52 protein-coding genes (1 of these 52 cut by a window edge) are annotated in these 56,995 nt (G+C 56.3%); 16 read left to right on the top strand and 36 right to left on the bottom strand.

What is annotated here, in order from left to right; genetic code table 11:
- From hscB to trmJ, 6 genes are all read right to left on the bottom strand, one after another.
- Window positions 1–367: the 5' portion of a co-chaperone HscB gene (gene hscB / locus SIK97_RS11730; RefSeq protein WP_004114426.1), read on the bottom strand. Its footprint begins 149 nt before the window's first position; 367 of the gene's 516 nt are visible here — the first part of the coding sequence; it begins with the start codon at window positions 365–367; its stop codon lies beyond the left edge, outside the window.
- Between the two features lie 73 nt (window positions 368–440).
- A complete protein-coding gene (gene iscA / locus SIK97_RS11725) occupies window positions 441–764 on the bottom strand; it encodes an iron-sulfur cluster assembly protein IscA (RefSeq protein WP_004104506.1) in 324 nt (107 codons plus the stop codon).
- A gap of 19 nt (window positions 765–783) precedes the next feature.
- Window positions 784–1,170 carry a Fe-S cluster assembly scaffold IscU gene (iscU, locus tag SIK97_RS11720; protein WP_002913991.1) on the bottom strand — a complete coding sequence of 129 codons (387 nt, stop codon included), beginning with the start codon at window positions 1,168–1,170 and terminating at the stop codon, window positions 784–786.
- Between the two features lie 26 nt (window positions 1,171–1,196).
- Window positions 1,197–2,411: a cysteine desulfurase gene (gene iscS, locus SIK97_RS11715; protein WP_004134936.1), complete on the bottom strand. Its 1,215-nt coding sequence runs from the start codon at window positions 2,409–2,411 to the stop codon at window positions 1,197–1,199.
- Window positions 2,412–2,588: 177 nt separating this feature from the next.
- Complete coding sequence (gene iscR / locus SIK97_RS11710) at window positions 2,589–3,080, bottom strand: Fe-S cluster assembly transcriptional regulator IscR (RefSeq protein ID WP_004853217.1); 492 nt, start codon at window positions 3,078–3,080, stop codon at window positions 2,589–2,591.
- A 237-nt stretch (window positions 3,081–3,317) separates the two neighbouring features.
- Window positions 3,318–4,058 (bottom strand): tRNA (cytosine(32)/uridine(32)-2'-O)-methyltransferase TrmJ, encoded by a 741-nt coding sequence (gene trmJ, locus SIK97_RS11705; RefSeq protein ID WP_025106595.1) that lies wholly within the window; start codon window positions 4,056–4,058, stop codon window positions 3,318–3,320.
- Between the two features lie 120 nt (window positions 4,059–4,178).
- Between trmJ and suhB the strand changes: the two genes are divergently transcribed.
- Window positions 4,179–4,982, top strand: a complete 804-nt coding sequence (gene suhB / locus SIK97_RS11700; RefSeq protein WP_004853221.1) for an inositol-1-monophosphatase — start codon at window positions 4,179–4,181, stop codon at window positions 4,980–4,982.
- Window positions 4,983–5,036: 54 nt separating this feature from the next.
- Here suhB and SIK97_RS11695 read toward each other — a convergent pair whose 3' ends face one another.
- Together SIK97_RS11695 and SIK97_RS11690 are read right to left on the bottom strand one after the other, a co-directional pair.
- A complete protein-coding gene (locus SIK97_RS11695; RefSeq protein WP_057173757.1) occupies window positions 5,037–6,017 on the bottom strand; it encodes a nickel/cobalt transporter in 981 nt (326 codons plus the stop codon).
- Complete coding sequence (locus SIK97_RS11690) at window positions 6,008–6,646, bottom strand: DUF1007 family protein (protein WP_025106593.1); 639 nt, start codon at window positions 6,644–6,646, stop codon at window positions 6,008–6,010. Before SIK97_RS11690 ends, SIK97_RS11695 begins: the two co-directional genes overlap by 10 nt.
- Window positions 6,647–6,770: 124 nt before the next feature.
- Here SIK97_RS11690 and csiE point away from each other — a divergent pair, with 124 nt between their 5' ends.
- Window positions 6,771–8,048, top strand: coding sequence for a stationary phase inducible protein CsiE (gene csiE, locus SIK97_RS11685; protein ID WP_032750899.1), 1,278 nt, complete (start codon window positions 6,771–6,773; stop codon window positions 8,046–8,048).
- Here csiE and SIK97_RS11680 read toward each other — a convergent pair.
- From SIK97_RS11680 to SIK97_RS11665, 4 genes are all read right to left on the bottom strand, one after another.
- Window positions 8,045–9,178 (bottom strand): 3-phenylpropionate MFS transporter, encoded by a 1,134-nt coding sequence (locus SIK97_RS11680; RefSeq protein WP_004853228.1) that lies wholly within the window; start codon window positions 9,176–9,178, stop codon window positions 8,045–8,047. The genes csiE and SIK97_RS11680 overlap by 4 nt on opposite strands.
- 77 nt (window positions 9,179–9,255) lie before the next feature.
- Entirely contained in the window at window positions 9,256–10,092 is an 837-nt protein-coding gene (locus SIK97_RS11675) for an aldose 1-epimerase (RefSeq protein WP_049083405.1), read from the bottom strand.
- Window positions 10,092–11,528 carry a sugar porter family MFS transporter gene (locus SIK97_RS11670; protein WP_025106590.1) on the bottom strand — a complete coding sequence of 479 codons (1,437 nt, stop codon included), beginning with the start codon at window positions 11,526–11,528 and terminating at the stop codon, window positions 10,092–10,094. The genes SIK97_RS11675 and SIK97_RS11670 overlap by 1 nt, the downstream gene beginning before the upstream one ends.
- Before the next feature lie 76 nt (window positions 11,529–11,604).
- Window positions 11,605–14,880 (bottom strand): DUF5107 domain-containing protein, encoded by a 3,276-nt coding sequence (locus SIK97_RS11665; protein ID WP_057173013.1) that lies wholly within the window; start codon window positions 14,878–14,880, stop codon window positions 11,605–11,607.
- Between the two features lie 112 nt (window positions 14,881–14,992).
- On the opposite strand from SIK97_RS11665, the gene SIK97_RS11660 reads away from it, so the two are divergent.
- On the top strand, window positions 14,993–16,189 hold the full coding sequence (locus SIK97_RS11660) for an ROK family transcriptional regulator (protein WP_025106588.1): 1,197 nt from the start codon (window positions 14,993–14,995) through the stop codon (window positions 16,187–16,189).
- Window positions 16,190–16,262: 73 nt separating this feature from the next.
- A complete protein-coding gene (locus SIK97_RS11655; protein WP_025106587.1) occupies window positions 16,263–16,685 on the top strand; it encodes a DoxX family protein in 423 nt (140 codons plus the stop codon).
- A 55-nt stretch (window positions 16,686–16,740) separates the two neighbouring features.
- On the opposite strand, the gene glyA is transcribed toward SIK97_RS11655, so the two are convergent.
- Window positions 16,741–17,994, bottom strand: coding sequence for a serine hydroxymethyltransferase (gene glyA / locus SIK97_RS11650; RefSeq protein ID WP_009654385.1), 1,254 nt, complete (start codon window positions 17,992–17,994; stop codon window positions 16,741–16,743).
- 325 nt (window positions 17,995–18,319) lie between these two features.
- On the opposite strand from glyA, the gene hmpA reads away from it, so the two are divergent.
- Entirely contained in the window at window positions 18,320–19,510 is a 1,191-nt protein-coding gene (gene hmpA, locus SIK97_RS11645; protein ID WP_057173012.1) for an NO-inducible flavohemoprotein, read from the top strand.
- Between the two features lie 58 nt (window positions 19,511–19,568).
- Here hmpA and glnB read toward each other — a convergent pair whose 3' ends face one another.
- From glnB to purL, 5 genes are all read right to left on the bottom strand, one after another.
- Window positions 19,569–19,907, bottom strand: coding sequence for a nitrogen regulatory protein P-II (glnB, locus tag SIK97_RS11640; protein WP_002914032.1), 339 nt, complete (start codon window positions 19,905–19,907; stop codon window positions 19,569–19,571).
- A gap of 65 nt (window positions 19,908–19,972) precedes the next feature.
- Window positions 19,973–21,310 (bottom strand): two-component system response regulator GlrR, encoded by a 1,338-nt coding sequence (glrR, locus tag SIK97_RS11635; protein WP_014230390.1) that lies wholly within the window; start codon window positions 21,308–21,310, stop codon window positions 19,973–19,975.
- Entirely contained in the window at window positions 21,297–22,001 is a 705-nt protein-coding gene (gene qseG, locus SIK97_RS11630) for a two-component system QseEF-associated lipoprotein QseG (protein WP_032750903.1), read from the bottom strand. The genes glrR and qseG overlap by 14 nt, the downstream gene beginning before the upstream one ends.
- Window positions 22,002–22,014: 13 nt before the next feature.
- Window positions 22,015–23,451: a sensor histidine kinase gene (locus SIK97_RS11625; RefSeq protein WP_025106584.1), complete on the bottom strand. Its 1,437-nt coding sequence runs from the start codon at window positions 23,449–23,451 to the stop codon at window positions 22,015–22,017.
- Between the two features lie 562 nt (window positions 23,452–24,013).
- Window positions 24,014–27,901 carry a phosphoribosylformylglycinamidine synthase gene (gene purL / locus SIK97_RS11620; RefSeq protein WP_057173014.1) on the bottom strand — a complete coding sequence of 1,296 codons (3,888 nt, stop codon included), beginning with the start codon at window positions 27,899–27,901 and terminating at the stop codon, window positions 24,014–24,016.
- 174 nt (window positions 27,902–28,075) lie between these two features.
- Here purL and mltF point away from each other — a divergent pair, with 174 nt between their 5' ends.
- Entirely contained in the window at window positions 28,076–29,692 is a 1,617-nt protein-coding gene (gene mltF / locus SIK97_RS11615; RefSeq protein ID WP_014839219.1) for a membrane-bound lytic murein transglycosylase MltF, read from the top strand.
- On the opposite strand, the gene tadA is transcribed toward mltF, so the two are convergent.
- Together tadA and yfhb are read right to left on the bottom strand one after the other, a co-directional pair.
- Window positions 29,689–30,195: a tRNA adenosine(34) deaminase TadA gene (tadA, locus tag SIK97_RS11610; RefSeq protein ID WP_014230397.1), complete on the bottom strand. Its 507-nt coding sequence runs from the start codon at window positions 30,193–30,195 to the stop codon at window positions 29,689–29,691. The two genes, mltF and tadA, sit on opposite strands and share 4 nt — an antisense overlap.
- A 58-nt stretch (window positions 30,196–30,253) precedes the next feature.
- Window positions 30,254–30,889, bottom strand: a complete 636-nt coding sequence (gene yfhb / locus SIK97_RS11605) for a phosphatidylglycerophosphatase C (protein ID WP_004853258.1) — start codon at window positions 30,887–30,889, stop codon at window positions 30,254–30,256.
- Window positions 30,890–31,098: 209 nt separating this feature from the next.
- Here yfhb and SIK97_RS11600 point away from each other — a divergent pair, with 209 nt between their 5' ends.
- Both SIK97_RS11600 and SIK97_RS11595 read left to right on the top strand, forming a co-directional pair.
- Window positions 31,099–31,947 (top strand): MurR/RpiR family transcriptional regulator, encoded by an 849-nt coding sequence (locus tag SIK97_RS11600; protein WP_014230398.1) that lies wholly within the window; start codon window positions 31,099–31,101, stop codon window positions 31,945–31,947.
- A gap of 166 nt (window positions 31,948–32,113) precedes the next feature.
- On the top strand, window positions 32,114–32,374 hold the full coding sequence (locus SIK97_RS11595; protein WP_004114478.1) for a YfhL family 4Fe-4S dicluster ferredoxin: 261 nt from the start codon (window positions 32,114–32,116) through the stop codon (window positions 32,372–32,374).
- 46 nt (window positions 32,375–32,420) lie between these two features.
- On the opposite strand, the gene acpS is transcribed toward SIK97_RS11595, so the two are convergent.
- From acpS to rpoE, 11 genes are all read right to left on the bottom strand, one after another.
- Entirely contained in the window at window positions 32,421–32,801 is a 381-nt protein-coding gene (gene acpS / locus SIK97_RS11590; RefSeq protein ID WP_014230399.1) for a holo-ACP synthase, read from the bottom strand.
- Entirely contained in the window at window positions 32,801–33,532 is a 732-nt protein-coding gene (gene pdxJ / locus SIK97_RS11585; RefSeq protein ID WP_014230400.1) for a pyridoxine 5'-phosphate synthase, read from the bottom strand. The genes acpS and pdxJ overlap by 1 nt, the downstream gene beginning before the upstream one ends.
- Window positions 33,533–33,543: 11 nt before the next feature.
- The gene (recO, locus tag SIK97_RS11580; RefSeq protein WP_004853269.1) at window positions 33,544–34,281 is read right to left on the bottom strand and encodes a DNA repair protein RecO; all 738 of its coding nucleotides are present in this window, start codon (window positions 34,279–34,281) and stop codon (window positions 33,544–33,546) included.
- A 198-nt stretch (window positions 34,282–34,479) separates the two neighbouring features.
- Entirely contained in the window at window positions 34,480–35,385 is a 906-nt protein-coding gene (era, locus tag SIK97_RS11575) for a GTPase Era (protein WP_004104571.1), read from the bottom strand.
- Window positions 35,382–36,062 carry a ribonuclease III gene (rnc, locus tag SIK97_RS11570; RefSeq protein WP_004104573.1) on the bottom strand — a complete coding sequence of 227 codons (681 nt, stop codon included), beginning with the start codon at window positions 36,060–36,062 and terminating at the stop codon, window positions 35,382–35,384. Before rnc ends, era begins: the two co-directional genes overlap by 4 nt.
- Before the next feature lie 226 nt (window positions 36,063–36,288).
- Window positions 36,289–37,263, bottom strand: coding sequence for a signal peptidase I (gene lepB, locus SIK97_RS11565; RefSeq protein ID WP_025106581.1), 975 nt, complete (start codon window positions 37,261–37,263; stop codon window positions 36,289–36,291).
- A 15-nt stretch (window positions 37,264–37,278) separates the two neighbouring features.
- Window positions 37,279–39,078: a translation elongation factor 4 gene (lepA, locus tag SIK97_RS11560; protein ID WP_004853275.1), complete on the bottom strand. Its 1,800-nt coding sequence runs from the start codon at window positions 39,076–39,078 to the stop codon at window positions 37,279–37,281.
- A 185-nt stretch (window positions 39,079–39,263) separates the two neighbouring features.
- Window positions 39,264–39,743 (bottom strand): SoxR-reducing system protein RseC, encoded by a 480-nt coding sequence (rseC, locus tag SIK97_RS11555; protein ID WP_025106579.1) that lies wholly within the window; start codon window positions 39,741–39,743, stop codon window positions 39,264–39,266.
- Window positions 39,740–40,696, bottom strand: coding sequence for a sigma-E factor regulatory protein RseB (rseB, locus tag SIK97_RS11550; RefSeq protein ID WP_004853278.1), 957 nt, complete (start codon window positions 40,694–40,696; stop codon window positions 39,740–39,742). Before rseB ends, rseC begins: the two co-directional genes overlap by 4 nt.
- Window positions 40,696–41,346: an anti-sigma-E factor RseA gene (rseA, locus tag SIK97_RS11545; protein WP_004853279.1), complete on the bottom strand. Its 651-nt coding sequence runs from the start codon at window positions 41,344–41,346 to the stop codon at window positions 40,696–40,698. Before rseA ends, rseB begins: the two co-directional genes overlap by 1 nt.
- A gap of 32 nt (window positions 41,347–41,378) precedes the next feature.
- Window positions 41,379–41,954, bottom strand: coding sequence for an RNA polymerase sigma factor RpoE (gene rpoE, locus SIK97_RS11540; protein WP_004104583.1), 576 nt, complete (start codon window positions 41,952–41,954; stop codon window positions 41,379–41,381).
- A gap of 424 nt (window positions 41,955–42,378) precedes the next feature.
- Here rpoE and nadB point away from each other — a divergent pair, with 424 nt between their 5' ends.
- Window positions 42,379–43,998 carry an L-aspartate oxidase gene (gene nadB / locus SIK97_RS11535; RefSeq protein WP_004853280.1) on the top strand — a complete coding sequence of 540 codons (1,620 nt, stop codon included), beginning with the start codon at window positions 42,379–42,381 and terminating at the stop codon, window positions 43,996–43,998.
- Here nadB and trmN read toward each other — a convergent pair.
- Window positions 43,983–44,723, bottom strand: a complete 741-nt coding sequence (gene trmN, locus SIK97_RS11530) for a tRNA(1)(Val) (adenine(37)-N(6))-methyltransferase TrmN (protein WP_032750910.1) — start codon at window positions 44,721–44,723, stop codon at window positions 43,983–43,985. The genes nadB and trmN overlap by 16 nt on opposite strands.
- Before the next feature lie 132 nt (window positions 44,724–44,855).
- Between trmN and srmB the strand changes: the two genes are divergently transcribed.
- Entirely contained in the window at window positions 44,856–46,187 is a 1,332-nt protein-coding gene (gene srmB / locus SIK97_RS11525; protein WP_004853282.1) for an ATP-dependent RNA helicase SrmB, read from the top strand.
- A 45-nt stretch (window positions 46,188–46,232) separates the two neighbouring features.
- Here the strand turns inward: srmB and grcA are convergent, their stop codons facing one another.
- Window positions 46,233–46,616 carry an autonomous glycyl radical cofactor GrcA gene (gene grcA, locus SIK97_RS11520; protein ID WP_004104596.1) on the bottom strand — a complete coding sequence of 128 codons (384 nt, stop codon included), beginning with the start codon at window positions 46,614–46,616 and terminating at the stop codon, window positions 46,233–46,235.
- Window positions 46,617–46,927: 311 nt separating this feature from the next.
- Here grcA and ung point away from each other — a divergent pair, with 311 nt between their 5' ends.
- A complete protein-coding gene (gene ung, locus SIK97_RS11515) occupies window positions 46,928–47,617 on the top strand; it encodes a uracil-DNA glycosylase (RefSeq protein WP_014230405.1) in 690 nt (229 codons plus the stop codon).
- 55 nt (window positions 47,618–47,672) lie between these two features.
- Here ung and SIK97_RS11510 read toward each other — a convergent pair whose 3' ends face one another.
- On the bottom strand, window positions 47,673–48,746 hold the full coding sequence (locus SIK97_RS11510) for a tRNA/rRNA methyltransferase (RefSeq protein WP_057173011.1): 1,074 nt from the start codon (window positions 48,744–48,746) through the stop codon (window positions 47,673–47,675).
- 203 nt (window positions 48,747–48,949) lie between these two features.
- Between SIK97_RS11510 and trxC the strand changes: the two genes are divergently transcribed.
- From trxC to SIK97_RS11485, 5 genes are all read left to right on the top strand, one after another.
- Complete coding sequence (gene trxC, locus SIK97_RS11505) at window positions 48,950–49,375, top strand: thioredoxin TrxC (RefSeq protein WP_004104599.1); 426 nt, start codon at window positions 48,950–48,952, stop codon at window positions 49,373–49,375.
- Window positions 49,376–49,444: 69 nt separating this feature from the next.
- Window positions 49,445–50,143, top strand: a complete 699-nt coding sequence (locus SIK97_RS11500; RefSeq protein WP_014839228.1) for a tRNA-uridine aminocarboxypropyltransferase — start codon at window positions 49,445–49,447, stop codon at window positions 50,141–50,143.
- A 35-nt stretch (window positions 50,144–50,178) separates the two neighbouring features.
- Window positions 50,179–52,857: a bifunctional acetate--CoA ligase family protein/GNAT family N-acetyltransferase gene (locus tag SIK97_RS11495; protein WP_014839229.1), complete on the top strand. Its 2,679-nt coding sequence runs from the start codon at window positions 50,179–50,181 to the stop codon at window positions 52,855–52,857.
- A gap of 93 nt (window positions 52,858–52,950) precedes the next feature.
- Window positions 52,951–54,306: a CDP-diacylglycerol--serine O-phosphatidyltransferase gene (pssA, locus tag SIK97_RS11490; protein WP_014230410.1), complete on the top strand. Its 1,356-nt coding sequence runs from the start codon at window positions 52,951–52,953 to the stop codon at window positions 54,304–54,306.
- Window positions 54,307–54,345: 39 nt separating this feature from the next.
- Complete coding sequence (locus SIK97_RS11485; RefSeq protein WP_014839230.1) at window positions 54,346–54,672, top strand: YfiM family lipoprotein; 327 nt, start codon at window positions 54,346–54,348, stop codon at window positions 54,670–54,672.
- Between the two features lie 2 nt (window positions 54,673–54,674).
- Here the strand turns inward: SIK97_RS11485 and SIK97_RS11480 are convergent, their stop codons facing one another.
- The gene (locus SIK97_RS11480; protein ID WP_057173010.1) at window positions 54,675–55,973 is read right to left on the bottom strand and encodes an MFS transporter; all 1,299 of its coding nucleotides are present in this window, start codon (window positions 55,971–55,973) and stop codon (window positions 54,675–54,677) included.
- Between the two features lie 273 nt (window positions 55,974–56,246).
- Window positions 56,247–56,702, bottom strand: a complete 456-nt coding sequence (locus tag SIK97_RS11475; RefSeq protein WP_046878655.1) for a DUF4385 domain-containing protein — start codon at window positions 56,700–56,702, stop codon at window positions 56,247–56,249.
- Between the last annotated feature and the right edge of the window lie 293 nt (window positions 56,703–56,995).

Genomic DNA, 56,995 nt, shown 5'->3' with positions numbered 1-56,995 from the left:
CTTTGACCCGCTTGATAAAGCTTTCCAGCCGCGCTTCATCTTTCGCCTTGCCTATCTCATCAAGCTCTTCGCGCAGTTCCAGCTGTTCCATCAGGAACGCGGTATCGCGCACGGTATGCTGCTCGCTGGCGAGATCGAAACCGTGAAGTGATAGGAGATATTCGGCGCGGGTCAGCGGATGGCGAAGGGTTTGCCACGCCTGATTAATGGTGGCGGACTGCTGCACCGCGGCGAGCTGTTCAGCCGCGCTGCCGCTGGCGAACTTATCGGGATGATACTGGCGCTGTAGCTCCTGGTACCGGGCAGCCAGGGGTTCTAACGAAAGGGTATAGCTGGCCGGTAACCCGAAGAGGGTAAAATAGTCCATAGCAACCTCAGGGTTAACGAGATAAAGCAAACCCCACGCGCAGCGAGACTACGGTGGGGTCAGGGATAACCGATTACACGTTAAAGCTTTCGCCGCAGCCGCACTCGTCTTTCACGTTCGGGTTGGTGAACTTAAACCCTTCGTTAAGACCTTCTTTGACGAAGTCCAGCTGCGTGCCGTCGAGGAACTGCAAACTTTTGCCGTCGATCACGACCTTCACGCCTTTGTCTTCAAACACGGTGTCTTCTGCCGCCGGCTCGTCAACAAACTCCAGTACATAAGCCATACCCGAGCAGCCGGAAGTTCTGACTCCCAGGCGCAGACCAAACCCTTTACCGCGGTTGGCCAGAAAGGTGTTGACTCGCGCTGCTGCACTGTCGCTTAAAGTAATCGACATAACAAACCTCAACTCTTAATTATTTTGCTTCACGTTTGCTTTTGTAATCCGCAATCGCGGCTTTAATCGCGTCTTCCGCCAGAATAGAGCAGTGAATTTTCACCGGCGGCAGCTCAAGCTCGTCTGCGATATCGGTGTTTTTGATCGCCTGAGCTTCGTCCAGCGATTTCCCTTTCACCCACTCGGTCACCAGGGAGCTGGAAGCAATAGCGGAACCGCAGCCGTAGGTCTTGAAACGCGCGTCTTCAATGATACCTTCATTGTTGACTTTAATCTGCAACTTCATCACGTCGCCGCACGCCGGCGCGCCAACCATGCCGCTGCCGACGTTTTCGTCGCTATTGTCGAAGGAGCCGACGTTGCGCGGATTCTCGTAATGATCGATAACTTTTTCGCTGTAAGCCATGATGAATTCTCCTTATTGGTGCCGAATTAGTGATGTGACCATTCAATGCTGTTCAGATCCACGCCCTGCTTGAACATTTCCCACAGCGGAGAAAGTTCGCGCAGACGACCAATGGAGTTGCGAACCAGATTGATGGTGTAGTCAATCTCTTCTTCGGTAGTAAAACGACCTAAAGAGAAACGAATAGAGCTATGCGCCAGCTCGTCGGTCATCCCCAGCGCGCGCAGCACGTAGGACGGCTCGAGGCTTGCGGAAGTACAGGCGGAACCGGAAGAGACCGCCAGGTCTTTCAGCGCCATAATCAGCGACTCGCCTTCAACGTAGTTAAAGCTGACGTTGAGAATGTTCGGCGCGCCCTGCTCGAGATCGCCGTTCAGGTAGACCTCTTCCATATCTTTTACGCCGTCCCACAGACGGTTACGCAGGCCGCGCAGGCGGGCCATTTCGCTTTCCATCTCTTCTTTCGCGATACGGTAAGCTTCACCCATACCGACGATCTGGTGGACAGGCAGCGTCCCGGAGCGCATGCCGCGCTCGTGACCGCCGCCGTGCATCTGCGCTTCGATACGAATACGCGGTTTACGACGCACGTACAGCGCGCCGATGCCTTTCGGGCCATAGATTTTGTGGCCGGAGAAGGACATCAGATCAACTTTCAGCTGGCTCAGGTCGATAGGCAGTTTGCCCACGCTCTGGGTCGCGTCAACGTGGTAAATGATACCGCGGGCGCGGCACATCTCGCCGATGGTAGCGATATCCTGCACCACGCCGATTTCGTTATTCACGTGCATAATGGAAACAAGGATGGTGTCATCACGCATCGCGGCTTCCAGCTCTTTTAAATCGATAATGCCGTTACGCTGCGGGGCGAGGTAGGTCACTTCAAACCCTTCGCGCTCCAGCTGACGGCAGGTGTCCAGCACGGCTTTATGTTCGGTTTTGCTGGTGATGATGTGCTTGCCTTTTTTCTGATAAAAGTTGGCTGCACCTTTAATCGCCAGGTTGTCGGATTCCGTCGCGCCGGAAGTAAAAACGATTTCGCGCGGGTCAGCGCCGACCAGCTCGGCAATCTGATTACGGGCGATATCTACCGCCTCTTCAGCCTGCCAGCCAAAACGGTGTGAACGCGAGGCCGGGTTACCAAAGGTCCCGTCCAGGGTCAGGAACTGCATCATTTTCTCGGCAACACGCGGGTCCACCGGCGTGGTTGCGGAGTAATCGAGATAGATCGGTAATTTCATTGCTCTATAAACTCCGTACATCGCTTCAATGCAAGGAATCAGGCAACCGGCTGGATGTACGACCGAGTACACAGGATGTCGGAACATCCTGGCCTGATTCGAAAATCTTTTTTATCTTTTTTACTCAGCTCGTTTCAGCTTGCAGCCGGATAGCTGCAAGATGAAACTGAACGAGAACTACGCGCGCAGTTTGACGTCGATGGCGTCCTGAGCGCGGGTGCTACGCTGGGATTCATGGTTGTGCTGACGGCCGGAGACATCAAGGATTTCCTGGTTATTCACCAGTTCGCCCAGCGTGATGTTATTCAGAAAACCGGTCAGTCGCTCGCTCAGATCGCGCCACAGCGCGTGAGTCAGACACTTATCGCCGCCCTGGCAGCCGCCTTTACCCTGACAACGGGTGGCGTCAACGGATTCGTCCACTGCGCTGATAACTTCGCCAACCGCGATGCTACCCGCTTCTTTACCTAACAGATAACCGCCGCCTGGACCACGTACGCTGGAAACCAGGCCATTTTTGCGCAGGCGAGAGAACAGCTGTTCCAGATAGGAAAGCGAAATTCCCTGACGCTCTGAAATATCAGCCAACGGAACCGGACCCGATTCAGAGTTGAGCGCAACGTCAAGCATCGCGGTCACGGCATAACGCCCTTTAGATGTCAGTCTCATGTCTTACTTAACCTCAAACTCGCCCCTGCCCGGGCTTTTTATTAATATGGGTATTGCATAGCAAGGGCAAGTCTGACATTCCCGAGTAAATTGGTCAACTATTTACTTGACTGTTTTAGTCAGGTATTTGGCTTTCCGTGCCGTTTCACTTCAGCGCGGCCTGGTGCCCTCGCCCCGGCCCTCTCCCACAAGGAGAGAGGGAGCCCGCAGTACCGCGCCGCCGGGCAACGGCGTGTACTATGACTCTTTATTTTTCTGCTGCTGCTCAATTGACGCCAGCATGCCGCGCAGGATGTTCAGCTCCTGGCTTTCCGGGCGGGCGCGGGTAAACAAACGGCGCAGCTTGTTCATCACCTGGCCCGGGTGGCTGGCGCGGATAAACCCGGTTGCCAGCAGCGTCTGCTCCAGATGACCGTAGAAACGCTCTAAATCATCCACCAGCGGATACGGGGTTTCTTCATGCTCGACGACAGGTTCATTTTGCTCCTGCGCCGCCAGCCAGGCCATACGCACTTCATAGGAGATAACCTGCACCGCCATCGCCAGGTTCAGCGAGCTGTATTCCGGATTCGCGGCAATCGCCACGTGGTAGTGACACTTCTGCAGCTCTTCGTTAGTCAGGCCGACGCGTTCGCGGCCAAATACCAGCGCGATCGGCGCATGCTGCGCTTCGGCAACGCTTTTCAGGCCGCATTCACGCGGGTCGAGCATCGGCCACGGCAGCGTACGGGAGCGCGCGCTGGTCCCCACGACGAGGCTACAGCCCGCCAGCGCTTCATCAAGGGTATCAACGATGTGGGCATTGCCAATGACGTCGCTGGCCCCGGCCGCCAGAGCGATGGCCTGAGAATCGGGTTTGACCAGAGGATTGACCAGCCACAGGTTGGTTAACCCCATGGTTTTCATTGCGCGGGCGACGGAGCCCATATTGCCGGTGTGTGAGGTTTCTACCAGTACGATTCGAATATTTTGCAGCATTATGGTTCTTCGGCTAAAGATTATTCGTGCATGCTATCATAAAACGAAGACATAAGGAGATTTCACTGTTACTATATGCGCCGTTTTTTCCCGTTCTTTAACATCCAGTGAGAGATACCGATGCATCCGATGCTGAACATCGCCGTGCGCGCAGCGCGCAAGGCGGGTAATTTAATTGCCAAGCACTACGAAACCCCTGACTCCGTAGAAACCAGCCAGAAAGGCAGCAATGATTTTGTGACCAACGTCGATAAAGCCGCCGAGGCGATGATTATCGAAACCATTCGCAAATCTTACCCGCAGCACACCATCATCACCGAAGAAAGCGGTGAGCACGCTGGTGAAGATCAGGATGTTCAATGGGTTATCGATCCACTGGATGGCACCACCAACTTCGTCAAACGTCTGCCGCACTTCTCCGTCTCCATCGCCGTACGCATTAAAGGCCGTACTGAAGTTGCCGTGGTTTACGATCCGATGCGTAACGAACTGTTCACCGCGACCCGCGGTCAGGGCGCGCAGCTGAACGGCTACCGCCTCCGCGGCAGCAGCGCTCGCGACCTGGATGGCACGATCATCGCCACCGGCTTCCCGTTCAAAGCAAAACAGCACGCGACCTCTTACATGAACATCCTCGGCAACATGTTCACCGAATGCGCGGATTTCCGCCGCACCGGTTCCGCAGCCCTGGATCTGGCCTACGTTGCCGCTGGCCGGGTTGACGGCTACTTTGAAATCGCGCTGAAACCGTGGGATTTCGCGGCTGGCGAGCTGATCGCCCGTGAAGCAGGCGCTATCGTCTGCGACTTTACCGGCGGTCATAACTACCTGCTGACCGGCAACATCGTTGCAGGTAACCCGCGCGTCGTTAAAGCGATGCTGGCCAATATGCGCGAGCATCTGAGTGAAGCGCTGAAGCGTTAATTTCTCACCGCATGAAAAACCAAAAGGAAGCCGCGGCTTCCTTTTTTTATCGCATTAAAACGGCCGCAGGCCGCCGCCCGATGGCATCGCGCTACTCCACATCACGATAGCCGCCGCCAGTAAAATCACGCCGCCGGCCAGCGCCAGCGTTGCCCAACCGATCTGCTTCCACAGCGCCGGCGCCCGATTCGCGCTCAGCCTGACCGCCAGCTGGCGGAAACCATGAACCAGCAGCGCCAGCGCGCTAATCGTCAGCGAGGTTCCCGCCGCCATCGCCATCGCGGCCGCCATGCCCCAGCCAAATACGCCGATAACCTTGCTGAACAACAGCACCATAATGGCTCCGGAGCAGGGCCGCATCCCCATTGACAGCACGATAGCCAGCCGCGCCCGCCAGTCATCGCCGCTTTGCAGCTGTTCCGGCGCCGACAGATGCTGGTGCCCGCAGCCGCAGCTGGCGTGATGAACGTGATGCGCGGTGAAGGCGGTGAATGTCGGTCGGCGCAGCAGCATCCGCAGCTTTTTCAGCGCCCGCCAGCACAGCAAAAGGCCCAGCGCGCCGACCAGCAGATAGCTTCCCTTTTCCAGCCAGAAGCTGCTCAGATGCAGCTGTCTTGCCGGCAGCCGCAGCAGGGTCAGTACCACCACCACTAAGACGATAGCCACCAGTCCCTGCAGCAACGAAGCGGCCAGCGTCAGGCCGATGCTCGATTTCAGCTTCGACGGATGGGTTGCCAGCCAGGTGGTTATGACCACCTTGCCGTGCCCCGGCCCCAGCGCATGCAGGATGCCGTAGGCGAAGCTAAACCCCAGCAGCGACAGCCCGGCGGCGGCAGGATTCTCCGCAACCGCCTGCAGAAGCCGACTCAGTTCGACATTCAGCGCGCGCTGCCAGACCGCGCTTTGCAGCAGCACCTGCGGCCAGGCCCGCCATAGCCAGAAGCCAGCTCCGGCTGCCAGCAGCAGAAACAGCGCCAGCGGCCACAGCTGACGCCAGCGCGGCGAACGGCCGGTTTGAGCAAAAATCACTGACATTGCAGCGTCACCTTTTGCGCGAAGTAATTCCCCAGTTCCATATCCTCCGGCGGCGCATCCGCCTTATCCAGCGACTGCGCGTAGGACAACATTTTTTCGTTAGGCTTCGGCGTCATCACTTTTGCCGTGCAGCTTGTCTTCATCGCCGTCGGTAGTGTGAAGTCTGCGTCTTTGTCGTAATACATATCAACATAATAGGTCGGGTCGTAGGTGGAAAAGGTGAAGGTTTGCCCGGCCAGAGGCTGCGGCTTCGCCAGCGGCAGGGTAAAGGTGAGCACCGCCTGATGACCGCTGCGTTCAAGGCCATAACCAGCGGGCCGATTATCAAACTTCACCCGCTGGCCGTTGTGCCATAGCTCGCTGAAATAGTGCTGGCCCAGCACGTTCGCCATCACTTCCGCCGCCAGCTTTTTCCAGATTTCGCTACCGGGTTTAGCGTTGCCCGCATCATAGAGCAGATCGGCGGAGGTGATTTCATCCATCGTCCAGCGCATTTTAAAGCCGGTGAGCAGCCCATTTTCCGCCACGGCCTCCGTTTGCAAACTGATGAAACTGTGCGGATGCGCCGCCGCAGATAGCGATAAAAACATGAAAAACGCTACGCTGACGCATTGTTTCACTCTCTTCATCTGTTCCTCGCGTGAAAAATTCTGTGAACCCCGCCAGCAATCCTGATGTAAAGACCCGGAAATGCCCTGTTCACCCTCAATACATTAACTACTCTTAACGAAAACCCTAACTGGAACTAACCGGATGATGACAGTGATTGAACCACCATCTGTGCTTTCCAGTCCACAGCGCCGTAGCCAGGTGCTCCTGATGTTTTATCTGCCCGGGCAGTCCGTGACGCCCGAATGGCTGGGTAACCTCACCCAGGTTGATGAGGATACCGCCCGGCAGGACATTGCGGAGACGGGACGCGAGATTCAGCGTTATCACCGCTTGACCCTTGCTTCACAAGCGGACGGCAGCTATCGGATGGAAGGCGCCGCGCTCGATCAACGCTTATGCCTGCTGCACGGCCTGCGCCGCGGGCTGCGCCTGTGCCCGCATTTTGTCAGCCACCATTTTACCCCGGCATTGAAAACGCAGCTTAAACAGCAGGGTATCGCACGCACGCTGTATGACGACACCAATCTTCAGGCATTGGTCAACCGCTGCTCGCGCGCCCTGAACCGGCAGTTTGACTGCCGCGACGTGCATTTTCTGCGTCTTTATTTACAGTATTGTTTGCTGCAGCACCACCTTGGACAGAGCCCCACTTTCACCCACGAGCAGCAGCGCTGGGCGCAAGCCGCCGCCGAGTTTTCCCTCGCCGAGGAGATTGTCCGCCACTGGCAGCGGCGGGTTGCGGCAACGCCCCATGCCGGAGAACAGCTGTTTCTGGCCCTGCTGTTTATGCTGTTGAAAACCCCCGATCCTATCCGCGATGGTCATCAGCACGATCGCCGTCTGCATCTGGCCATTTCCGGGCTGATTCACCGCTTTCAGAACCTGGCGGGCCGTCCGTTTAGCGATGAACAGGGGCTGAGCGATCAGCTCTATATTCACCTTTCGCAGGCGCTACACCGCAGCGTTTTCGCTATCGGTATCGATAACGCGCTGCCGGAGGAGATTGGCCGTCTTTATCCCCGTTTGATGCGCACAACGCAGGCTGCGCTGGCGGAGTTTGAAGCCAGCTGGCAGGTACGCTTTAGCCAGGAGGAAGTCAGTTTAATCGCGGTGATCTTCGGCGCCTGGCTGATGCAAAAAAGCGATCTGCAGGAGAAACAGGTGGTTCTGCTGACCGATGATAACCCGGACCTTGAGCAGTCGCTGGAGCAGCAGCTGCGCGAGTTAACCCTGCTGCCGCTCAATATAAAGTATTTGAGCGTGAGCACCTTTCAGAAAGAGGGCGCGCCGAAGGAAGTGACGCTGATCGTCACTCCCTATGCCACGGCGCTGCCGCTGTTTTCGCCGCCGCTGTTTCACGCCGAAGAGACGTTCAGCGATCATCAGCAGCAGCAGATTTGCAAAATGCTGGAGGCCTAAGCCACCGCTTTTGGCCGCACCACCAGCGCCGGTAAGGCCACCAGCGCCATCACCCAGAAAACGCCCTGGTGCAGATGCTGGTAGAGGAAACCGGCAAAGACCGTCATCACCGCAATGCTGCCGCCCATCGCGACGGCGGAGTAGACCGCCTGCAGGCGGATCACTTCGCTGCCCTGACGCGCCGCAATGTAGCGCATCGCCGCCAGATGGCACACCGTAAAGGTGCCGCAGTGGAGGATCTGCGCGACGATAAGCCAGGGTAGCGCCGTCGTCCAGCCCATCAACGTCCAGCGAATTAGCCCGCACACCGCGGACAGCAGCAGCAGATCGCGGGCGCTAAAGCGGCGGAAGACTTTTTTGCTCAGCGCGAAAATCACCACTTCCGCCACGACGCCAAGCGACCACAGGTAGCCCACGGCGGAGGCGGAATACCCCGCTTCCTGCCAGTAGATAGCGCTAAATCCGTAGTAGGCGGCGTGCGCGCCCTGCAGCAAACAGACGCAGGCGAGGAAGCGCCAGCTTTGCCGCACCAGCGTAAGCCAGGCCGCCAGGCCGGCCGCTTCCTGCTGGCGGGATTCGCCCTGCGGCTGCACCGATGGCTTCAGCAGCATGCCGAGCAGCATGGAGGCAATACCGACGCTTAGCATCACCAGTATCATCCGGTAGTCATACAGGCTGACCAGCTTCCCGGTCAGCGCCGAGCCAATGACGAAAGCTATCGACCCCCACAGGCGCACGCGCCCGTAGTCCATGGTGATCTGCTTTTGCCAGGTATTCGCCAGCGCGTCGGTCAGCGGCACCAGCGGCGAGAAAAAGAGGTTAAAGCCGACGATAATCACCATTAGCCAGGCAACCTGGTGGCCGATCCAAAATGCGAGCGCAAAGAGCAGCGTCAGCAGCGCCAGAATGCGCAGAGAAGAGATAAGACGGGACGGGTCGCTGACCCGCGGCGCAATCAGCAGGCTGCCAAGAAAGCGCGACACCAGCCCGGCGCCGAGCAGCATGCCGATGGTTTCCGGCGTCAGGCCAAGTCCGGAAAGCCAGACGCTCCAGAAAGGCAGGAAGATGCCGTAGCTAAAAAAATAGGTGAAGTAACTTAGCGCCAGCCAGCGCGTGGAGTGTAAGACCATGATTCCCTCCCGAATGGAGGCGACAGTCTGGCGATAAAGCGGGGCGGGCGCAAGATACCCTCGCCCCAGATATGGCGCTATTCGCGCCCCTGTACGTCTATTTTCAGCGAAAAACTCAGCGTATCTCCGGCGCCTAAAACCCGCAGCCCCGGCTGTCCGTCCATGTTATGGGCGTTTACCGGATGACTTTGCGGCTCGAGGCAAAGGAACGGCTCGCCCTGCATTCTGAAAAGCATCAACCACGGAGTTTGCGAAAGAATTGTGATATCCATCACATCACTAATCACCCTCGCCCGCCCGCTCCAGCCGGAATAGCCCACGTTCAGCCAGCGATCCTCACCGTACTGCGCGTGGCTGAAATCGGCGTAGCCGGGCAACTGGCCTTGCCAGCCGAGAGGAAGATGCTGCTCCCCTTCCGGCCAGTAGCCGGCGGCTGCAAACTGCACCGTACTGCGCTTATCAAAAGGAAAAAACGGATGAAAACCGCAGCCATAGGGGATGGGCGTGCTACCGCAGTGGGTAAGCGTCAGCGCAGCCACCAGCTGGTTACGCAGCAGCTGGTAGCGGATCTGCGCCAGGTAATCGAAACCGCAGGCATGCTGCCGACGCAGCTGTAACACGCAATAGTCGCCGCCGCGCGCAATCATATCCCAGCGCTGCAGCCAACCGTCGCCGTGGAGAAAAAAATGCGCGTCGGCGTGGTGGCGAGGCAGAACTATCTCACGTCCCTGAAAAATAAAGCGGTTCCCGGCGACGCGATTGGCCAGCGGCAGCATCGGAAACATGCCGCCGGCGGGGTTTTCATACAGCACCGGCGCCTGATAATGCCGCGAGTATAAACTTTGCACTTTGCCGCCCAGAGAAGCGACGCGCATCCGCAGATGCGCGTTTTCCAGAATCCACTCTTCCGCCATTAGCGCGTCTGCTCCTGCTTCATCGCCTGAGCGCCCGCATGACGTTGCGCCAGCTGCTCTTCCAGGGCTTCGAGAGTGACCCCCTTCGTTTCCGGCACGTTGCGCAGAATATAGAGGTAGCCGGCAGCGCAAATGACGCCATACAGCAGGAAACTGCCCGCCGCGCCCAGTCCGGCATTAAGCAGCGGGAAAGTGTAGGTTAACAAGAAACAGGCAATCCACAGCGCCAGGGTGCCTAAGGACATCGCGAGTCCGCGAACGCGGTTGGGGAAGATTTCCGCCAGCAGTACCCAGGTAACCGGCGCCAGGGTCAAGGCGTAAATAGCAATCGCCGCCAGCACCAGCAGCAGAACGGGCCAGCCCATGATGCCCATGCCATAGGCGGCGGCAATCAGAACATAGATCAGCGTCAACCCTGAGGCACCGAGCAGCATTAATTTACGGCGGCCGATTTTATCCACCAGCGGCAGCGCGGCGAGGGTAAACACCAGGTTGACGATTCCCGTTGCGACGATCGATTTCAGCGTGCTGTTAATATCGAATCCCGCCGAGGCAAAAATCTCCTGCGCGTAGTTAAAGATGACGTTAATTCCGCACCACTGCTGGAAGACGGCGAGGACCATACCAATGATAACGATCGGTTTAACCTGCGGAGCCAGCAGCGCGCCGTAGGATATTTTATGGTTATCTTTTTCCAGCGTGTGCGCGATGTCGCGTAATATCCTGTCGGCATAGTCGGCGGAGCCAATGCGCTCCAGCGCGGCCCGGGCGCGATCCGGCTTACCGGCCTTCATGAGCCAGCGCGGCGACTCAGGAACAAAAAACATCAGCACCAGAAACGCCAGCGCCGGCACCAGTTCCGCGCCGAACATCCAGCGCCAGCCCATCTGCCCGTTCCAGGTCTCCACAATCATCTGCTGCGTCGCCCCCGTCGCTACGGGTTCCGCAATCATCAGGTTGATAAGCTGAGCGGCCAGCACGCCAATCACGATAGTGAGCTGGTTTATCGCAACAAAGCGCCCTCTTTTTTCTGCCGGGCTGACTTCCGCGATGTAAAGCGGGCTGAGCGCGGATGCCAGACCAATGCCCACGCCGCCCACAATGCGGTAAACCACAAACATGTCGAAACTGCTGGCGACCGCCGTCCCCCACGCCGAAGCGCTGAACAGCACGGCGGACAGTATTAAGGGCAGCTTGCGCCCCAGTTTATCGGCGCACCATCCCGAGATTAATGCGCCGAAAACGCAGCCCACCAGCGCTGAGCTCATTGCCCAGCCGGACTGCGCCGGGTCGGTAATGGAAAACCAGGCTTCATAAAACGGCTTTGCGCCGCCAATCACCACCCAGTCATAGCCAAAGAGTAAACCACCGCAGGCGGCGACCAGACAGATAGTCCAGACGTAGCCCATTTTCAGATGTGTCTGCGCGTTATTCATAATGATTCCTCTATAAGGGAAACGCAGGGAACAGTAGGGTTCAGGCGGGCCAGGCCCGCCCGTTTCAGGTTCAGGTTCAGGAAAACATGCCGCTTTGCAGGGCATGACGAATCAGATGCGCCTTATCATGAGCCGGGTTCAGCTGCAGCAGCCGCTGCATCGCCTGCTGGCTGGCGGATAAGTTGCCCAGCCCCAGATGGCCCAGCGCTTCAATAAACAAACAGTGCTGCTGATGCTGCTGCTGCGCTGAAACATCGAGCACCACCAGATCCGGGAGAGAGACGGCAAAAAAGTCGGCTTGCGGAACGTCATCCCGATGCTGCCTGGCCCAGGCGATAAAATTCTGGAAGTGCTGCTCGGCCTGCGCCGGATTACCGCTCTTACGCAGCGCGATGCCCTGCCAGAAAAGGTAATCGGCGGGCTGATCGTTGTAGTAACGCCCGGCGTCCAGCGTTGAGCCCCCTTGCAGGGCAAGCTGGTAATATTCCGCTGCCCGGTGCGCATCCCCAGTCTGTTCCGCGCAATAGCCCAGCAAATACCAGATATCGTTGTCCGTCTGCCCGGGCAGCCGCCCCTCTCCCAGGTTATCGGGATAGCGTAACGCTTCATTCAGGCAGCGAGCGGCCTGCGTGAACGCCTTACGTTCGATCAACTGTAAAGCGCGATGGAGCTGATTGAGCAAATACTGGCCGGTAACTTTCCCCTCCCCGCCTTCCCAGGGATGAAATACGCGCGTACCGAGAATAGCGGCGGCATCGGCGTAATGGCCGGCCGCGTTCCACAGGCTTAACAGCTCAGCGGTCAGGTCATCCCGTTTCAGCACCACCGCTTTGCGCGCCGCCAGCGTTTCCAGTCGTTCGTTTACCGGCGTACCCAGTGATTTTTTCAGGAAATCAAGCTCAAAGAGGAAGCGCGCGTTTTCGGGCTCAAGCTCTACGGCGCGCTGTAGATAAGCCAGCGCCTGCGCGGCATCCTGTTGTTTATTCCAGGCGTAAACCCCGAGCAGGCGATGAGCGGGCGCATAGTCGGGTGATTTTGCCAGCGTCTCGCGCCAGCAGCTTACCGCCTCTTCATAGCGACGTTTGCTGTACCAGAAGCAACCGAGCAGATAGCGGGCAAAAGCGCTATCGCTCAGGGTTTGCAGCATCTGGACTTCATCGAGCGTATTGGGGAAACGCACTTTTCGCGCATGGCAGCGCTCGGCTTCGGCAATTAACCGTTGCCGTTTATTCGCATCATCGCTTAACGAGGCGCGCCACAGCATCGGCAGCGCCTCCTGGCAATCCAGAACCTCAAGCACCTCCTTCGCCGCCTGCTTCTGACCGATGGAGAGCAGCCAGCCCGCCAGCAGGCTGCCGTTGATCCCTCTGCGCCCCGTTACGCGCAGCAGGCTCGCGCGCGCCTCATCGCCCGGCGCAATCATCCAGCGCGCGCAGTGCAGCGGATAGCTCAACGGGTATTGTTCGAGGCAGAGGACAATATACGCCTGCGCTTCCTTCGCCCGCCCGCGGTCCGCTAACGCCAGCGCTTTCAGCCCCATAGCCAGATGGTTGCTGGCGTTGAACTGCAGGCTGGTGTTGACCTTTTCCAGCGCGTCGGCGGTATCGCCACGCTTCATCGCCAGCCTTGCCAGCGCCCACCAGGCGGCATCGCGGCAGTTACCGCTCCAGGACGCTTTGTAATAGCAATCCCATGCTCCAGCTTCATCGCCCTGCCTTTCCAGCGCGCTGCCAAGCAGCATACTGGCTTCGCCATCGCGCGGATTTTTATTCAAACGATGGGCGCGAAGTAGCGCGGCCCGGGCACATTGCTCCGCCAGCCCCCAATCGGCGCAATTAAACGCCAGCGTCCCGAGGGCAACATTATTGCGGTAATCCTGCGGATCGAGGGCTATCGCCCGGCGATAGTAATCCGCGGCATAGCGGCTTGCATGATTGTATTGTTCAAGATGCTGGCCGATAAAATAGAGCTCATCGCCGTTGTGAATCTCTTCCGGCATCGCCGGCGCGCAGGCAGGTTCGGGCAGGGGCGTCTGCTGAGTAATATGTTCCTGATAATCCAGCAGCGGCTGGTTGTCTGCGGTTTTCACCCTAATGGTTAAGCGCCGGGCGTCATTTTCCGGCAGCGTATGCTGCCAGCTCTCGCCGGGCTTCAGCGTAAGCTGAGTTTCATACAGCGGCTGCTTTTCCGCGCTGAGTTCAACAACAATATTTTCCAGCGGCGCAATGGCGTAAACGCCGAGCTGCAGCTGCTCCGTCTCACGAACCAGCTTCAGCGCCAGCTGCGTATTGGCATTTTGCACCATCCCCAGCTCGCTGTAGGGAAGGAAGTTTTGCACAAACACCTTCTCTTCATAAGGCGCAAGCCAGGTAAAGTCAGGCTGGTTATCGGTGTAGACGCCGGTCATCAGCTCGATATAGGGGCCATTTTCGTCGGTCAGATTGCGGTCCCACGCCTGGCCAAAGTCGCCATAGCCCCAGCTCCACTGTTTTTTGCCCGGCGAGACGTGATGGTCGGCAACATGCAGCAGCCCACCGCGCTCGTCGTGGTGATAAGCGCCGACAAAGTCGTAGTCCGATTTCTCCGCCATATACGAGGTGGGTACCGGAACGTTTTTATAACGGGAGATATCGACGCCCGCAGAATAGTCCACTTTGTAGTAGGTGCCGGTGGCGATGGGAAAAGCGGAAACATCGCGCTTGCCGTGATCGAATACGGCGGTGACGTCGGGTGGAAACACGCTCTGGTGAGCATCGCCGCCTTTGACCGCCGGGTTGGCCCACCACAGGAAATGACGCGGCGTTGCGTTACCATTAAAAACCTTACCGGTAATTTCAATCAGCGCGCGGTCAGGATAGAGAGTAAACCCGGTCATGACCTGCAAACCGCGCATGGGCTCCGCTTCCCCCATCCATACGGTTTGCACGCCGTTTTCCCCGCGCTGGATCGAAAAATCGACCGGCATAAAGGTCGTCGGGCGGTGATGCTGCGGCCAGTTGAACTCGATACCGCCGGAGATCCAGGGCCCCAGTAGCCCTACCAGGGCGGGCTTAACGACTTCATTGTAATAGACGAAATCGCGCTGTTTGACTTTGTCATACGCCCGGTGAATACGTCCGCCGAGCTCCGGCAGCAGCATGATACGAATGAAATCATTCTCCATCCATACTGCCTGATAATCGCGCATTTCACGCTCGCCGGTCAGGGTATCTATCACGCCGTAGGGATAGACGTTGCCGGAGGAACCCTGATAAACGCGCTTTTCCAGAAACATGGGGTTCGGATCCTCCGCCCCCGTCGTCCACGTAGGTAATGTAATTGTTTCCTGCCAGACCTTAACCGAACCGTACATGACGCCTCCACTAAACGAAATAAAGTAAAACTTGCTATGAGAGGAGTTTATATCGCCATTTAGCTGCTAAAATGCGCAACGCTCACGCAATATAGTTAAGGGAGTTAAGTGTATGCAGCGCACCGGTTTGAATAACGCCCGGGTCAGGCAGGCCAACAAATCTATTTTTCTCTCCCACCTCTGGCGGGAGAAACAGCTCAGTAAATCCCAGCTTTCCCAGCTCACCGGGCTCTCTATTCCGGCTGTGAGCAACATTCTTGCCGAACTGCTTAGCGAGGGATTGATCGGCCATTCCACGGAAAAAATGAGCAAGCGCGGCGTAAACAGCGGAAGCTACCAGATCCCCGAACACGGTGCCTGGACGCTATGCATGAACATCACGCCGACCAGCATTGAGTATCAGCTTGCCGATGCCCGACTGCTGGCGGTTGACGGCCACCAGCATTTGCCCATCGATGCCCCCACGCCGCAGGCCCTTCTGGAGGCCATCGTGGAATGCTGGCGAGGTATACACCGCCGCTACCCGCAGCACAGCATCAATCTCGCGCTTGGCGTTCATGGGCAGGTTGATCCGGTAACCGGGGTGTCACAAACCATGCCCCAGGCGCGCTGGAAAACGCCGATTGAAATAAAGTATCTGCTGGAGGAACAGCTCGGCGTGCAGGTGCGGGTGGATAATGACTGCGTGATGCTGGCGCTGGCGGAGAAGTGGCAGCATCAGGGTATACAGCCGGATTTTTGCGTGATTAACGTCGATTACGGTATCGGCTCGTCATTTGTGATTAACGATCAGATTTATCGAGGAAGCCTCTACGGCAGCGGGCAGATAGGACACACGATTGTGAATCCTGACGGCAAGGCCTGCGACTGCGGGAGATACGGTTGCCTCGAAACCGTAGCGTCCCTCAGCGCGTTGAAAAAGCAGGCGCGGATGTGGCTCAAAACGCAGCCGGAAGCGCAGCGCTCTCCCGAGCAATTAACCACGGCATCGCTCATTGAAGCCTGGGAACAGGGAGACGTGCATATTCGCGCATGGGTTGATAGCGCGGCCAACGCCATTGGCTTAAGCCTTTATAATTTCTTAAATATTTTGAATATTAATCAGATCTGGCTATACGGACGCAGCTGCGCCTTTGGCGAACAATGGCTGGAAAGTATCGTTAAACAAACCGGCTTTAATCCCTTTGACCACGGCGATACGCCGCGAGCGCACGCCACTCAAATCGGCTTTGGCAAACTGACCCGCGCCCAGCAGCTGATGGGGATCGGTTATCTGTACGTGGAGGAACAGCTGCAAACGCTGCGTTAATCGTCAGAGGACGTGGCGGAGCGCAAATTTGTGTATTACGTTTAAATCACACGTCTCTCATAACGAGCTGATTATGAACACTCTACGCTATTTTGACTTTGGCTCCTCCCGCTCTCTGCTGCTGCTGATTGCGCGTATCGCGGTGGTGGTGCTGTTTATTCTTTTCGGCTATCCCAAGCTGCTCGGCTTTAGCGGCACGGTGCAGTACATGGCCTCCTCCGGCGCGCCGATGCCAACGCTTGCGGCCATCATTGCCATTATTATGGAAGTGCCGGCGGCCATTTTAATTGTGCTGGGCTTTTTCACCCGCCCGCTGGCGGTGATCTTTATTTTTTATACCCTCGGTACCGCGGTGATTGGCCATCACTACTGGGATATGACCGGCGATGCGGTTCTGCCGAACATGATTAACTTCTGGAAAAACATCAGTATTGCCGGCGCCTTCCTGCTGCTGGCGATAACCGGTCCCGGAGCGATTTCGCTCGACCGCCGCTAATCAACAGACGCAAAAAAGGCCGCATCAGCGGCCTTTTTTATGTCAACGCTAACGCTTACGCATAAACCGGGAAGCGTGCGCAGATATCCAGCACTTTACCCTTCACGCGCTCAATGACCGCTTCGTCATTGATGTTGTCCAGCACGTCGCACATCCAGCCGGCCAGCTCTTTCACTTCCGCTTCTTTAAAGCCGCGACGGGTGACTGCCGGAGAACCGATACGGATGCCGGAGGTCACAAACGGGCTCTTCGGATCGTTCGGCACGCTGTTTTTGTTGACGGTGATGTTAGCACGGCCCAGCGCAGCGTCCGCTTCTTTACCGGTCAGGTTTTTATCGACCAGATCCAGCAGGAACAGGTGGTTTTCAGTGCCGCCGGAAACCACTTTGTAGCCGCGGTTCAGGAACACTTCTACCATTGCCTTCGCGTTTTTCGCTACCTGCTGCTGGTAAACTTTGAACTCCGGCTCCATCGCTTCTTTCAGCGCAACGGCTTTCGCCGCGATAACGTGCATCAGCGGGCCGCCCTGGGCGCTCGGGAATACGGCAGAGTTCAGTTTTTTGTACAGCTCTTCGCTGCCGCCTTTCGCCAGGATCAGGCCGCCGCGCGGACCGGCCAGGGTTTTGTGGGTAGTGGTGGTCACGACGTGAGCATGCGGAACCGGGTTCGGGTAAACGCCAGCGGCGATCAGACCGGCAACGTGGGCCATGTCGACGAACAGGTATGCGCCGATGCTGTCAGCGATTTCGCGCATTTTTGCCCAGTCAACCACGCCGGAATAAGCGGAGAAACCACCGATAATCATCTTCGGTTTATGTTCCTGAGCCTGCTTAGCCATGTCTTCATAGTCAATTTTACCGGACTCATCGATGCCGTAAGGAATGATGTTGTACAGTTTGCCGGAGAAGTTAACCGGGGAGCCGTGAGTCAGGTGACCACCCTGCGCCAGGTTCATACCCAGAACGGTATCGCCCGGCTGCAGCAGTGCAGTATAGACCGCGAAGTTAGCCTGGGAGCCGGAGTGCGGCTGCACGTTAGCGTAGTCAGCGCCGAACAGCTCTTTGGCGCGATCGATAGCCAGCTGCTCTACGATATCGACGTATTCACAGCCGCCGTAGTAGCGCTTGCCCGGATATCCTTCAGCGTATTTGTTGGTCAGCTGAGAGCCCTGCGCCTGCATAACGCGCGGGCTGGTGTAGTTTTCGGAGGCGATCAGTTCGATGTGCTCTTCCTGACGTACTTTTTCTTGCTCCATAGCCTGCCACAGTTCGGCATCATAATCGGCAATGTTCATTTCACGCTTTAACATCCGCATCTCCTGACTCAGCTAACAATAAAATTTCGGCCTAAAAAGGCGGTCCACCTGGACAACGGCCCACAGTATAACTGAATCATTCTGCGATAACAGGTCTTGACAAAGGATTTTACGCAAACGATTGGCTCCGCGTTACACAAGGCTTTGAGCAATAAAGCACCTTCGATTATCAACGGATTTCTTTTCAGGTTTGTGATGCAAATAATTCATGTTGTAACTGCCTTACGGCAAAGTGTTAAAGAACCATTTACAAAGCAGGGTTATTTTTATAAAATGCATTTTAAATGCATCATTAAGATAACCTATAAAGGAAGCTGCTATGCTCGACGCGCAAACCATCGCTACGGTGAAAGCCACCATCCCTCTGCTGGTTGAAACCGGTCCGAAACTGACCGCCCATTTTTACGACCGCATGTTTGCTCATAATCCCGAACTCAAAGAAATCTTTAATATGAGTAATCAGCGCAACGGCGACCAGCGCGAGGCGCTGTTCAACGCCATTGCCGCCTATGCCAGCAATCTTGAGAACCTGCCCGCCCTGCTGCCGGCGGTGGAAAAAATCGCCCAGAAGCACACCAGCTTCCAGATCCAGCCCGAGCAGTACAATATTGTCGGCACCCACCTGCTGGCCACCCTTGACGAGATGTTCAGCCCGGGTCAGGAAGTGCTGGATGCCTGGGGCAAGGCCTACGGCGTGCTGGCCAACGTCTTTATTAATCGTGAAGCGCAAATCTACAGCGAAAGCGCCAGTAAAACCGGCGGCTGGGAAGGCACACGCGCGTTCCGCATCGTCAGAAAAACGCCGCGCAGCGCGCTGATTACCAGCTTTGAGTTTGAGCCGGTCGACGGCGGCGCGGTCGCTGAATACCATCCGGGCCAGTACCTGGCGGTCTGGCTGAAGCCGGAAGGCTTTCCGCATCAGGAAATTCGTCAGTACTCTTTGACCCGCAAACCCGACGGCAAAGGCTATCGCATTGCGGTTAAGCGTGAAAACGGCGGCCAGGTTTCAAACTGGCTGCATGATTCTGCGAAAGAAGGCGACGTGATTTACCTGGCCGCGCCGGCCGGCGATTTTTTCCTCAACGTGGCGCCGGAAACGCCGGTCACGCTGCTCTCCGGCGGCGTCGGTCAGACGCCGATGCTGGCGATGCTGGACACGCTGGCAAAAGCACAGCATCCGGCGCAGGTGAACTGGTTCCACGCGGCAGAGAATGGCGACGTGCACGCCTTCGCGGAGGAAGTGAAAGCGCTGGGTGAAACCCTGCCGAAGTTTACTTCTCACGTCTGGTACCGCAGCCCGAGCGAAACGGACCGTGACGCCGGCGCGTTTGACAGCGAAGGTTTGATGGATTTAGCGGCCCTGGCCGACAAGATCGGCGACCCGCAGATGCAGTTCTATCTCTGCGGCCCGGTGGCGTTTATGCAGTTTGCCGCGAAGCAGCTGGTAGATCTGGGCGTGAGCAGCGGCAACATTCATTACGAGTGCTTCGGCCCGCACAAGGTGCTGTAAACAGAGCGATGGATGCAGGCGGCCCGGAAATTATCGGGCCGCCATTCGGTTTGTCAGCTTAAATCGCCGCGTCGTCTTCTTCGCCGGTGCGGATACGAATCACGCGCGCGACATCGAAAACAAAGATCTTACCGTCGCCGATTTTGCCGGTCTGCGCCGTACGGATAATGGTATCCACGCAGGTATCGACGATATCATCGGTGACAACGATTTCGATTTTCACTTTCGGCAGAAAATCGACCATATACTCCGCGCCGCGATACAGCTCGGTATGCCCCTTCTGGCGGCCAAAACCTTTCACTTCCGTTACCGTCATCCCGGTGATGCCGACTTCGGCCAGCGCTTCACGCACGTCATCCAGTTTGAAGGGTTTAATAATCGCATCAATCTTTTTCATGGTGTTCCTGTTTTAGTCGCGTAACCGGTTGCTAACCGTATCATAACTTGCGTCATCACGCGGAGCTACTCTTTAAAGTCGTTAGCGTCGAGCTCGTGGCGCGACAGCAGCTTATAAAATTCGGTGCGGTTGCGCCCCGCCATCCGCGCCGCATGCGTGACGTTGCCTTTAGTGATTTGCAGCAGCTTGCGCAGGTAATTGAGCTCAAACTGATTCCGCGCCTCAACAAAGGTCGGCAGCGCGGTGTTTTCCCCTTCCAGCGCCTGCTCCACCAGGGCGTCGCTAATGACCGGCGAAGAGGTTAGCGCCACGCACTGCTCAATCACGTTCACCAGCTGGCGCACGTTGCCCGGCCATTTTGCGGCCATCAGCCGCTTCATCGCATCGGTGGAGAACGCGCGAACAAAGGGTTTGTGGCGATCGGCGGACTGGCGCAGCAGATGGTTCGCCAGCAGCGGAATATCTTCCGTACGCTCGGCCAGCGGCGGGATTTTCAGATTCACCACGTTGAGACGATAAAACAGATCTTCGCGAAACTCGCCGCGCGCCATGGCCTTCGGCAGGTCGCGATGGGTCGCAGAAATAATCCGCACATCAATGTCGATATCGCGGTTGCTGCCCAGCGGGCGCACTTTACGCTCCTGCAGGACGCGCAGCAGTTTAACCTGCAGCGCCACCGGCATATCGCCGATTTCATCAAGAAACAGGGTCCCGCCTTCTGCGGCCTGGAATAGCCCCTCGCGATTGCTGACCGCGCCGGTAAAAGCGCCGCGGGCGTGGCCAAACAGCTCTGACTCCAGCAGCTGCTCGGGAAGCGCGCCGCAGTTAATGGCGACAAAAGGTTTATCGCGGCGCGGGCTGGCGTTATGAATTGCCTGGGCGACAATCTCCTTGCCGGTACCGCTCTGGCCGTTAATCAGTACGCTGACGTCCGACTGCGCCACCATCCCTGCCTGCTCCAGCAGACGCTCCATCAGCGGGCTGCGGGTCACAATCGCCTGGCGCCAGCGCTCATCGGTGGTGGGCGCGCTCTGCTCCAGCGCGTCATCAATCGCTTTATACAGAGCGTCTTTATCCACCGGCTTGGTGAGAAAGCTAAATACGCCCTGCTGGGTCGCGGCAACGGCGTCCGGAATGGAACCGTGCGCGGTGAGAATGATCACCGGCATTCCCGGCTGAACCTTCTGGATTTCGCTGAACAGCTGGAGGCCGTCCATCTCGTCCATCCGCAGGTCGCTGACTACCAGGTCGACTTTGTCACGGCTCAGGGTGCGCAGGGCCTCTGGCCCGCTCTCGGCGGTCAGTACGCTGTATCCTTCGCTGACAAGACGCATGCCCAGCAGCTTCAGCAGCCCCGGATCGTCGTCCACCAGCAGCAGGCGGGCGGGTTTACGGATCGTCATGAATCACCTCCGGGACCTTCTCGCCGCCGTGCCCGGCGTCCGGGCTGAAGTTCCCGCCGGGTTTACGGCTGGAGAGCTGGCGCTCGATGTCGGTGAGATTCTCCAGCTTGCGGGTCGTCAGTTCGAGCTGACTGCGAAGTTCAATTTCCTGCTGACGCAGCGTCTCCAGCTCCGCATCGCTTGACTGCTGCAATTTGGCGTAGCGGGAGCGCTCCTCAATCAGCTGAAGCTGCCGGCCCTGGGCATCGCGCCAGAGCTGATAAAGCGGGCGAACCTGGGCGGCGATTTGCGGGCTGAAGGCATCCAGACTGGCCACCAGATCGCGACGTTCGTTGGGCGTAATTTTGGCATCGGCCAGTAAAATGCCGCGTTTAAAGGCATCCTGCCAGCTGTTGGCATCGTGCTGCCGGGCTTCAGCCCGCGCCTGTACCGGAGCAAGGCGATCCGCGCAGTCAATTCCCCGCAGCCAGTAAAGCGGGTTTTTATCACTGGCCTCGCTTTGCAGGCTCCAGATATCGGCGCACTCCACCGAAAGAAAATCGGCGACCTGATGCTGCGGCAGCGCGGAGAGCGTTTTGCCATCCGCGGCGTGTGGTGATGTAGAGGCGGAACATCCCGCCAGCGCCAGGCAGGACATGCCTGACAGCAGCCATCCCCTGAGGGGACGGACAAGTGCGAAGAAGTGGGACATATTCACCCGATAGTTATACGTTATTTTGTCCAGACTCGGCGACGGGGAGCGTGATACGAAAACAGATTAGCCCTGATTTATCATCAACCAGGCTCAGCTCGCCCTGCATTTGCCGTACGCAGTCGCGGGCAATGCTCAGCCCCAGACCGCTGCCTTTTACCGCCCCTTTACGCTGGTGGCTTCCCTGATAAAAAGGCTCAAAAATCATGTTTCTCTCTGCGGGCGGGATCGGCTCGCCGTCGTTAATGACGTCAATGCGCACCTGCTCGCCGTGCCGATAGCTATGAATGCGAATGTTACCGGATTCAGCACCATAGTGCACCGCATTGGAGTAGAGATTATCCAGGACGCTCACCAGCAGAGCGGGCTCCGCTTCGCATAAACGCTCGCTGAGCAACAGTTCGGTATGCATCATTTTAGCTCTTGCCGGCAGGCTATGGGCAGAAACCACATTTTCCACCAGTTCGGCCAGGTTTACCGTCTCGCGCGCAATCGGGCCATCGGCCTGTTTACGGTTGTAATCCAGCAGCTGCTCGATCAGCTTTTGCAGGTTGCGGCTGCTGTTATCGAGAATTTCAACGATCTCCTGCTGCTCGGGCGTCAGCGGCCCGGCCACCCGGTCGGCAAGCAGTTCCGTCCCTTCGCGCATGCTGGCCAGCGGCGTTTTCAGCTCATGGGAAAGATGGCGCAGGAACTGATGACGCTGGGATTCCAGCCAGGCAAGGCGTTCGCTCAGCCAGATAATGCGTTTACCGACGGAGCGCAGCTCGCGCGGACCGGTAAACAGCGCGGCGTCGTCCAGCGACTTCCCCTCCCCCAGTCGGTTGATCATTCTCTCAATGCCCTTCACCGGGCCGATAATCATGCGGGTGAACAGCAGCACCAGCGCCAGGCTGAGCAGGAACAGCACCAGCGCCTGCCAGCCGAAGAACTGCCCGCGCTCGGCGATTTCCTGCTGCAGCTGCTGCCCGCGCGAATAGACCACCGTTCGGGTTGCCTGCACCATGTCGCTATTGGCCGAGGCAAACGCTTCCAGGCTGGCGGCTGACTTCGCCGCCGGACCGCTATTTTTACACTGTAGCTCGGCCAGATCGTCGAGATCCTGACGCAGCGCCTGCCAGATTTTCTCATCGGGCAGGACGCCCGCGTGAGCATCAAGCATTTCGCTGTAGCGTTGGCGCTGATTCTGGTAGACCCGCGCCAGCGTCGGATCGTCCAGCACGCAGTACTGACGGTAGCTACGTTCCATCTCCAGCGATGCGTTAATCATCGCTTCGCTGCGGCGGGCGTCGATAAGGGTAGTACGGTTGATATGCGCCGCCTGCGCGCTCAGCGCGTTGAGGCTTTGCCACGCCTGCCATGCCAGCACCAGCAGCGGCAGCAGGATCAGCACGAAGGATAGCGTGACCAGCTGGCGCAGCGAACGGGGGAAAAGGGAGAGTCGCTTCACGGATAGGGTCTCAATCATTAGCTCATGACGATGCTAACCGAGGACGCAATAAACATCTACGCCGGAAATAATAAAGCCAGGCTACAGGAGCCTGGCTTTATTAAGAAATGAGGCGGTGCCTTACTCGACGTTTCGCCCGATGACTGATAAAGCAGAGCTGTTATCAGGAGTTGGACGGCAGGCACCTGTTTGTGCGTCATTCGAAGTTTATGTAGCGCGTCCCGAAGGGGCTGACATAAGAAGGTGAATGAGCCACTGGTTATAATTATGCACGAACTATGCCACATCTCAAAACATTTTATTAACACAATGAAATATAATACCTTTTTACTATTCATGGACATGAATGATGATGGTCGGTTTATGCGCAAAGTGTCGCTGATTAGCAACACCGGATGAATGGTTTAGCAATGCCATTATAAATCAATATGTTAAGTGTCACCTTTTGACGACACCGCTATAGCGCGTTTGTCGGCGATCCCCGACACCTGCTCTCGATACGCCTCACCAATAAAAAAGCCTCCTGCGCGGGCAGGAGGCTTAATGCGATTTGTGAGCGGTTTTAGCCCAGCTGTTTACGCGCGTTGCGGAAAATACGCATCCACGGGCTGTCTTCGCCCCAGTTTTCCGGATGCCAGGAGTTCGACACGGTACGGAACACGCGTTCCGGGTGCGGCATCATGATGGTCGCGCGCCCGCTTTCGCTGGTCACCGCGGTGATACCGTTCGGCGAACCGTTCGGGTTAGCCGGATAGTTTTCCGTCACCTTGCCGACGTTGTCGACAAAGCGCAGCGCCACCAGGCCTTTGCTTTCCAGCTGCGCCAGATGCGCGCCATCGCGGACTTCCACCTGTCCTTCACCGTGAGATACGGCAATCGGCATCATTGACCCCACCATCCCCTGCAGCAGCAGCGACGGGCTCTGGGTCACTTCAACCAGGCTGAAGCGCGCTTCAAAGCGGTCGGACTGGTTACGCACAAAGCGCGGCCACAGCTCGCTGCCCGGGATCAGCTCGCGCAGGTTAGACATCATCTGGCAGCCGTTGCACACGCCCAGCGCCAGGGTTTGCGGACGATGGAAGAAGGTGGCAAATTCGTCGCGAACCCGCTCATTGAACAGGATCGATTTCGCCCAGCCCTCACCCGCGCCTAAAACGTCACCGTAGGAGAAGCCGCCGCAGGCCACCAGCGCCTGGAAGTCAGCAAGACCGGTACGCCCCGCCAGCAGGTCGCTCATGTGCACGTCGATGGCATCAAAGCCCGCGCGATGGAACGCCGCGGCCATTTCTACATGGGAGTTCACGCCCTGCTCGCGCAGCACCGCAACCTTCGGACGCGCGCCGGTGGCAATATAAGGCGCAGCGATATCCTCATTGATATCGAAGGAGAGCTTCACGTTAAGGCCCGGATCGGCATCGTTGGCTTTCGCCTCGTGCTCCTGGTCGGCGCACTCCGGGTTATCGCGCAGACGCTGCATTTGCCAGGTGGTTTCTGCCCACCACATGCGCAGCGTTGTGCGGCTTTCGCTGAATACCGGATGACCGTCGGCCTCGATGACAAAGCGATCGCCCGTCGTGGCCTGGCCAAGATAGTGAACGCAATCCGCCAGACCATGAGCGGCCAGCAGCGCTTCCACCGCCTGGCGGTCGGCGGCACGAACCTGAATCACCCCGCCAAGCTCCTCGTTAAACAGCGCGGCCAGACGATCCTCGCCGAGCGCGGCGATATCAACCTTGACGCCGCAGTGGCCGGTAAAGGCCATCTCGGCCAGCGTGACCAGCAGGCCACCGTCAGACCGGTCGTGCCACGCCAGCAGCTTACCTTCGGCCACCAGCGCCTGCATTGCGTCCCAGAAGCCTTTCAGCTGCGCGACATCGCGCACGTCGGCGGTCACATCGCCAAGCTGACGATAAACCTGCGCCAGCGCGGTCGCGCCCAGCGCATTGTTCCCCTTGCCTAAATCAATCAGCAGCAGGGCATTGTCTTCGGTCGCGAGCTGTGGGGTGACGGTACGGCGTACGTCTTCCACGCGAGCAAAGGCGGAAATCACCAGCGACAGCGGAGAGGTCATCTCGCGCTGTTCAGCGCCTTCCTGCCAGCGGGTTTTCATCGACATGGAGTCTTTACCCACCGGAATGGTCAGTCCCAGGGCCGGACAGAGCTCTTCGCCAACCGCTTTTACCGCTTCATATAAACCGGCGTCTTCGCCCGGGTGACCGGCTGCGGCCATCCAGTTTGCCGACAGCTTCACGCGATTGAGCGCGCCAATCTGCGTCGCCGCGATGTTGGTCAGCGCCTCGCCGACCGCCAGACGGGCGGAAGCGGCAAAGTCCAGCAGCGCCACCGGCGCGCGCTCGCCAATAGACATGGCTTCGCCATAGTAGCTGTCGAGACTGGCGGTGGTCACCGCGCAGTTAGCCACCGGGATCTGCCACGGACCCACCATCTGATCGCGCGCCACCATACCGGTGACGGTACGGTCGCCGATGGTGACGAGGAAGGTTTTCTCCGCCACGGTCGGCAGGTGCAGCACGCGATTCACCGCATCGGCAATAGTGATTCCCTGGCGTTCCAGACTCTGGCCCTGGGCTTTGAGCGTCTGCACGTCGCGGGTCATTTTCGGCGTTTTGCCCAGCAGCACGTCAAGCGGCAGGTCGATCGGGCGATCGTCAAAGTGAGTATCGTCGAGGCTCAGATGCAGCGCTTCGGTCGCTTCGCCAATCACAGCATACGGCGCGCGTTCGCGGCGGCACAGCTCATCAAACAGCGGCAGCTGCTCCGGCGCGACCGCCAGCACATAACGTTCCTGCGATTCGTTACACCAGATCTCCAGCGGGCTCATGCCCGGCTCATCGCTGAGGATATCGCGCAGCTGGAATTTACCGCCGCGTCCGCCGTCGCTGACCAGTTCAGGCATCGCGTTCGACAGACCGCCGGCGCCGACGTCGTGGATAAACAGAATCGGGTTGGCGTCGCCCAGCTGCCAGCAGCGGTCGATAACTTCCTGGCAACGACGTTCCATTTCCGGGTTGTCGCGCTGTACGGAGGCGAAATCGAGATCGGCATCGGACTGGCCGGAAGCCATTGAAGAGGCCGCGCCGCCGCCAAGACCGATGTTCATCGCCGGACCGCCGAGAACAATCAGCTTCGCGCCGACGACGATCTCGCCCTTCTGCACGTGTTCGCCGCGAATGTTGCCGATACCGCCCGCCAGCATAATGGGCTTGTGATAGCCGCGCAGCTCTTCGCCGTTGTGGCTGCTCACTTTCTCTTCATAGGTACGGAAGTAACCGTTGAGCGCCGGACGACCAAATTCGTTGTTAAACGCCGCGCCGCCCAGCGGGCCTTCGGTCATGATATCCAGCGCGGTGACGATACGCTCCGGCTTACCGAAATCCTCTTCCCACGGCTGCTCAAACCCCGGAATACGCAGGTTGGAAACCGAGAAGCCCACCAGACCCGCTTTCGGCTTCGCGCCGCGCCCGGTGGCGCCTTCATCGCGAATTTCGCCGCCGGAACCGGTCGCCGCGCCCGGCCACGGAGAGATCGCCGTCGGGTGGTTATGGGTTTCGACCTTCATCAGAATATGCGCGTCTTCCTGGTGGAAGTCGTAGCGGCCGGTTTCGTGGTCGGCGAAGTAGCGCCCCACGGCTGAACCTTCCATTACCGCGGCGTTGTCTTTATAAGCAGACAGCACGTAGTCCGGGGTTTTCTCGAAGGTGTTTTTGATCATTTTAAACAGCGACTTCGGCTGCTTTTCGCCATCAATGACCCAGTCGGCGTTAAAAATCTTGTGTCGGCAGTGCTCGGAGTTAGCCTGCGCGAACATATAGAGTTCGATATCGTTCGGGTTGCGCCCCAGCTTCTGGAAAGCATCCTGCAGATAGTCGATTTCATCATCCGCCAGCGCCAGCCCCAGACGGAGGTTGGCGTCAATCAGCGCCTGACGGCCCAGGCCCAGCAGATCAACGCTGGTGACCGGGGTTGGCTGATGGTGGGCGAAGAGTTTTTCACCCTCTTCCAGCGCACCAAAGACGCTTTCCATCATGCGGTCATGCAGTTCGGCCGCCACCTGCGACCACTGTTCGTCATTCAGGCTGCTCGCTTCGACGTAATACGCCACGCCGCGCTCCAGGCGCAAAACCTGTGACAGGCCGCAGTTATGGGCAATGTCGGTAGCTTTAGAAGACCAGGGAGAGATGGTGCCGGGACGGGGGGTAACGAGCAGTAGCTTGCCGGTCGGGGTATGGCTGCTTAAGTTCGGGCCATACTTGAGCAATCTTGCCAGGCTCTCGCGATCGTCGCCGCTGAGCGGGGCGCTGAGGTCGGCAAAATGAACGTACTCGGCATAAAGGGTGCTGACCGGAAGGTTGGCCGCCTGGAAACGTGCCAGCAGTTTATTGATACGGAATGCCGACAGTGCAGGTGAACCACGCAAAATTTCCATCATAAGTCTCTCGTCTTCGAAGCTTTCATGGTGAGCCAGGGGGGAAACGGGCGCCATTATAGTGAATCCTGCGCCCCGACGAAACCGTTTGCGTAGAAATAAAATGATTGCCGGGGTTTATCAATTAATGTGACTCATCTCGCGAATAAGTTGCCAACTGGCGCATTCTTAAGCAAAATGCCGCTCATTCCAGGACAACCTTTTACTTTTTCTGGTCATAATCTGCTGAGGAACGCGAAGCTGCAGAAGATTAACTATCTGAAAAAACTAAAGATTAATTATCTGCTCATCGGCATTGTGACCCTCCTGCTGGCGGCTGCCCTGTGGCCGTCTCTCCCGTGGATGGGAAAACCAGAAAACCGCGTGGCGGGGATCATGGCGCGCGGAGAACTGCGAATCAGCACCATTAATTCGCCGATGACCTTCGCGACTATCAATGACAAGACCTACGGTTTTGATTATGAGCTGGCGCAGCAGTTTGCCGACTACCTCGGCGTCGAGCTCAAAGTCACCGTCAGGCAGAATATCAGCCAGCTATTCGACGACCTCGATGAAGGCAAAGCCGACATGCTGGCAGCCGGGCTGGTCTACAACTCCGAGCGGGTGAAAAACTATCAGGTCGGGCCGACCTACTATTCCGTTTCGCAACAGCTGGTGTATCGCAAAGGCAACCTGCGTCCGCGCACCCTGGCAAACATCACCGCCGCGCAGCTGGCCATCGCTCCCGGGCACGTGGCGATTAACGATCTCCAGGCATTGAAAAAGCAAAAATATCCCGACCTTGAGTGGCACGTGGACGATAAGCGCGGCACGACGGCGCTGATGCAGGCGGTTATCGATGGCAAACTCGACTATACCGTCGCTGATTCGGTCGCCGTCAGTCTGTTCCAGCGCGTCCACCCGGAGCTGGCCGTCGCCCTCGATATCAGCGACGAACAGCCGGTCACCTGGTTTAGCGAAAAAGGTGAGGATAATTCCCTGCCGGCGGCAATGCTCGATTTCTTCAATAACATTAACGAAGATGGCACCCTGGCGAGGCTGGAGGAGAAATACCTCGGCCACGGCAACGATTTTGACTACGTTGACACCCGCACCTTCCTGCGCGCCGTGGAGAGCGTTCTACCTGACCTGCAGCCGATGTTTGAAAAATACGCCCGACAGATAGACTGGCGGCTGCTGGCGGCTATCTCATGGCAGGAATCGCACTGGGATCCGCAGGCTACCTCTCCGACGGGCGTTCGCGGGATAATGATGTTGACCCGCAATACGGCACAAAGCCTGGGCCTGACCGATCGCACCGACGCCGAGCAAAGCCTCGACGGCGGCATGCGTTATTTACAGGACATGATGAATAAAGTGCCGGAGTCGGTCCCACAGGACGAACGCATCTGGTTTGCGCTGGCGGCTTATAATATGGGCTACGCGCACATGCTTGACGCGATGGCGCTGACCAAAAAGCAGAAAGGCAACCCGAATAGCTGGGCGGATGTGAAGCAGCGTCTGCCGCTGCTAAGCCAGAAAAACTACTACAGCCGACTGAAGTACGGATTTGCACGCGGGCACGAAGCCTACGCTTACGTCGAAAATATCCGCAAATATCATATCAGCCTCGTGGGCTATCTCTCTGAAAAAGAGAAAAAAGACGCGCAGATGGCGGCCTTAGGCGAACACTATCCGGCGGTCATGCCGGATGAGCTGGATAAAGAAGAGCAGTACACCAGGTCCTTTTTTAACTTTCGCGCCGAAACGCTGGTCGATAACGCAAAATTAAAAATCCCCGGAATGGGGCATTAATCTTGCGCCTGTTGGCCAGCTCGCTTTAGCGCTTTTTTCTCTTCCCGCCGCCAGCGGAAGAAATCGCTCAGCATGCCGGAACAGGCCTCCGCCATAACACCTTCCGCTATTTCTACCCGATGGTTCATGCCCGGATGATGCAGCACATCAATCAGCGACCCGGCGGCGCCGGTTTTCGCATCCCTGGCGCCAAACACCAGCCGGGAAATACGGCTGTGCACCATTGCGCCGGCGCACATCACGCAGGGTTCGAGAGTAACGTACAGCGTTGCGTCAATCAGGCGATAGTTTTGCAACACCAGCCCGCCCTGACGCAGCGCCATAATCTCGGCGTGCGCGGTGGGATCGTGGCGGCCGATGGGCCGGTTCCAGCCCTCGCCGATGACCTGATGATTATGCACCAGCACGGCGCCGACCGGCACCTCGCCCTCTTCCCAGGCGCGTTTGGCCAGCGTCAGGGCGTGACGCATCCAGTATTCATCATTTAATTCATGGTCAGACAAAGCGGGCACTCCTGCAGAAAAGCGGGGCGCATTATACATGGGCGCTATGTATTACACACTATTCTAACTGCTGAAGATCGCCCTGCGGCGTCACCCGCCAGCGGTGCTGGCAAAAAGAGAGCAGCGGGTTGTCCTGCTCGCTGTCGCTGTAGCCGCTATACAAGCGCAGCGGTGCGCCGATCTTTTGTTCCAGCTGCGTCACTTTTTCATTACCGAGACAGCGCAGGGTTAACCCCCAGCCGCCGTAGCGTCGCTCCATTCGGCTGGCGATCAGATTCACCCGCGGCAGCCAGGCGGTATCAAAATAGACCTGTTCAACCAGCGACTGCGGCGAACCGGTGATCAGCCAGACGTCAGCGTCCGTGCTGGTCAGATAATGTTTAAGCCGCGCCTGAACAACCGGGAATGCCGTGACGTGCTGGCGAAACCAGCGAACAAAATTGGCCTCCAGGCGTTTAAGCTGCTGCTCGCTGCGTCCGAAGGTTGATGCCCAGAGCAGCAGGCTCATCGGCCAGCGCGCGGCGCGACCGTATAACATCAGTCCGGCCGCGATAACCGGCAATAAAGGAAGCAGCAGCAGCGCGTTCAGCGGCTGATGGCGCAGGGCATAGCGCAAAAAGCTACCGAACATATCCTGCTGATGCAAGGTTCCATCCAGATCAAAGAAAACCACTCTCCGCGTGCTGCTATTCAAAACCCACTCCCCTGAACGATCGCATGATAACCAATAGCTTAACAGTCTTACGTCGCCAATAGCGAAAACATACGCTGCTGTTGAATCCGTATTAAGAAAACGTCTTTGCCGAGAAATCTTAGGCACAGAATTTTTAATTCGCGATAATCCTCTTATAATCGAATACAAAATTCTTTCAGCCGAGGGTGAAGCTGTCCTCCGGAGCCGCTATGAACTGTTTGACCCGTATTCGCCAGCGCTATCCGACGTTGGCCGCAAGCGATAAAAAACTGGCCGATTTCATTCTGGCTCAACCGGATCAAACCCGCCACCTCAGCTCGCAGCAGCTGGCGGGCGAAGCCGGCGTCAGCCAGTCAAGCGTAGTGAAATTTGCGCAGAAGATGGGGTTCAAAGGCTTCCCGGCGTTAAAGCTGGCGTTGAGCGAAGCCCTGGCAAGCGCGCCGACTCCGCAATCCGTACCGGTGCATAACCAGATTCGCGGCGACGATCCCCTACGCCTGGTTGGCGAAAAGCTGATTAAGGATAACGTCGCGGCCATGCACGCCTCGCTGGACGTCAACACCGAAGAGAAGCTGCTGGAAGCCGTCACGCTGTTGCGCCACGCCCGTCGGGTCATCATTACCGGCATCGGCGCGTCGGGCCTGGTGGCGAGAAACTTTAGCTGGAAGCTGATGAAAATCGGCATTAACGCGGTATCAGAACAGGATATGCACGCCCTGCTGGCGACGGTACAGGCGATGTCTCCGGACGATCTGCTGCTGGCCATCTCCTATTCCGGTGAACGACGTGAGATCAATATGGCGGCCGGTGAAGCGCTGCGGGTAGGAAGCCAGATCCTGGCGATCACCGGCTTTAACCCCAACGCGCTTCAGCAGCAGGCGACGCTGTGTCTGTACACCATTGCGGAAGAGCAGGCCACGCGTAGCGCCGCGATCTCCTCCACCAGCGCGCAAATGATGTTGACCGATCTACTGTTTATGGGGCTGGTGCAGCAGGATCTTGAGCACGCTCCGGAGCGGATTCGCCATAGCGAAGCGCTGGTGAAAAAGCTGGTGTAACCCCGAGTGCCCTGCCCGCTGTCAAAAGCACACTCTCTCTTATTGGCTCAGGCCGGGCAAAATTTCTCCGCTGCGGATGGTCGCCCCGCGGTGGAAAAGAGCTGGCCCGAGCGAAAAATGGGCGTATAATGCCCGCCCTGTTTGTGTTGTTTCTGAGAATTTCCTGATGGCGCTGTTAATCACCAAAAAATGCATCAACTGCGATATGTGCGAGCCGGAGTGCCCGAATGAGGCGATATCCATGGGTGATAGCATTTATGAAATTAACAGCGATCGCTGCACCGAATGCGTTGGCCACTATGATACGCCGACCTGCCAGAAGGTGTGTCCGATCCCAAATACCATTCTGAAAGATCCGGCCCATAACGAAAATGAAGAGCAGCTGTGGGATAAGTTTGTCCTGCTGCACCACGCGGACAAACTGTGATATTGCCGGATGGTGGCGTTAACCGACCTCTCCGGCCTGTAACACTCTAGCTTTCGATAATCACCGTGGCGCAGGCATAGTGACGCTCGTCGGCCAGCGTCACGTGAATGCTGCTTACGCCCATACGCTCGGCCAGACTCTTCGCTTCGCCCCACAATCGCAGCTTTGGCTTACCCAGCTCGTCGTTGTAAACCTCAAACTGATTAAACGCCAGACCATTGCGGATGCCGGTGCCAAGCGCCTTGGCCGCCGCTTCTTTAACGGCGAAACGCTTGGCCAGAAAACGGACCGGCTGCTGATGCTGTTCCCATATCGCCCACTCGCTATCGCTCAGGACGCGACGCGCCAGACGATCGCCGCTGCGGGCAATTACCGCTTCAATACGGGCAATTTCTACAATATCAGTACCCAGTCCGAGAATGGCCATCAGGCGCGCGCTTCCTGCATCAAACGCTTCATTTCCGCCACCGCCTCTTTCAGGCCGCTCATCACCGCACGGCCAATAATCGCGTGGCCGATGTTCAGCTCGTGCATTTCCGGCAGCGCGGCAATGGCCTTCACGTTATGGTAGGTCAAACCGTGACCGGCATTAACCTTCAGCCCCAGGCTGGCGGCATAGGTCGCCGCTTTGGCAATACGCTCCAGCTCTTTTGCCTGCTCAGCGTCGGTTTGCGCATCAGCGTAGCATCCGGTGTGAATTTCGATATAAGGCGCGCCAACGTCCGCTGCCGCCTTAATTTGCGCGTTGTCCGCGTCAATAAACAGCGAAACCAGGATACCGGCATCGGCAAGGCGTTTACAGGCGTCGCGCATTTTGTCGAGCTGGCCCGCCACGTCCAGTCCACCTTCGGTGGTCACTTCCTGACGTTTTTCCGGTACCAGGCAGCAAAAATGGGGCTGAGTCTCACAGGCAATCTTCAGCATCTCTTCCGTCACCGCCATCTCAAGGTTCATGCGGGTATCCAGCGTCTGGCGCAAAATACGGACATCGCGATCGGTAATATGGCGACGATCTTCGCGCAGATGGACGGTAATACCGTCAGCGCCGGCCTGCTCGGCGATAAAGGCCGCCTGTACTGGATCCGGATAAGCGGTACCGCGAGCGTTGCGTAATGTCGCAATGTGGTCAATATTGACCCCCAACAGTAATTCAGCCATGACAATCCTCGTTAATCGTTATTTGTTTTATCGGCTCGCGCTGCCCGCGCGGGCAAAAACTGACGAAAAAGCTCGCGACTTTTTAGCGGCTTCCCGCCCAGATAGGGCTTCAGGGCGATACGGGTGAAACGCTTTGCCGCGCGCAGCGCATCGCTGTCCGGAAATTCACGGCTCGCCAGCGCCTTAAGATGGTGCCCGGTAAAGGTGTTGTTATCAATAACCACGCTGGCGATAAAGCCTTTTTCTTCACGGTAGCGATAGGTCATTGCGTCGTCAACCGCTTCTCCGCTGCCGGCGCAGTGCAGGAAATCCACGCCATATCCCAGATGCCCCAGCAGCGCCAGTTCAAAACGCCGTAGCGCCGGTTCCGGCGAGCCGCTTGCGCCAGCCAGAGACTGGATACAGTGCAAATAATCGAAGAAGAGTTCGGAAAAGCGCGTTTCGTGCTCAAGCACGCGAGAGAGAAGCTCGTTGACGTAAAGGCCGCTGTAGAGCGTGATGCCGCTGAGAGGGAGCGCCAGCGAGACGGCTTCCGCGCTGCGCAGCGTTTTGACTTCGCCGCGCCCGCCAAAGCGAAGCAGTAAGGGAGTAAAAGGCTGAAGCGCGCCTTTGAGGTTAGAACGTTTGGAACGTGCGCCTTTAGCCACAAGGCGCACGCGACCGGACTCTTCCGTGAAGACGTCCAGCATCAGGCTGGTTTCGCTCCAGGGACGGCTATGCAGTACGAAAGCGCGTTGCCAGCCTTCCATCATACTCGTCGTCTTTCAAGCCGCAGGTGCGTTGGCTGCGCCCACTCACACCAGTCACTTACTGAAGTAAGCTCCCGGGGACTCGCGGTCTTGCCGCGTGACTCAGCCTCTGGCCTCGCTCCTTCGCAGCCAGCGCAAGCGCTGTTCAAAACACTTTGTGTTTTGTCCTGCACCTCGAAAGCCATAGAGTATCCAAACTTAGAGATCGTCGCCGTAACCGAGACTGCGCAGCGCGCGTTCGTCATCAGCCCAGCCGGACTTCACTTTCACCCACAGTTCGAGGTGAACCGGCGCTTCAAACATATCCTGCATGTCTTTACGCGCTTCGATACCGATAGTTTTGATTTTGGCCCCTTTGTTGCCAATTACCATCTTCTTCTGCCCTTCACGCTCAACCAGAATCAGACCGTTGATATCGTAGCCGCCGCGCTCGTTGGTTACAAAACGTTCGATTTCCACGGTAACGGAATACGGCAGTTCAGCGCCGAGGAAACGCATCAGCTTTTCACGAATGATCTCGGAAGCCATAAAGCGCTGAGAGCGGTCGGTGATGTAATCTTCCGGGAAGTGATGAATCGCTTCCGGCAGATGCTTACGCACGATACCGGCGATGGTATCAACGTTCAGCCCCGTTTCCGCGGAAATCGGCACGATATCAAGGAAGTTCATCTGGCTGCCAAGGAACTGCAGGTGCGGCAGAAGATCGGCTTTTTCCTGTACGTTATCGACTTTGTTGACCGCCAGAATTACCGGCGCTTTACCGTCGCGCAGCTTGTTGAGCACCATCTCGTCGTCCGGCGTCCAGCGGGTACCTTCAACGACGAAAATAACCAGCTCAACGTCGCCAATGGAGCTGCTTGCCGCTTTGTTCATCAGACGGTTAATCGCGCGTTTTTCTTCCATATGCAGGCCCGGGGTATCGACGTAGATCGCCTGATACGGACCTTCAGTATGAATACCAACGATGCGGTGACGCGTCGTCTGCGCTTTTCGGGAAGTGATCGAGATCTTCTGCCCGAGCAGCTTGTTCAGCAATGTGGATTTGCCCACGTTTGGACGACCAACGATGGCAATAAATCCGCAGTAGTTCTTTTCTTCGCTCATTCCAGCTCCAGCTTTTTCAGCGCCTGTTCGGCGGCAGCCTGCTCCGCCTTGCGACGGCTAGAACCCGTGCCAACCACCGGTTCACTCAGGCCGCTAACCTGGCAGTGGATAGTAAATTCCTGATCGTGCGCTTCACCGCGAACCTGTACCACCAGGTAAGACGGCAGCGGCAGATGGCGCCCCTGCAGATACTCCTGCAAGCGCGTCTTCGGATCTTTTTGCTTGTCACCCGGGCTGATTTCATCCAGACGACTCTGGTACCAGGAGAGAATAAGGCGCTCAACGTTCTGAATATCGCTGTCGAGGAAAATCCCGCCGATTAACGCTTCAACGGTGTCCGCCAGTATAGATTCACGGCGAAAGCCCCCGCTTTTCAGTTCACCTGGCCCAAGACGCAGACATTCACCTAATTCGAACTCGCGGGCAATTTCTGCCAGCGTGTTGCCTCGTACCAGGGTCGCGCGCATGCGGCTCATATCGCCTTCGTCTACCCGAGGGAAACGATGATAGAGCGCGTTCGCGATCACAAAGCTCAATATTGAGTCGCCTAAAAATTCCAGGCGCTCATTATGTTTGCTGCTGGCACTGCGGTGAGTTAATGCCTGTTGCAACAGCTCCTGATGATGAAAAGTGTAGCCCAGCTTCCGTTGAAGCCGATTAATTACGATGGGGTTCATGCGTTACCAATAGATGAATGCGTCAAAAATGCAGCACACGAAACCGACCTGAGTAAAAACCAACGCGGTTTCGTGTGCTGTGTCAATCTTACGAGAGACAACCTAAAACTTCGGGGGGATATTCTATACGCAACGACAAGGGATGTCGTTAGTTTGAATAGATTTAAATTTTAAATAATTCACGCTGCCGTTATTGCGTCGGCAGCGTGAATAAAGCAGGAAAAATTTACTGGATACCACCGATACGCGATAAACGTACGCCGGTAGGCCATTCGCCTTCCTGTTTTTCGAAACTCATCCAGATTGCGGTTGCTTTACCCACCAGATTCGCTTCCGGCACAAAGCCCCAATAACGGCTATCGGCGCTGTTATCGCGGTTGTCACCCATCATAAAATACTGCCCCGGCGGGACAATCCAGGTCGCCAGCGGCAGACCGGACTGATGGTAATACATCCCCACCTGGTCCTGAGCAATCGGTACGGTCAATATACGGTGCGTCACTTCGCCCAGCGTCTCTTTACGTTCGGTCAGACGGATGCCATCGGCTTTGGTCTCGCCTTTCGGCAGTTGCCAGAAACCGCTGGTCGCTTCGCCGCCGTTGCTGCGGGAGAAGGTCTGTACGAAATCGCTCGGCTCAACGTTGGAGTAAGTGACCGGCAGCGCGTTGCCGCAGGCCTGGCCAGAACTACAGCCCGGCTGGATAGTGACCTGCTTGGCAATCGGATCGTAAGTCACTTTATCACCCGGTAAACCGACCGCACGCTTGATATAATCCAGGCGCGGATCTTGCGGATATTTAAAGACGACAATATCGCCGCGCTTCGGATGTCCGGTTTCGATCAGCGTTTTCTGGTAAATCGGATCTTTAATGCCGTAGGCAAACTTCTCAACCAGAATAAAATCGCCGATCAGCAGCGTCGGCATCATCGAGCCGGAGGGGATCTGGAAGGGCTCATAAATGAATGAGCGAACCACCAGCACAATCGCTAGTACCGGGAAGATTGACGCGCCGGTTTCCAGCCAGCCCGGTTTCGGGCCGACCTTTTTCAGCGTTTTCTTGTCCAACTGGTCGCCGGTCGCCGCCTGCGCAGCGGCCTGACTTTCGCGACGTTTTGGCGCAAAGATAAACTTATCCAGGCACCACAACAGACCCGTCACCACAGTAGCGATGACCAGGATCAGGGCAAACATGTTCGCCATGCCAACTCCTTAGGGTTATTTGCCGTCTTTACCAACGTGCAGAATGGCGAGGAACGCTTCCTGCGGAAGCTCAACGTTACCGACCTGCTTCATGCGTTTCTTACCGTCTTTCTGCTTCTGCAGCAGCTTTTTCTTACGGCTGACGTCGCCGCCATAGCATTTCGCCAGGACGTTTTTACGCAGCTGTTTTACGGTAGAGCGGGCAATGATGTGGTTGCCGATGGCAGCCTGGATAGCGATATCGAACTGCTGACGCGGGATCAGCTCTTTCATCTTCTCTACCAGTTCGCGGCCGCGGTACGGCGCATTGTCGTTATGCGTGATCAACGCCAGCGCATCCACACGCTCGCCGTTAATCAACACATCCACACGCACCATGTTGGAAGCCTGGAAGCGCTTGAAGTTGTAGTCCAGCGATGCATAGCCGCGGGAGGTAGACTTCAGTCGGTCGAAGAAGTCGAGCACCACTTCCGCCATCGGGATTTCATAGGTCAGCGCAACCTGATTGCCGTGGTAAACCATGTTGGTCTGTACGCCGCGCTTTTCGATACACAGGGTGATGACGTTGCCCAAAAACTCCTGCGGCAGCAGCATGTGACACTCCGCGATCGGCTCGCGCAGCTCCTGAATATTGTTCAGCGGCGGCAGCTTCGACGGGCTGTCGACGTAGATAACCTCTTTCGAGGTGGTTTCGACTTCATAGACTACCGTCGGCGCCGTGGTGATCAGATCCAGATCGTATTCACGCTCCAGGCGCTCCTGGATGATCTCCATATGCAGAAGACCCAGGAAGCCGCAGCGGAAACCGAAGCCCAGCGCCGTAGAGCTTTCCGGCTCATAGAACAGAGAAGCATCGTTGAGGCTCAGTTTGCCCAGCGCGTCGCGGAAGTTTTCATAATCATCGGAGCTGACCGGGAACAGGCCGGCATAGACCTGCGGTTTCACCTTTTTAAAGCCGGGCAGCGCTTTATCTGCCGGGTTGCGCGCAAGCGTCAGCGTATCGCCGACCGGCGCGCCAAGGATGTCTTTAATGGCGCAAACCAGCCAGCCTACCTCGCCGCATTTCAGCTCGGTACGGTCCACCTGCTTCGGCGTGAAGATGCCCAGGCGATCGGCGTTATACACCTGCCCGGTACTCATCACCTTAATTTTATCGCCTTTGCGCATGGTGCCGTTTTTGATACGCACCAGAGAAACGACGCCGAGGTAGTTATCAAACCAGGAGTCGATAATCAGAGCCTGCAGCGGCGCTTCCGGATCGCCTTCCGGCGGCGGAATATCGCGCACCAGGCGCTCCAGCACGTCCGGTACGCCAACGCCGGTCTTCGCTGAACAGCGCACCGCATCGGTGGCATCAATACCAACGATGTCTTCAATCTCTTCCGCTACGCGTTCCGGATCGGCTGCGGGCAGGTCGATTTTGTTCAGGACCGGTACGACTTCAAGGTCCATTTCCATCGCCGTATAGCAGTTAGCCAGCGTCTGGGCTTCGACGCCCTGGCCGGCATCAACCACCAGCAAAGCGCCTTCACAGGCGGCAAGCGAACGAGAAACTTCATAAGAGAAGTCGACGTGGCCGGGGGTGTCGATAAAGTTCAGCTGATAGGTTTCGCCATCAGTTGCTTTGTAATCCAGGGTGACGCTCTGCGCCTTGATAGTGATACCGCGCTCACGTTCAAGATCCATGGAGTCCAGAACCTGGGCTGCCATTTCACGATCGGAAAGGCCACCGCAAATCTGGATAATACGGTCAGACAATGTCGACTTACCGTGGTCGATGTGAGCGATGATTGAAAAGTTACGTATATTCTTCATATTTAGAGTTAATTATGCCTTACGCGAATCATGAGGCCGCTGTTCTGTGCCTGACGTTTTTTAATCCGAAAACGCCGCATTCTACACTACATCCACGAAACCAGGAAATGCTCTTACCGCTAGCATAACCGGAGTAAATGATGAGTTCTTGCGGGAGTTGTAAATAAAGATAAGGGCCAGTGAAATCACTGACCCAGCTGGGAGGAAGGCGTCTCGATGCGGACTAAATCTGGCGGTAAACCGACGCTGATAATAACCGGCTGCCACGACTGCCGGGAGGCTAAGCCAGGCGAAAGACCGCGAGCGACCAGAAACCCGCCAACGCCGCCCAAAATTGCCCCGCAAAGCGAGGCAAAGTCGTTGGCAAACAGCACCTGGAATATCGATGCCATCAAGAACAAACCGACTAACGGCGCCATATAAACCAATACCGCCGACCCGAGCAGGCTGCTTTCGGCAATGCCCAGTTCGACTTTTTGCCCGGCCGACAGCGGCTGTTCGCAGGGGACGCTAAGGGTATGGCTGGTTTGCGGCCCAAGCTTATTCAGCACCCGGCTTCCGCAACCGGCGCGAGAAGCACAGCTGCTGCAGGAGGCTTTCACATCGCAATGCACCAGCGCAACGCCATTTTGCCAGGAAACGACCGTCGCCCACTCTTTAATCATTGTACTGCCCTGAATTTAATACTATCGGAAATACGCTTCGCCGTTTGCGGCGGCAGCTCGCCAACGATGGTTATCTCTGCGTTATCACGCACGGTAGTCGCCACGGTACGACGGCCGGTACGCAGCAGCTGATCGCTGCTATTTGCCGTGGCGCGATTGATATTGACAGAGAAACTAAACAGCCCATCGGAATACAAACGGGACTCTACCGGGCCATCGAAAGTGGGCAGACGACGCTGGCTGCTGGAGACTTCGGCCACGCCCTGCGGCAGCCAGGTTGGCGCCCAGTTAAAGTTGGCCTTATTGCCCCCTTCCGGCACCGACAGCTGCGGAGGCAGGTTAGCCTTAGACAGGGTTTCCATACTGGCGCTAACGTTATCGCCAACGTTGAACGAGACGACGCGGAACTGCTCAAGCGTTTCGCCGTCGCGGTCAAGCAGATCAACGCGCAGAGGCAGCTTAGTTTCAGCATCTAACCATGCGATATAGCTATAGCGGGTGCCATCGCGAGCCACGACGCGCACAACATCGCATAAACGATCGGCAATACGCGTCCGCCCCACGGAAATGAAGTCGTAATAGGATGACAGACGTTTAAAGTCGGAGTAGACCAATGAAGGCAGCGAATCAACGATATAGTCGCCGTTCAGGGTGAAAGGATCGAGTCCGGGCTCAAAATAGCTGATTTCCGTTCCGCGCAGCACCACTTCCCGACGCGGCCCGTCAAGCTGGAGCAGCTGTGCCAGGGTGCGATTGTTTAGTTTAGCGTGTCGATAACGCAGCGACTCAACACCCTGCTTGTTGATGCTGACGAAAGAGAGCTCGTAATTAAGGGACTGGCTGGCCAGGTTCATCTGCTGCAACAACGCCCCGGACGATGTATCAGCCGAGGCGTTGACGGAGAAGAACAGGCTGCCTGCCATGAGCGACATGGCACACCAAAGTTGCTTCATTACTGCGATTGTGTTCCTAAAGTTTGATAGCCCGGCACCTGAACAGCAGCTTGCTGAGTCTGGGCCTGGCCAAACTGAAGCTGTTCCGCATGCAGGCGACGCTGCAATTCATAGTCCTGCAGCATAGCATTAATTCTGCGGCGCTGTTCCTGCACCTGAGCCTGCTGACCGCTACCTGCCGAAGCATCCGCCGGCACGCCCAGGCTAACCGGGCTGGCCTTACCCATCATCGGCATGGTGTTAAACACCGGCGCCTCTGGCTGCTGGGATGAATCAGACTGGCCATTATACTGCTGAACGCCGACAATCACAGCAAGGGATACGCACGCGGCAACGCCCATCTGGGTAAGCGAGCTGGCCCACGGGCGTACTTTTTGCCAGAAAGGCATCTGACGCCACTGGTGCGGTGCGGGCTGAGATTCAGGAATTAGAGGAACCGTCTGACGAACGGGCTCGTTTTCAATGGCGGCCATGACGCGAGCTGAGATATCAAAATGGAGCACCTCACTCGTATCGCCTCGCAGCGTATCGCGGATGAGATGGTAGCTCTCCCAGGTTTTTTGCATTTCAGATGAACGCTCCAGCTCGTTGAGCAGTTCGTTATCCAGCGTTTCACCATCCATTAAGGCCGAAAGTTTTTCTTTCTGCATGCCTGATACCCTTTTCCAGTATTCCGCTATCGTCAACGCCTGATTAGCGGTTGAACTTTATTATCAATAGCTTCTCGCGCCCGGAAGATGCGCGAACGCACTGTGCCCACCGGACAATCCATGATGGCGGCTATTTCTTCATAGCTCATGCCATCCAGCTCCCGCAAGGTAATTGCCATGCGTAAATCTTCCGGAAGCGATTCAATGGTACGAAAAACTATTTGTCTCAGCTCTTCTGACAACATTAAGTTCTCAGGGTTCGAAATTTCTTTCAATGCCCCGCCACTTTCGAAGTTTTCAGCATCATTCGCATCAACATCGCTGGATGGCGGACGGCGTCCCTGAGCAACCAGATAATTCTTCGCCGTGTTTACGGCGATGCGATATAACCAGGTGTAAAAAGCGCTATCCCCCCGGAAAGAATCCAGCGCACGCCATGCTTTAACGAACGATTCCTGAACAACGTCAGCGATATCGCCCGGCGGCACGTAGCGGGAGACCAGACTTGCAACCTTATGCTGATAGCGCACCACCAGCAGGTTAAATGCTTTCTGATCTCCTTTCTGGACCCGTTCAACGAGGACCTGATCCGTTAACTGCTCGCTCATCCGAGGTAATGTCTCCCCAAACCCAATTCCCATGCGTATTCAAAAACACCACCCAATTACTGCATCAAGTGAGCAAGCAGAGGGTTGGAGTGTCTGAAAACAATAAAGTTCCGTTACGCCTTTGTTTTTCGTCCGGCACCGGCTGACGGATTGTTATCTCTCATTATATGTCCCGGTCGCTAAACGATATGTAAGATAATAAGAAAAAGCGCAAGACCCGCCAGAAGGGTAACGTAACCCGGCTTTTATTTCACTATAAAATCTGAAGCTCACGAGCCGCTTCGCAAAACCTTTTTTCCATTTACAGCCCGCCTCATTACGCCGTTATGTTTAGTCCTCACAACGCTGAGTAAAAAAAATGTACGATTTCTCGCTGGCTGGTGCTATTGTTCGCTTATTGTGTTTAGTAAATTAAACAAAGGCCATGAAAACAACTTCCGATTCCTCCTGTGATGTGCTGATTATTGGCAGCGGCGCTGCCGGATTATCCCTTGCCTTACGCCTGGCGGAACGCTGCGCGGTCACGGTTCTCAGCAAAGGCCCTATCAGTGAAGGTTCTACTTTCTACGCTCAGGGCGGTATTGCCGCCGTCTTTGATGAAACCGATAGCGTTGAATCGCACATCGAGGATACGTTGATAGCCGGAGCGGGTCTTTGCGATCGCCATGCGGTCTCATTCGTGGCGAGCAACGCTAAACCCTGCGTTCAGTGGCTAATCGATCAGGGCGTGCTGTTTGATACTCAGGTTCAGGCGAACGGCGAAGAGAGCTACCATCTGACCCGCGAGGGAGGTCACAGCCACCGCAGAATTCTCCACGCCGCCGATGCGACCGGTAAAGCCGTTGAGACTACCCTGGTGAGCCAGGCGCTGGCCCACCCTAATATCCGCATACTGGAACGCAGTAACGCCGTTGACCTTATTATCTCCGATAAAATCGGCCTGCCCGGCACGCGCCGGGTGGTGGGCGCGTGGATCTGGAATCGTAATAAAGAAGCGGTTGAAACCTGTAGCGCAAAGGCCGTGGTGCTGGCTACCGGCGGCGCGGCTAAAGTTTATCAATATACGACGAATCCTGACGTCTCTTCCGGCGATGGTATCGCGATGGCCTGGCGTGCCGGCTGCCGGGTCGCCAACCTCGAATTTAATCAGTTCCACCCAACCGCGCTGTACCATCCGCAAGCGCGCAACTTCCTGCTGACGGAAGCGCTGCGCGGCGAGGGCGCGCTGTTGAAACGCCCTGACGGCACGCGGTTTATGCCGGACTTTGACGAGCGCGGCGAGCTGGCTCCGCGCGATATCGTCGCCAGAGCCATCGATCATGAGATGAAGCGCCTTGGCGCTGACTGCATGTATCTGGATATCAGCCATAAACCGGCAGAATTTATTCGCCACCACTTCCCGATGATCTACGAGAAGCTGCTGGGGCTGGGCATCGATCTGACAAAAGAAGCGGTGCCCGTGGTTCCTGCCGCGCACTACACCTGCGGCGGCGTCATGGTTGACGATCACGGGCGCACCGACGTCGACGGGCTGTATGCCATCGGTGAAGTAAGCTATACCGGATTACACGGCGCTAACCGGATGGCATCAAACTCGTTGCTTGAGTGCCTCGTCTACGGGTGGTCCGCCGCCGAAGATATCGTTAAGCGTCTGCCGTTCGCGCAGGCGGTCAATGAACTGCCATCATGGGACGAAAGCCAGGTTGAAATACCTGATGAACTGGTCGTGATTCAGCACAACTGGCATGAGCTGCGCTTGCTGATGTGGGATTATGTCGGCATCGTGCGCACCACCCGCCGTCTTGAGCGCGCCCTGCGCCGCATTACTATGCTGCAGCAGGAGCTGGACGAATACTACGCCCGCTTCCGCGTCTCCAATAATTTACTGGAGCTGCGAAACCTGGTGCAGGTTGCCGAGCTGATTGTGCGCTGCGCCATGCTGCGTAAAGAGAGCCGCGGGCTTCACTATACGCTGGACTATCCTGACCAGTTGCCGGAGAGCGGGCCGTCGGTGCTCTCGCCGCTGGCTCACATAAAAAGATAAAAGTCCTGGGTCAGAGCGGTAAATCCTTCGGAATACTGCTGCTCTGGCCCACGGATGATCAATCTGTCGCTAAAGCACTCCTCCCCCGCCGTCGGCGAAAAAGCCAACAGAACCCGATGCGGCGGGCGCACTTCCGTTTCCGCCACGTCGGTACGCAGACGCAGATGCCAGCCCATATTCTGCGCCCGCTGCACAAAGGCGTTACCAATGTCGACCGGAAGCACGACGCAGAAAAACCCCTCCTCCGTAATAAGCTCGGCGGCGCAGGTTAATAATGTTGCGTGATCGAGGGAGGAGGTATAGCGAGCCTGCTCGCGCTGCGAGGTGGCGCAAGGTACGCCTTCAGCGAAAAAAGGCGGATTGCTGACAATCAGCTCATAGCGCCGGGTTTGCTGCGGCTGCCATTGCTGAATATCCGCCTGATGAATCTGCAGACGCTCGGCCCAGGGAGAATCCGCGGCGTTTTCTCGCGCTTGTTCTGCCGCCTCTTCATCCAGCTCCACGGCATCCACAATCACCGTCTCGCCGGTTCGCTGCGCGAGCATCAGCGCTAACAGACCGCTGCCCGCGCCGATATCCAGCACGCGCTTAACCTGAGCGATGGGGGCCCATGCACCGAGTAAAATGCCGTCGGTACCCACTTTCATCGCACAGCGATCGTGGGCGACAAAAAACTGCTTAAACGTAAAACCATTGCGCGGCAGCGCGAACTTCGACTGGGACATCCTCGATAACCTTGCGGGCAAAAAACTCCTGAGCTTAAGGCTATGCACAATACCGGAGAACAGATAGCCTTACAAACAGATGAACATTGCGTCCGTAACGTCTATAATCGGCGGTCCACTCAGAGGTAGATCATGACTGTAACGACTTTTTCCGAACTTGAACTCGACGAAAACCTGCTGGACGCCCTCCAGGATAAAGGTTTCACACGCCCGACAGCCATTCAGGCCGCCGCTATTCCGCCTGCGCTTGATGGCCGTGATATTCTCGGTTCAGCCCCGACCGGCACCGGTAAAACGGCGGCGTATCTCCTGCCAGCGTTGCAGCATCTGCTCGATTTTCCGCGCAAGAAGTCTGGTCCGCCGCGCATTCTTATCCTGACCCCCACGCGCGAACTGGCGATGCAGGTTGCCGACCATGCGCGTGAGCTGGCAAAACATACTCATCTGGATATCGCCACGATCACCGGCGGTGTCGCCTATATGAACCATGCTGAAGTGTTCAGCGAGAACCAGGACATCGTGGTCGCCACGACCGGTCGCCTGCTGCAATATATTAAAGAAGAAAACTTTGATTGCCGCGCCGTTGAAACGCTGATCCTTGATGAAGCGGACCGCATGCTGGACATGGGCTTCGCGCAGGATATCGAACACATTGCCGGTGAAACCCGCTGGCGTAAGCAGACCATGCTGTTCTCCGCCACCCTCGAAGGTGACGCCATTAAAGATTTTGCTGAGCGTCTGCTGGAAGAACCGGTGGAAGTCTCTGCGACTCCCTCCACCCGCGAGCGTAAAAAGATTCACCAGTGGTATTACCGCGCCGATGACGTCAAGCATAAGACCGCGCTGCTGGTCCATCTGCTAAAGCAGCCGGAAGCGACGCGTTCTATCGTCTTCGTCCGTAAGCGCGAGCGCGTGCATGAGCTGGCGGGCTGGCTGCGTGAAGCGGGTATCAACACCTGCTGGCTGGAAGGCGAGATGGTACAGGCAAAACGTAATGAAGCGATTAGCCGCCTGACCGATGGCCGTATTAACGTGTTAATCGCCACCGACGTTGCCGCGCGCGGGATCGACATCGCGGACGTCAGTCACGTTTTCAACTTCGACTTGCCGCGCACGGCCGACATCTATCTGCACCGTATCGGTCGTACCGGACGCGCGGGTAAAAAGGGAACGGCCATCTCTCTGGTCGAAGCCCACGACCATCTGCTGCTGGGTAAAATTGGCCGCTATATTGAAGAGCCGTTAAAAGCCCGCGTCATCGATGAACTGCGCCCGACCACTCGCGCACCCAGCGAGAAGCAAACCGGTAAACCTTCCAAGAAGGTTTTAGCCAAGCGTGCAGAGAAGAAAGAGAAAGAAAAAGAGAAACCGCGCGTGAAAAAACGCCATCGCGATACCAAAAACATTGGTAAACGTCGTAAACCAAGCGCAGCGGATGCTCCGCAGAAGTCAAACGAAGAGTAAAAAAAACGCCGGGATATCCCGGCGTTTTCACATTAAAACGGAATCTTACAGGCTTTCAGTAAAAGTACGGGCGATAACGTCGCGCTGCTGTTCCGGAGTCAGAGAGTTAAAGCGTACCGCATAGCCAGACACGCGAATGGTCAGCTGCGGGTATTTTTCCGGATGTTCAACCGCGTCCAGCAGAGTTTCGCGACGCAGCACGTTAACGTTCAGGTGCTGACCGCCTTCAACGCGGACTTCAGGCTTCACGTCTACCGGGATTTCACGGTATTCGATTTCACCCAGATTGCTCACTGCAACCACGTCATCTTCAGCAAAACCGGCTTTCGCGCACAGGCAGCGGGCTTCGCCTTTTTCGCTATCCAGCAGCCAGAAAGAGTTCAGCAGGTCGTCGTTTGCAGCTTTAGTAATTTGGATACCAGTAATCATTTTATGCCTCCCAGGCAGGGTTTGTTCGATTATTGGCCTTCGCGGCCAATTGGTAAAACCATTGTTCTATGAGTGTATATATATCAGCCGTACACCCGGCATTCTTTGATTTAAATCAACAAAAACCACATCACAAAAGTGGTCATAGGCGGATATTATTGTTTTACATCAAGTTACGCCATGCCACCCACCAAATAAATTTGTAAGTTTTCAATTTTTTTTGCATAAAGAACTTCAATCGCGTGGGGCAAATTTTGTGATGTTGAAAGATGCAGTTAAGCTATGGCAATGACACTTTGCAGGAGAGCAAAATGACCGCCCCATTAACCTGGCATGACGTGCTGGCAGAAGAGAAGCAGCAACCCTATTTTGTTAATACCCTGAAAACCGTTGCTGACGAGCGGCAATCGGGAATCACCATCTATCCCCCGCAAAAAGATGTCTTTAACGCGTTTCGTTATACTGAGCTAAGCGACGTTAAAGTGGTGATTCTCGGCCAGGATCCTTACCATGGACCAGGGCAGGCGCACGGCCTCGCCTTCTCGGTTCTACCGGGCATTCAGATCCCGCCATCGCTGCTGAATATGTACAAGGAACTGGAAGGGACGATACCAGGCTTTCAGCGCCCGACTCACGGTTATCTCGAAAGCTGGGCGCGCCAGGGCGTGTTGCTGCTCAATACCGTATTAACGGTACGTGCCGGACAAGCGCACTCTCACGCCAGCCTCGGTTGGGAAACCTTTACCGATAAAGTCATTTCGCTGATTAACCAGCATCGGGAAGGCGTCGTCTTTCTGCTGTGGGGTTCGCATGCGCAGAAGAAAGGCGCGATAATCGATCGCCAGCGCCACTGCGTGCTCAAAGCGCCGCACCCGTCGCCCCTCTCCGCCCACCGCGGGTTCTTTGGCAGTAATCATTTCGTGCAGGCGAATCAGTGGCTGACCGAACGCGGCGAAGCGCCCATTGACTGGCTGCCCAGGCTACCGGCTGAAAGCGAATAGCTCTGAAAATGAAAATGCCAGCATTACGCTGGCATTTTGACTCTGAGACAAGGTGTTACGCCTTGTTCTGCCGCCACCATTCAGCCAGCAGCACGCCGGTTGCTACGGACACGTTCAGGCTTTCAACGTTGCCGGTGCCTTCAATCGCGATGTTCAGATCGGCGCTGGAGATAGCGGCGTCAGAAAGACCGTCACTCTCCTGCCCTAACACCAGCACCATTTTCTTCGGCAGCTCGGCTTTGAACAGCGGAGTCCCGTTATGGCTGGAAGTAGAAACAATCGCGTAGCCCGCTTTACGGAAGCGCTCGAGCGTATCGATGAAGCTGTCGCCCGTAATCGGCTCAACGTGCTCCGCGCCGCCTTCCGCAGTACGAATCGCGGCGCCGGACTCCATAACGCCGGCATCCTGCACAATCACGCCTTTGACGCCAAAGTGCGCGCAGCTGCGTATAATCGCGCCGAGGTTGTGCGGGTTGCCGACATCTTCCAGCGCCAGAACACAATCTTCAGCGTCGGCTTTAGCCACCCACTGCTCAACGGAAGTGCCGTGGCGCTTTTTAATCAGGAAGCAAACCCCGCCGTGGTGTTCAGTGCCGGACGCTTTCGCCAGCTCTGCTTCATCGACCACGTGATAGGCTTTACGATTCGCCGCCATCCAGCGCAGAGCTTCTTTGAAGCGCGGGGTCACGCTCTGGATAAACCAGGCGCGAACGATGGCGTCCGGACGGCTCTGGAACAGCGCCTGGCAGGCGTTTTCACCATAAACGCGGGTTTCTTCCGCGCGCTGGCGGCGCAGCACTTCAGGATCGATAAAGCTTTTTCCGCTGATCCCGCCGTGATCCGCTTTTACCGGCGCCTCATCGCCCGGCGCGCGGGATACGGTACGCCACGGAGAGGAGCCCTCGCCGCCAAAGCCTTCACGCTTACGATCGTCACGTTTACGATCGCCACCGCGGCTCTCTTTTTCATCGCGCGCAGGGCGGTTACGACCGTCAACACGAGACTTTCCTGGACGTCCCCCGCCCTTCCCGGTACGCGGGTTATGGGTACGTCGGTCAGAATCATCATCACTGCGGACATACATCACTTTGACCTTGCCGCTTTTATTTTTCAGTTCGTCGTCGCTCATTCATTTTCTCCACCTGCGCTGCGCGAAGCGCGCAGATTACCCGATGTGCCATCACTTAGCCATTATTTCATTTAAAAGCCTGAGTCTATCGTATTCATTGAATAAAACTCATTGTCCTTTATTCGCAGTGCATCGATAATATGTAACATTACAGAAACAAATCGGCCACGTGCCGCGCTGCAACCCATAACCAGAGGTTAGTTATGAATACCGTTTGTGCCAGTTGTCAGGCTCTGAACCGCATCCCCGACGATCGTAGCGCCGATGGCGCGAAATGCGGGCGCTGCGGTCACGATCTTTTTGATGGCGATGTGATCAACGCGACCGGGGCAACGCTGGATAAACTGCTGAAGGACGATCTGCCCGTGGTTGTTGATTTCTGGGCGCCGTGGTGTGGCCCCTGCCGTAACTTTGCGCCAATCTTTGAAGATGTGGCTGAAGAACGCAGCGGCGAAATGCGTTTCGTGAAAGTGAATACCGAAATGGAGCGTGAACTGAGCGCTCGCTTCCGCATTCGCAGCATCCCGACCATTATGATGTTTAAAAATGGCGAAGTTATCGACATGCTCAATGGCGCCGTACCTAAAGCACCTTTCGATAGCTGGCTAAACGAAGCAGGCCAGCAGTAAACCTCACGGGGCACCGCTTGTGCCCCGTTTTCTCCTCTGCGACAATGGCGTTTTTTCTTAGCGATCCCCATGACTGATAACGCCGTCCTTCGCCTTCGCGCCGAACGCCTCGCGCGCGCCACCCGGCCTTTTCTTGCTCGCGGCAACCGTATCCACCGCTGCCAGCGTTGCTTGCTGCCGTTGAAGCAGTGCCTTTGCGCCACCCTCAAGCCGGCTGCTGCCGCCAGCCGTTTTTGCCTGGTGATGTTCGATACCGAGCCAATGAAGCCCAGCAATACCGGTCGCCTGATTGCCGATATCCTGCCGGATACGGAGGCCTTTCAGTGGTCACGAACCGAACCGCCGCAGGCGCTTCTCGATCTCGTCGCCGACGCGCAATATCAGCCGATGGTGGTTTTTCCTGCCTCTTATGCTGGCCCGGAGCGTCAGGTACTTGATTCACCGCCCCCGGGTAAACCACCGCTGTTTATTATGCTCGACGGCACCTGGCCCGAAGCGCGAAAAATGTTCCGTAAAAGCCCCTGGCTTGACGCGCTGCCGATGATTTCCGTCGATCTGTCGCGTATCTCCGCTTATCACCTGCGGGAAGCTCACGCAGAAGGCCAATACTGTACTGCCGAAGTCGCGATTGCGCTATTGGATCTCGCGGGGGATAAAAGCGCAGCCACGGCCCTTGGCGGGCACTTCAGCTTATTCAGAACGCGCTACCTGGCAGGAAAAACTCAGCATAAGGGCAGTATCACAGCACAACTGACAGAAAACGTTTAAAATCATCCGGTCACTGGGGATCAAAGGAGACCGGTATGAGCCAACGAGGCCTGGAAGCATTGCTGCGGCCAAAGTCGATCGCCGTTATTGGCGCATCAATGAAACCACAGCGCGCCGGTTATCTGATGATGCGCAACCTGCTGGCGGGCGGATTTAGCGGCCCCGTTCTCCCCGTAACGCCAGCGTGGAAAGCGGTTCAGGGCGTACTGGCCTGGCCTGACGTCGACAGTCTGCCCTTCACGCCCGATCTCGCCGTGCTTTGTACTAACGCCCGCCGAAATCTTGAGCTGCTGGAAGCGCTGGGGCAAAAAGGGTGCAAAACCTGCATCATTCTCTCCTCCATCCCCGAACAGTATCCCGCGCTGCTTGAATGCGCCTCCCGCTACCAGATGCGTCTGCTCGGCCCTAACAGCCTTGGCCTGCTTGCGCCGTGGCAGGGCCTCAACGCCAGCTTTTCGCCGGTGCCTATTCATCGCGGCAAACTGGCGTTTATTTCGCAATCGGCGGCGGTCTCCAATACCATCCTCGACTGGGCCCAGCAGCGCGAGATGGGTTTTTCTTACTTTATTGCGCTGGGGGATAGTCTGGACATCGACGTTGATGACCTGCTTGATTTCCTCGCTCGCGATAGTAAAACCAGCGCCATTTTGCTTTATCTCGAACACCTCAGCGATGCCCGTCGTTTTGTCTCTGCGGCCCGTAGCGCATCGCGTAATAAGCCGATCCTGGTGATAAAAAGCGGACGCAGTCCGGCTGCGCAGAAGCTTCTGCACGTCAACTCTGGCATGGATCCGGCCTGGGACGCCGCTATTCAGCGCGCAGGTTTATTGCGCGTACAGGACACGCACGAGCTGTTCTCAGCGGTCGAAACCCTCAGCCACATGCGCCCGCTGCGCGGCGAGAAACTGATGATAATCAGCAACGGCGCCGCTCCGGCTGCGCTGGCGCTGGATGAGCTCTGGCTGCGTAACGGCAAACTCGCCGCGCTCAGCGAAGAGACCAGCAGCGCTCTCCGTCAGGCATTACCTGAAACCATCGATATTGCCAACCCGCTGGATCTCCGCGATGACGCCAGCAGCGAGCATTACCTCAAAGCGTTGAACGTACTGCTGGATAGCCATGACTACGATGCGCTGCTGGTGATCCACTCTCCCAGCGCTGCCGCACCGGGAACAGAGAGCGCGCTGGCGCTGATTGACGCCCTGAAGCGCCACCCGCGCGGCAAATACGTTACGGTTCTTACCAACTGGTGCGGTGAGTTCTCTTCACAAGAAGCGCGGCGCCTGTTTAGCGATGCGGGGCTGCCGACCTATCGAACGCCTGAAGGAACCATTACCGCTTTTATGCACATGGTGGAGTACCGGCGTAACCAGAAACAGCTCAGGGAAACCCCGGTCCTGTCAAATTCGTTAACCACTAACGCTGCCGAAGCGCACAACCTGCTGCAACGGGCAATGAATGAAGGCGCAACGTCGCTGGATACCCATGAAGTGAGCCCCGTTCTGCATGCTTACGGTATTCATACCCTGCCGACGTGGATTGCCGCTGATAGCGCCGAGGCTGTACATATTGCCGAGCAGATTGGCTACCCCGTCGCTCTGAAGCTGCGCTCGCCTGATATTCCGCACAAGTCGGAAGTTCAGGGGGTTATGCTTTATCTGCGCACGGCTACCGAGGTACAGCAGGCCGCGGACGCGATTATCGATCGCGTCAAAATGACCTGGCCTCAGGCGCGTATTCACGGGCTGCTGGTGCAAAGCATGGCTAATCGCGCCGGGGCGCAGGAGCTGCGGGTTGTCGTTGAGCACGATCCGGTTTTTGGGCCGCTGATCATGCTGGGGGAAGGCGGCGTCGAATGGCGGGCTGAGGATCAGGCCGCCGTCGCGCTCCCGCCGTTGAATATGAACCTTGCGCGCTATCTGGTTATCCAGGCCATCAAAAGTAAAAAAGTGCGCGGCCGCAGCGCGCTGCGCCCTCTCGATATTCCTGGCCTGAGCCAGCTTCTGGTACAGGTATCGAATTTGATCGTCGACTGTCCGGAAATACAGCGCCTGGATATTCATCCTCTTCTGGCTTCCGGCCACGAGTTTACCGCGCTTGATGTCACGTTAACTCTCGCACCGTTTACCGGCGATAGTGAAAGTCGCCTGGCCATACGCCCTTACCCTCAGCAGCAGGAGGAGTGGGTGGTGATGAAGAATGGCGAACGCTGTCTTTTCCGTCCCATCCTCCCGGAAGATGAGCCGCAGCTTATGGCCTTTATCGCTCAGGTCACGAAAGAAGATCTTTATTATCGTTACTTCAGCGAAATCAACGAATTTACTCATGATGATTTAGCCAATATGACGCAGATCGACTACGATCGAGAAATGGCCTTTGTTGCTGTGCGCACCACCGCCGAGGGGAACGAGATCCTCGGCGTAACGCGAGCGATCTCCGATCCGGATAATATCGATGCCGAGTTTGCTGTACTGGTGCGCTCCGACCTGAAGGGTATGGGGTTAGGCCGCAAGCTCCTGGAAAAGCTGATTGCCTACACGCAAAACCACGGCCTGCAGCGTTTGAATGGCATTACCATGCCGAATAATAAAGGCATGATCGGACTCGCCAGAAAGCTAGGATTCTCGGTTGATATTCAGCTTGAAGATGGAATTGTCAGTTTGTCTCTACAGCTTGTACCTGAGCAATTACAAACGGCTGGCCGCAATTGTTGACTACTTTAACGGGTAGTAATGGTATTATTGCCCGCTTACGTCGTCTGCATGGTACAGAAGACCCTTCAATAAACAGAGAAGAAACGCACTGTGATGTTGTCAAAATTTAAACGCAATAAACATCAACAACACCTTGCCCAACTCCCTAAGCTTTCTCAGTCAGTTGATGATATCGAGTTCTTTTACGCTCCGGCAGATTTTCGGCAAGCGTTACTGGCCAGGATAGCTCAAGCCACCCAGCGTATTTGTATCATTGCGCTTTATCTGGAACAGGATGATGGCGGCAAAGGAATTTTGCAGGCGCTCTATGACGCTAAGCGTCAGCGTCCCGAATTAGATGTTCAGGTGTTGGTCGACTGGCATCGCGCCCAGCGCGGGCGTATTGGCGTCGCGGCGTCAAACACCAATGCCGACTGGTACTGCCGCATGGCGCAGGAAAATCCCGGTGTCGATATCCCGGTTTATGGCGTTCCGGTCAATACCCGGGAAGCGCTCGGCGTCCTCCACTTCAAAGGTTTTATCATTGATGACAGCGTTCTCTACAGCGGCGCCAGTCTGAATGATGTTTATCTGCATCAACACGATAAGTATCGCTACGACCGCTACCAGTGCATTCGCAACGGTAAAATGGCTGATGTGATGTTCGACTGGGTTGAGAATAACCTGGTGCAAGGGCGTGGCGTTAACCGCCTTGACAGGGCCGATCGGCCAAAAAGTCCGGAAATCAAAAATGACATCCGCCAGTATCGCCAGGAGCTCCGCGATAGCAGCTATCATTTTATCGGCAATGCTGACGATGACCAGCTGTCGGTCACTCCGTTAGTGGGCCTCGGGAAGACGAGTCTGCTGAATAAAACCATTTTTCATCTGATGCCCTGCGCTGAGCATAAGCTGACTATCTGCACCCCCTATTTCAACCTGCCCGCTCTGCTGGTACGTAATATCATCCAACTGCTGCGTAGCGGGAAGAAAGTCGAAATTATCGTTGGTGATAAAACCGCTAATGATTTCTATATTCCGGAAGATCAGCCGTTTAAAATTATCGGCGCGCTGCCCTATCTTTACGAAATCAATCTGCGACGCTTCCTGAGCCGACTGCAGTATTATGTCAATACCGATCAGCTGATTGTCCGTTTATGGAAGGACGACGATAACAGCTACCACCTGAAAGGCATGTGGGTTGATGACGAATGGATGCTGCTGACCGGCAATAACCTGAACCCGCGCGCATGGCGGCTGGATTTGGAAAACGCGATACTTATCCACGATCCAAAACACCAGCTCGGCGCAATGCGTGAAAAAGAGCTCAATCTCATCCGCAAACATACTACGATCGTTCAGCACTATCGCGATTTGCAAAGTATTGCCGATTACCCGATAAAGGTACGCAAACTGATCAGGCGTCTGCGACGTATCCGAATCGACCGCCTTATCAGCCGTATTCTCTGAATTCACGCCCCGCCCAGCGGGGCTTTTTCTGGAATTAGTATGCGCGTCATCATGCTTATTGCCCCACTATTATTACTGACTGGCTGCAGCCATATGGCTAATGATTCATGGAGCGGCCAGGATAAAGCCCAACACTTCCTCGCCTCAGCCATGCTTTCCGCCGCAGGCAATGAATATGCCCAGCATCAGGGCTATAGCCGCGACCGGAGTGCCGCTATAGGCTTTATGTTTTCCGTGAGCTTAGGGGCATCGAAGGAGCTATGGGACAGCCGCCCGTCAGGGAGCGGCTGGAGCTGGAAAGATTTTGCCTGGGATGTGGCAGGTGCCACTACCGGCTATGCGGTATGGCAGCTGGCACATCAGTAATACTACAAACGTAGCCCCTTGCCTTTACGATGCAGCGTCAGGGAGACCAGGAAGGCAATCGCGCCCATGACGGTCACGTACCAGTAAAAGGCGTGCTCAATTCCCGCTGATTTTAGCGACAGCGCGACATACTCTGCCGAGCCGCCAAATAGCGCATTGGCCACCGCATAAGAGAGTCCAACCCCCAGGGCACGAACCTGAGCCGGAAACATTTCGGCCTTCAGAATGCCGCTGATTGAGGTATAGAAGCTTACTATCAACAGGGCGCATATCACTAAAGCAAATGCCGCATACGGTGAACTCACGTTCTGTAATGCATTGAGAATAGGGACAGTGAAGACGGTGACGAGTACGCCAAAACAGAGCATTGAGGTCCGGCGGCCAATCTTATCCGAAAGCGCGCCGAAAAGCGGCTGAACAAGCATATAAACAAATAAGGCAGCGGTCATAATCATGCTGGCAGTGCCCGCGCTCATGCCTGAGGTGTTGACCAGATATTTCTGCATATAGGTTGTAAAGGTATAAAAGCTTAACGACCCTGCGGCAGTGAATCCGAGCACCATGATAAATGCCTTACGGTTACGCCATAATCCTTTAAACGATCCCGCTTCTTTTAACGCGCGCGTTTCCTGTTTAGACGTTTCGTCCAGCTGTCGTCTCAGCCACAGGGCAACGATAGCCAGGACTGCGCCAAGAGCAAACGGGATACGCCATCCCCAGGCATGAAGCTCTTCATCGCTGAGGATCTGCTGTAAGGCAACTACAACCAGCACGGCCAGAAGTTGCCCACCAATCAGCGTGACGTATTGAAATGAGGCATAGAAACCTTTCTTTCCTTCCACCGCGACTTCGCTCATATAGGTCGCGCTGGTACCGTATTCTCCGCCAACGGACAGGCCCTGGAACAGGCGTGCAAGTAGCAGCAGAGCCGGGGCCCAGGTCCCTATCGTTGCATAACCCGGCAGGCAGGCAATCACCAGTGAACCAAAACACATCATGCATACGGAGATAAGCATAGAGGTTTTACGTCCACGACGATCGGCAATGCGCCCGAATATCCATCCCCCGATCGGACGCATCAGAAAACCCGCCGCAAATACCCCTGCAGTTTGTAACAATTGCGTAGTGGTGTTGCCAGAAGGAAAGAAGATGTGCGCAAAGTAGAGTGAGCAAAATGAATAGACGTAGAAATCAAACCATTCCACCAAATTCCCTGATGACGCCCCCACAATTGCCCATATACGGCGCCGGGTATCACCCTGATCCTGGGATCCGCGTTCGCTAATACTGCTTTCTGTCATTGTAATTCTGCTCCAGCAAAGACTGCAATCTGCCGCGTCGGGTGACCCCGCTCAATCAGACAAATCGATTAGTAAATTAAATGTTATATAATTGTTATTTTTTAGTTTGTGATGCCATTCACATTTTTTTTCGTACTGCAGGTTTTCGCGATTAAAAGGAGATTCTTCAGGATTAGCAAAGTGAAATATGGTGAATAGCGGGCCAGAACAGGTTTTTATACAGGCGATATTGCGGCACAAATTTATGTGGGGCGGGAAGATCGATGCTGAAAATTATCCCCAATGAGCCTGATGTTTCTTTTTTCGCTGGAGATAATCTTCATCCTGACGAAGCTTATCCCACCATTGTTTGAAAACTGCCGCAGCTGCCGCCTTAACAGGATCATTACCTCGCGAATTCAGGTGCCCCTCCTTCGCGTATTTTTTACCGCCTTTGTAATTGGCATAACGCCTTGCCCGGGTGTAGCCCATCTGAATAAATTTGCGCGCCATATCCATACCGACAAAATCATTCTGCTGTCGATAGAACTCGAAGAGCTGATAAATTTTTCTCGCAGATTCAATCGCCGATGCTTCATCTTTATAGCGCCAGTAGGGAAGAATTTCGCTTTTATAGGGTTCAACCAACAACACGCCCTGTTCACCTCTTCCTACCTGATAAAGCTCCGGATGCTGGCGAAAATCGATGCTGGAAAAGTCTTGCTGGTAATTAAAAGGCTTAATGGCCATTATTTTCTCACGGGCTGGCTGATAGACATTATAAGCCTGGTACATAAGACTGAAGTGTGGCTAATGGAATCTTCTGTATCTTTATACAGAGAGCCCGCATAAAACCGGCAGGTTATTATTATGAAGATGTGGATGAAAGCAGGGAGTAAAAGGCAGAAATGTCCGCGGAGATGGGTTTTATGGGTAAACCGATGTCCGGTCGGTTCAGTCGACAAAAACGCAAAAAGCCCATCCGTCTGGATGGGCTCTTCACTTGTTTGATGCCTGGCAGTTCCCTACTCTCACATGGGGAG

Source organism: Klebsiella sp. JN_Kp126, assembly GCF_033843325.1.
Taxonomy (GTDB): Bacteria; Pseudomonadota; Gammaproteobacteria; order Enterobacterales; family Enterobacteriaceae; genus Klebsiella; species Klebsiella michiganensis.
The sequence above is the reverse complement of the archived record's forward strand: the minus strand, read 5'-3'. Positions and strand labels throughout refer to the sequence as shown.

What these genes read in the sequence shown, in the direction of transcription:
- pssA (WP_014230410.1), top strand. Translation starts at nt 52,951, where the DNA reads ATGTTGTCAAAATTTAAACGCAATAAACATCAACAACACCTTGCCCAA.
- iscA (WP_004104506.1), bottom strand. Translation starts at nt 764, where the DNA reads ATGTCGATTACTTTAAGCGACAGTGCAGCAGCGCGAGTCAACACCTTT.
- SIK97_RS11595 (WP_004114478.1), top strand. Translation starts at nt 32,114, where the DNA reads ATGGCGCTGTTAATCACCAAAAAATGCATCAACTGCGATATGTGCGAG.
- trmJ (WP_025106595.1), bottom strand. Translation starts at nt 4,058, where the DNA reads ATGCTGCAAAATATTCGAATCGTACTGGTAGAAACCTCACACACCGGC.
- purL (WP_057173014.1), bottom strand. Translation starts at nt 27,901, where the DNA reads ATGATGGAAATTTTGCGTGGTTCACCTGCACTGTCGGCATTCCGTATC.
- pdxJ (WP_014230400.1), bottom strand. Translation starts at nt 33,532, where the DNA reads ATGGCTGAATTACTGTTGGGGGTCAATATTGACCACATTGCGACATTA.
- SIK97_RS11495 (WP_014839229.1), top strand. Translation starts at nt 50,179, where the DNA reads ATGAGCCAACGAGGCCTGGAAGCATTGCTGCGGCCAAAGTCGATCGCC.
- nadB (WP_004853280.1), top strand. Translation starts at nt 42,379, where the DNA reads ATGAAAACAACTTCCGATTCCTCCTGTGATGTGCTGATTATTGGCAGC.
- glnB (WP_002914032.1), bottom strand. Translation starts at nt 19,907, where the DNA reads ATGAAAAAGATTGATGCGATTATTAAACCCTTCAAACTGGATGACGTG.
- SIK97_RS11695 (WP_057173757.1), bottom strand. Translation starts at nt 6,017, where the DNA reads ATGTCAGTGATTTTTGCTCAAACCGGCCGTTCGCCGCGCTGGCGTCAG.
- ung (WP_014230405.1), top strand. Translation starts at nt 46,928, where the DNA reads ATGACCGCCCCATTAACCTGGCATGACGTGCTGGCAGAAGAGAAGCAG.
- trmN (WP_032750910.1), bottom strand. Translation starts at nt 44,723, where the DNA reads ATGTCCCAGTCGAAGTTCGCGCTGCCGCGCAATGGTTTTACGTTTAAG.
- rpoE (WP_004104583.1), bottom strand. Translation starts at nt 41,954, where the DNA reads ATGAGCGAGCAGTTAACGGATCAGGTCCTCGTTGAACGGGTCCAGAAA.
- SIK97_RS11480 (WP_057173010.1), bottom strand. Translation starts at nt 55,973, where the DNA reads ATGACAGAAAGCAGTATTAGCGAACGCGGATCCCAGGATCAGGGTGAT.
- rseC (WP_025106579.1), bottom strand. Translation starts at nt 39,743, where the DNA reads ATGATTAAAGAGTGGGCGACGGTCGTTTCCTGGCAAAATGGCGTTGCG.
- suhB (WP_004853221.1), top strand. Translation starts at nt 4,179, where the DNA reads ATGCATCCGATGCTGAACATCGCCGTGCGCGCAGCGCGCAAGGCGGGT.
- iscS (WP_004134936.1), bottom strand. Translation starts at nt 2,411, where the DNA reads ATGAAATTACCGATCTATCTCGATTACTCCGCAACCACGCCGGTGGAC.
- SIK97_RS11675 (WP_049083405.1), bottom strand. Translation starts at nt 10,092, where the DNA reads ATGGCGGAAGAGTGGATTCTGGAAAACGCGCATCTGCGGATGCGCGTC.
- SIK97_RS11500 (WP_014839228.1), top strand. Translation starts at nt 49,445, where the DNA reads ATGACTGATAACGCCGTCCTTCGCCTTCGCGCCGAACGCCTCGCGCGC.
- SIK97_RS11660 (WP_025106588.1), top strand. Translation starts at nt 14,993, where the DNA reads ATGCAGCGCACCGGTTTGAATAACGCCCGGGTCAGGCAGGCCAACAAA.
- SIK97_RS11485 (WP_014839230.1), top strand. Translation starts at nt 54,346, where the DNA reads ATGCGCGTCATCATGCTTATTGCCCCACTATTATTACTGACTGGCTGC.
- trxC (WP_004104599.1), top strand. Translation starts at nt 48,950, where the DNA reads ATGAATACCGTTTGTGCCAGTTGTCAGGCTCTGAACCGCATCCCCGAC.
- srmB (WP_004853282.1), top strand. Translation starts at nt 44,856, where the DNA reads ATGACTGTAACGACTTTTTCCGAACTTGAACTCGACGAAAACCTGCTG.
- hmpA (WP_057173012.1), top strand. Translation starts at nt 18,320, where the DNA reads ATGCTCGACGCGCAAACCATCGCTACGGTGAAAGCCACCATCCCTCTG.
- SIK97_RS11690 (WP_025106593.1), bottom strand. Translation starts at nt 6,646, where the DNA reads ATGAAGAGAGTGAAACAATGCGTCAGCGTAGCGTTTTTCATGTTTTTA.
- SIK97_RS11680 (WP_004853228.1), bottom strand. Translation starts at nt 9,178, where the DNA reads ATGGTCTTACACTCCACGCGCTGGCTGGCGCTAAGTTACTTCACCTAT.
- glrR (WP_014230390.1), bottom strand. Translation starts at nt 21,310, where the DNA reads ATGACGATCCGTAAACCCGCCCGCCTGCTGCTGGTGGACGACGATCCG.
- SIK97_RS11510 (WP_057173011.1), bottom strand. Translation starts at nt 48,746, where the DNA reads ATGAGCGACGACGAACTGAAAAATAAAAGCGGCAAGGTCAAAGTGATG.
- iscU (WP_002913991.1), bottom strand. Translation starts at nt 1,170, where the DNA reads ATGGCTTACAGCGAAAAAGTTATCGATCATTACGAGAATCCGCGCAAC.
- lepA (WP_004853275.1), bottom strand. Translation starts at nt 39,078, where the DNA reads ATGAAGAATATACGTAACTTTTCAATCATCGCTCACATCGACCACGGT.
- SIK97_RS11665 (WP_057173013.1), bottom strand. Translation starts at nt 14,880, where the DNA reads ATGTACGGTTCGGTTAAGGTCTGGCAGGAAACAATTACATTACCTACG.
- rseA (WP_004853279.1), bottom strand. Translation starts at nt 41,346, where the DNA reads ATGCAGAAAGAAAAACTTTCGGCCTTAATGGATGGTGAAACGCTGGAT.
- era (WP_004104571.1), bottom strand. Translation starts at nt 35,385, where the DNA reads ATGAGCGAAGAAAAGAACTACTGCGGATTTATTGCCATCGTTGGTCGT.
- csiE (WP_032750899.1), top strand. Translation starts at nt 6,771, where the DNA reads ATGATGACAGTGATTGAACCACCATCTGTGCTTTCCAGTCCACAGCGC.
- SIK97_RS11655 (WP_025106587.1), top strand. Translation starts at nt 16,263, where the DNA reads ATGAACACTCTACGCTATTTTGACTTTGGCTCCTCCCGCTCTCTGCTG.
- rnc (WP_004104573.1), bottom strand. Translation starts at nt 36,062, where the DNA reads ATGAACCCCATCGTAATTAATCGGCTTCAACGGAAGCTGGGCTACACT.
- rseB (WP_004853278.1), bottom strand. Translation starts at nt 40,696, where the DNA reads ATGAAGCAACTTTGGTGTGCCATGTCGCTCATGGCAGGCAGCCTGTTC.
- lepB (WP_025106581.1), bottom strand. Translation starts at nt 37,263, where the DNA reads ATGGCGAACATGTTTGCCCTGATCCTGGTCATCGCTACTGTGGTGACG.
- grcA (WP_004104596.1), bottom strand. Translation starts at nt 46,616, where the DNA reads ATGATTACTGGTATCCAAATTACTAAAGCTGCAAACGACGACCTGCTG.
- SIK97_RS11475 (WP_046878655.1), bottom strand. Translation starts at nt 56,702, where the DNA reads ATGGCCATTAAGCCTTTTAATTACCAGCAAGACTTTTCCAGCATCGAT.
- SIK97_RS11670 (WP_025106590.1), bottom strand. Translation starts at nt 11,528, where the DNA reads ATGAATAACGCGCAGACACATCTGAAAATGGGCTACGTCTGGACTATC.
- SIK97_RS11600 (WP_014230398.1), top strand. Translation starts at nt 31,099, where the DNA reads ATGAACTGTTTGACCCGTATTCGCCAGCGCTATCCGACGTTGGCCGCA.
- qseG (WP_032750903.1), bottom strand. Translation starts at nt 22,001, where the DNA reads ATGTCCCACTTCTTCGCACTTGTCCGTCCCCTCAGGGGATGGCTGCTG.
- glyA (WP_009654385.1), bottom strand. Translation starts at nt 17,994, where the DNA reads ATGTTAAAGCGTGAAATGAACATTGCCGATTATGATGCCGAACTGTGG.
- acpS (WP_014230399.1), bottom strand. Translation starts at nt 32,801, where the DNA reads ATGGCCATTCTCGGACTGGGTACTGATATTGTAGAAATTGCCCGTATT.
- mltF (WP_014839219.1), top strand. Translation starts at nt 28,076, where the DNA reads ATGCCGCTCATTCCAGGACAACCTTTTACTTTTTCTGGTCATAATCTG.
- recO (WP_004853269.1), bottom strand. Translation starts at nt 34,281, where the DNA reads ATGGAAGGCTGGCAACGCGCTTTCGTACTGCATAGCCGTCCCTGGAGC.
- iscR (WP_004853217.1), bottom strand. Translation starts at nt 3,080, where the DNA reads ATGAGACTGACATCTAAAGGGCGTTATGCCGTGACCGCGATGCTTGAC.